The 57,671-nt window shown below is 41.9% G+C and carries 56 protein-coding genes and 3 pseudogenes (1 of these 59 running past the window's edge); 19 read left to right on the plus strand and 40 right to left on the minus strand.

Translation table 11 applies throughout. The features are described 5' to 3' along the window. Positions 1-294, plus strand: partial view of a DNA cytosine methyltransferase gene (locus ACY3LV_RS01875; RefSeq protein ID WP_059335253.1) — the 3' end only. Its footprint begins 813 nt before the window's first position; 294 of the gene's 1,107 nt are visible here — the last part of the coding sequence; the start codon falls outside the window, past its left edge; the stop codon is at positions 292-294. A 135-nt stretch (positions 295-429) separates the two neighbouring features. On the opposite strand, the gene ACY3LV_RS01880 is transcribed toward ACY3LV_RS01875, so the two are convergent. From ACY3LV_RS01880 to ACY3LV_RS01940, 13 genes are all read right to left on the minus strand, one after another. Continuing rightward, positions 430-2,055, minus strand: a complete 1,626-nt coding sequence (locus tag ACY3LV_RS01880; protein WP_464863297.1) for an AlwI family type II restriction endonuclease — start codon at positions 2,053-2,055, stop codon at positions 430-432. A 19-nt stretch (positions 2,056-2,074) separates the two neighbouring features. Then, a complete protein-coding gene (locus ACY3LV_RS01885) occupies positions 2,075-2,518 on the minus strand; it encodes a hypothetical protein (RefSeq protein ID WP_464863299.1) in 444 nt (147 codons plus the stop codon). A gap of 177 nt (positions 2,519-2,695) precedes the next feature. After that, entirely contained in the window at positions 2,696-4,117 is a 1,422-nt protein-coding gene (locus ACY3LV_RS01890) for a glycoside hydrolase family 43 protein (RefSeq protein ID WP_464863301.1), read from the minus strand. Between the two features lie 73 nt (positions 4,118-4,190). Then, positions 4,191-4,370: a hypothetical protein gene (locus ACY3LV_RS01895; RefSeq protein ID WP_333561732.1), complete on the minus strand. Its 180-nt coding sequence runs from the start codon at positions 4,368-4,370 to the stop codon at positions 4,191-4,193. Positions 4,371-4,873: 503 nt separating this feature from the next. Beyond that, entirely contained in the window at positions 4,874-5,197 is a 324-nt protein-coding gene (locus ACY3LV_RS01900) for a hypothetical protein (protein ID WP_333561733.1), read from the minus strand. Between the two features lie 116 nt (positions 5,198-5,313). Next, positions 5,314-6,381, minus strand: coding sequence for a serine hydrolase (locus ACY3LV_RS01905; RefSeq protein ID WP_464863303.1), 1,068 nt, complete (start codon positions 6,379-6,381; stop codon positions 5,314-5,316). Positions 6,382-6,442: 61 nt separating this feature from the next. Next, positions 6,443-6,730, minus strand: coding sequence for a hypothetical protein (locus ACY3LV_RS01910; protein WP_148963291.1), 288 nt, complete (start codon positions 6,728-6,730; stop codon positions 6,443-6,445). Positions 6,731-6,744: 14 nt separating this feature from the next. Continuing rightward, complete coding sequence (locus tag ACY3LV_RS01915) at positions 6,745-8,112, minus strand: DCC1-like thiol-disulfide oxidoreductase family protein (RefSeq protein WP_333561735.1); 1,368 nt, start codon at positions 8,110-8,112, stop codon at positions 6,745-6,747. A gap of 13 nt (positions 8,113-8,125) precedes the next feature. After that, positions 8,126-8,782 (minus strand): DUF5819 family protein, encoded by a 657-nt coding sequence (locus tag ACY3LV_RS01920; protein WP_148963289.1) that lies wholly within the window; start codon positions 8,780-8,782, stop codon positions 8,126-8,128. Between the two features lie 368 nt (positions 8,783-9,150). Further along, positions 9,151-10,233: a serine hydrolase gene (locus ACY3LV_RS01925; RefSeq protein WP_187441527.1), complete on the minus strand. Its 1,083-nt coding sequence runs from the start codon at positions 10,231-10,233 to the stop codon at positions 9,151-9,153. Positions 10,234-10,510: 277 nt separating this feature from the next. After that, entirely contained in the window at positions 10,511-11,791 is a 1,281-nt protein-coding gene (locus ACY3LV_RS01930; RefSeq protein WP_187441526.1) for a tetratricopeptide repeat protein, read from the minus strand. Between the two features lie 182 nt (positions 11,792-11,973). Continuing rightward, positions 11,974-12,150, minus strand: a complete 177-nt coding sequence (locus ACY3LV_RS01935) for a hypothetical protein (RefSeq protein ID WP_187441525.1) — start codon at positions 12,148-12,150, stop codon at positions 11,974-11,976. Positions 12,151-12,476: 326 nt separating this feature from the next. After that, positions 12,477-12,656, minus strand: a complete 180-nt coding sequence (locus ACY3LV_RS01940; protein WP_464863304.1) for a hypothetical protein — start codon at positions 12,654-12,656, stop codon at positions 12,477-12,479. Positions 12,657-13,057: 401 nt separating this feature from the next. Here ACY3LV_RS01940 and hutP point away from each other — a divergent pair, with 401 nt between their 5' ends. The 6 genes from hutP (at position 13,058) to ACY3LV_RS01970 (ending at position 20,532) form a co-directional block, all read left to right on the plus strand. Further along, complete coding sequence (hutP, locus tag ACY3LV_RS01945; protein WP_141113404.1) at positions 13,058-13,504, plus strand: hut operon transcriptional regulator HutP; 447 nt, start codon at positions 13,058-13,060, stop codon at positions 13,502-13,504. Between the two features lie 112 nt (positions 13,505-13,616). Continuing rightward, entirely contained in the window at positions 13,617-15,143 is a 1,527-nt protein-coding gene (gene hutH, locus ACY3LV_RS01950; protein WP_464863306.1) for a histidine ammonia-lyase, read from the plus strand. Next, entirely contained in the window at positions 15,140-16,807 is a 1,668-nt protein-coding gene (gene hutU / locus ACY3LV_RS01955) for a urocanate hydratase (protein WP_464863307.1), read from the plus strand. The genes hutH and hutU overlap by 4 nt, the downstream gene beginning before the upstream one ends. Before the next feature lie 4 nt (positions 16,808-16,811). Continuing rightward, on the plus strand, positions 16,812-18,077 hold the full coding sequence (hutI, locus tag ACY3LV_RS01960; RefSeq protein ID WP_333518965.1) for an imidazolonepropionase: 1,266 nt from the start codon (positions 16,812-16,814) through the stop codon (positions 18,075-18,077). After that, complete coding sequence (hutG, locus tag ACY3LV_RS01965) at positions 18,070-19,026, plus strand: formimidoylglutamase (protein WP_333561739.1); 957 nt, start codon at positions 18,070-18,072, stop codon at positions 19,024-19,026. The genes hutI and hutG overlap by 8 nt, the downstream gene beginning before the upstream one ends. A gap of 78 nt (positions 19,027-19,104) precedes the next feature. Further along, a complete protein-coding gene (locus tag ACY3LV_RS01970; RefSeq protein ID WP_333561740.1) occupies positions 19,105-20,532 on the plus strand; it encodes an amino acid permease in 1,428 nt (475 codons plus the stop codon). Between the two features lie 42 nt (positions 20,533-20,574). Here ACY3LV_RS01970 and ACY3LV_RS01975 read toward each other — a convergent pair whose 3' ends face one another. From ACY3LV_RS01975 to deoR, 4 genes are all read right to left on the minus strand, one after another. Further along, on the minus strand, positions 20,575-21,876 hold the full coding sequence (locus ACY3LV_RS01975) for a pyrimidine-nucleoside phosphorylase (protein ID WP_333561741.1): 1,302 nt from the start codon (positions 21,874-21,876) through the stop codon (positions 20,575-20,577). A 28-nt stretch (positions 21,877-21,904) separates the two neighbouring features. Next, entirely contained in the window at positions 21,905-23,086 is a 1,182-nt protein-coding gene (gene nupC, locus ACY3LV_RS01980; RefSeq protein ID WP_148963280.1) for a nucleoside permease NupC, read from the minus strand. A 93-nt stretch (positions 23,087-23,179) separates the two neighbouring features. Then, the gene (gene deoC, locus ACY3LV_RS01985; protein WP_333561742.1) at positions 23,180-23,851 is read right to left on the minus strand and encodes a deoxyribose-phosphate aldolase; all 672 of its coding nucleotides are present in this window, start codon (positions 23,849-23,851) and stop codon (positions 23,180-23,182) included. 105 nt (positions 23,852-23,956) lie between these two features. Continuing rightward, a complete protein-coding gene (gene deoR / locus ACY3LV_RS01990) occupies positions 23,957-24,898 on the minus strand; it encodes a DNA-binding transcriptional repressor DeoR (protein ID WP_148963278.1) in 942 nt (313 codons plus the stop codon). Positions 24,899-25,367: 469 nt separating this feature from the next. Here deoR and ACY3LV_RS01995 point away from each other — a divergent pair, with 469 nt between their 5' ends. The 7 genes from ACY3LV_RS01995 to ACY3LV_RS02025 are packed head-to-tail and all read left to right on the plus strand — an operon-like array spanning position 25,368 to position 29,674. Further along, positions 25,368-25,946 carry a hypothetical protein gene (locus tag ACY3LV_RS01995; RefSeq protein WP_464863308.1) on the plus strand — a complete coding sequence of 193 codons (579 nt, stop codon included), beginning with the start codon at positions 25,368-25,370 and terminating at the stop codon, positions 25,944-25,946. A gap of 11 nt (positions 25,947-25,957) precedes the next feature. Next, on the plus strand, positions 25,958-26,389 hold the full coding sequence (locus tag ACY3LV_RS02000; RefSeq protein WP_250621405.1) for a hypothetical protein: 432 nt from the start codon (positions 25,958-25,960) through the stop codon (positions 26,387-26,389). Between the two features lie 36 nt (positions 26,390-26,425). Then, the gene (locus ACY3LV_RS02005) at positions 26,426-26,827 is read left to right on the plus strand and encodes a hypothetical protein (protein WP_333561743.1); all 402 of its coding nucleotides are present in this window, start codon (positions 26,426-26,428) and stop codon (positions 26,825-26,827) included. Positions 26,828-26,883: 56 nt separating this feature from the next. Then, positions 26,884-27,690 (plus strand): hypothetical protein, encoded by an 807-nt coding sequence (locus ACY3LV_RS02010; protein WP_148963275.1) that lies wholly within the window; start codon positions 26,884-26,886, stop codon positions 27,688-27,690. Further along, positions 27,677-28,495, plus strand: coding sequence for a hypothetical protein (locus tag ACY3LV_RS02015; RefSeq protein ID WP_333561744.1), 819 nt, complete (start codon positions 27,677-27,679; stop codon positions 28,493-28,495). The genes ACY3LV_RS02010 and ACY3LV_RS02015 overlap by 14 nt, the downstream gene beginning before the upstream one ends. 16 nt (positions 28,496-28,511) lie before the next feature. Then, a complete protein-coding gene (locus ACY3LV_RS02020; RefSeq protein WP_148963273.1) occupies positions 28,512-29,171 on the plus strand; it encodes an ATP-binding cassette domain-containing protein in 660 nt (219 codons plus the stop codon). Next, on the plus strand, positions 29,171-29,674 hold the full coding sequence (locus ACY3LV_RS02025; protein ID WP_148963272.1) for a hypothetical protein: 504 nt from the start codon (positions 29,171-29,173) through the stop codon (positions 29,672-29,674). Before ACY3LV_RS02020 ends, ACY3LV_RS02025 begins: the two co-directional genes overlap by 1 nt. 1,020 nt (positions 29,675-30,694) lie before the next feature. On the opposite strand, the pseudogene ACY3LV_RS02030 reads toward ACY3LV_RS02025, so the two are convergent. The 7 genes and pseudogenes from ACY3LV_RS02030 to ACY3LV_RS02060 form a co-directional block, all read right to left on the minus strand. Next, positions 30,695-30,900: pseudogene (locus ACY3LV_RS02030) on the minus strand (HAD hydrolase family protein); the annotation flags it as partial. A gap of 77 nt (positions 30,901-30,977) precedes the next feature. Continuing rightward, on the minus strand, positions 30,978-31,805 hold the full coding sequence (locus ACY3LV_RS02035) for a DUF1206 domain-containing protein (protein WP_333561745.1): 828 nt from the start codon (positions 31,803-31,805) through the stop codon (positions 30,978-30,980). Positions 31,806-31,876: 71 nt separating this feature from the next. Further along, on the minus strand, positions 31,877-32,989 hold the full coding sequence (gene eutH / locus ACY3LV_RS02040) for an ethanolamine utilization protein EutH (RefSeq protein ID WP_333561756.1): 1,113 nt from the start codon (positions 32,987-32,989) through the stop codon (positions 31,877-31,879). Between the two features lie 247 nt (positions 32,990-33,236). After that, a complete protein-coding gene (locus ACY3LV_RS02045) occupies positions 33,237-34,223 on the minus strand; it encodes a choloylglycine hydrolase family protein (protein ID WP_464863309.1) in 987 nt (328 codons plus the stop codon). Between the two features lie 375 nt (positions 34,224-34,598). Then, positions 34,599-35,411 carry a sugar-phosphatase gene (gene yidA / locus ACY3LV_RS02050; RefSeq protein WP_333561747.1) on the minus strand — a complete coding sequence of 271 codons (813 nt, stop codon included), beginning with the start codon at positions 35,409-35,411 and terminating at the stop codon, positions 34,599-34,601. Between the two features lie 39 nt (positions 35,412-35,450). Beyond that, positions 35,451-36,010 (minus strand): annotated as a pseudogene (locus ACY3LV_RS02055) (hypothetical protein). Next, positions 36,000-36,395 (minus strand): annotated as a pseudogene (locus ACY3LV_RS02060) (DUF3255 family protein). Before ACY3LV_RS02060 ends, ACY3LV_RS02055 begins: the two co-directional pseudogenes overlap by 11 nt. Before the next feature lie 114 nt (positions 36,396-36,509). Here ACY3LV_RS02060 and cotNE point away from each other — a divergent pair. Both cotNE and ACY3LV_RS02070 read left to right on the plus strand, forming a co-directional pair. After that, positions 36,510-36,866 carry an inner spore coat protein CotNE gene (gene cotNE / locus ACY3LV_RS02065; protein ID WP_148963267.1) on the plus strand — a complete coding sequence of 119 codons (357 nt, stop codon included), beginning with the start codon at positions 36,510-36,512 and terminating at the stop codon, positions 36,864-36,866. A 247-nt stretch (positions 36,867-37,113) separates the two neighbouring features. Continuing rightward, positions 37,114-37,467 (plus strand): hypothetical protein, encoded by a 354-nt coding sequence (locus ACY3LV_RS02070; RefSeq protein WP_087991936.1) that lies wholly within the window; start codon positions 37,114-37,116, stop codon positions 37,465-37,467. A gap of 45 nt (positions 37,468-37,512) precedes the next feature. On the opposite strand, the gene ACY3LV_RS02075 is transcribed toward ACY3LV_RS02070, so the two are convergent. From ACY3LV_RS02075 to ACY3LV_RS02100, 6 genes are all read right to left on the minus strand, one after another. Continuing rightward, positions 37,513-37,806, minus strand: a complete 294-nt coding sequence (locus ACY3LV_RS02075) for a YxeA family protein (protein WP_464863350.1) — start codon at positions 37,804-37,806, stop codon at positions 37,513-37,515. Positions 37,807-37,874: 68 nt separating this feature from the next. Further along, on the minus strand, positions 37,875-39,749 hold the full coding sequence (locus ACY3LV_RS02080) for an FtsX-like permease family protein (RefSeq protein ID WP_464863310.1): 1,875 nt from the start codon (positions 39,747-39,749) through the stop codon (positions 37,875-37,877). Beyond that, positions 39,724-40,497 carry an ABC transporter ATP-binding protein gene (locus tag ACY3LV_RS02085; protein WP_087991939.1) on the minus strand — a complete coding sequence of 258 codons (774 nt, stop codon included), beginning with the start codon at positions 40,495-40,497 and terminating at the stop codon, positions 39,724-39,726. The genes ACY3LV_RS02080 and ACY3LV_RS02085 overlap by 26 nt, the downstream gene beginning before the upstream one ends. A gap of 145 nt (positions 40,498-40,642) precedes the next feature. Then, positions 40,643-41,620 carry a sensor histidine kinase gene (locus tag ACY3LV_RS02090; protein ID WP_333561750.1) on the minus strand — a complete coding sequence of 326 codons (978 nt, stop codon included), beginning with the start codon at positions 41,618-41,620 and terminating at the stop codon, positions 40,643-40,645. Next, positions 41,617-42,306 (minus strand): response regulator transcription factor, encoded by a 690-nt coding sequence (locus ACY3LV_RS02095; protein ID WP_333518950.1) that lies wholly within the window; start codon positions 42,304-42,306, stop codon positions 41,617-41,619. Before ACY3LV_RS02095 ends, ACY3LV_RS02090 begins: the two co-directional genes overlap by 4 nt. Positions 42,307-42,428: 122 nt before the next feature. Further along, the gene (locus ACY3LV_RS02100) at positions 42,429-42,827 is read right to left on the minus strand and encodes a hypothetical protein (protein ID WP_148963263.1); all 399 of its coding nucleotides are present in this window, start codon (positions 42,825-42,827) and stop codon (positions 42,429-42,431) included. A gap of 174 nt (positions 42,828-43,001) precedes the next feature. On the opposite strand from ACY3LV_RS02100, the gene ACY3LV_RS02105 reads away from it, so the two are divergent. Further along, positions 43,002-43,967, plus strand: a complete 966-nt coding sequence (locus tag ACY3LV_RS02105) for an iron-hydroxamate ABC transporter substrate-binding protein (RefSeq protein WP_464863311.1) — start codon at positions 43,002-43,004, stop codon at positions 43,965-43,967. Between the two features lie 43 nt (positions 43,968-44,010). Here ACY3LV_RS02105 and fba read toward each other — a convergent pair whose 3' ends face one another. From fba to iolA, 10 genes are all read right to left on the minus strand, one after another. After that, entirely contained in the window at positions 44,011-44,883 is an 873-nt protein-coding gene (gene fba / locus ACY3LV_RS02110) for a class II fructose-1,6-bisphosphate aldolase (protein ID WP_333562150.1), read from the minus strand. Between the two features lie 20 nt (positions 44,884-44,903). Continuing rightward, positions 44,904-45,740, minus strand: a complete 837-nt coding sequence (gene iolI, locus ACY3LV_RS02115; protein WP_333562151.1) for a 2-keto-myo-inositol isomerase — start codon at positions 45,738-45,740, stop codon at positions 44,904-44,906. Between the two features lie 86 nt (positions 45,741-45,826). Beyond that, positions 45,827-46,696 (minus strand): sugar phosphate isomerase/epimerase family protein, encoded by an 870-nt coding sequence (locus ACY3LV_RS02120; RefSeq protein ID WP_148963259.1) that lies wholly within the window; start codon positions 46,694-46,696, stop codon positions 45,827-45,829. A gap of 19 nt (positions 46,697-46,715) precedes the next feature. Further along, positions 46,716-47,750 carry a bifunctional inositol 2-dehydrogenase/D-chiro-inositol 1-dehydrogenase gene (iolG, locus tag ACY3LV_RS02125; protein ID WP_333518945.1) on the minus strand — a complete coding sequence of 345 codons (1,035 nt, stop codon included), beginning with the start codon at positions 47,748-47,750 and terminating at the stop codon, positions 46,716-46,718. 22 nt (positions 47,751-47,772) lie between these two features. Beyond that, on the minus strand, positions 47,773-49,089 hold the full coding sequence (gene iolF / locus ACY3LV_RS02130; protein WP_464863312.1) for a myo-inositol transporter IolF: 1,317 nt from the start codon (positions 49,087-49,089) through the stop codon (positions 47,773-47,775). Between the two features lie 14 nt (positions 49,090-49,103). Further along, complete coding sequence (gene iolE, locus ACY3LV_RS02135) at positions 49,104-49,997, minus strand: myo-inosose-2 dehydratase (RefSeq protein ID WP_148963256.1); 894 nt, start codon at positions 49,995-49,997, stop codon at positions 49,104-49,106. A 16-nt stretch (positions 49,998-50,013) separates the two neighbouring features. Continuing rightward, complete coding sequence (gene iolD, locus ACY3LV_RS02140; RefSeq protein ID WP_333562154.1) at positions 50,014-51,927, minus strand: 3D-(3,5/4)-trihydroxycyclohexane-1,2-dione acylhydrolase (decyclizing); 1,914 nt, start codon at positions 51,925-51,927, stop codon at positions 50,014-50,016. Between the two features lie 32 nt (positions 51,928-51,959). After that, a complete protein-coding gene (gene iolC / locus ACY3LV_RS02145) occupies positions 51,960-52,937 on the minus strand; it encodes a 5-dehydro-2-deoxygluconokinase (protein ID WP_333562155.1) in 978 nt (325 codons plus the stop codon). A gap of 23 nt (positions 52,938-52,960) precedes the next feature. Beyond that, complete coding sequence (gene iolB / locus ACY3LV_RS02150; RefSeq protein ID WP_464863313.1) at positions 52,961-53,776, minus strand: 5-deoxy-glucuronate isomerase; 816 nt, start codon at positions 53,774-53,776, stop codon at positions 52,961-52,963. 74 nt (positions 53,777-53,850) lie between these two features. Continuing rightward, on the minus strand, positions 53,851-55,314 hold the full coding sequence (gene iolA, locus ACY3LV_RS02155) for a methylmalonate-semialdehyde dehydrogenase (RefSeq protein ID WP_464863314.1): 1,464 nt from the start codon (positions 55,312-55,314) through the stop codon (positions 53,851-53,853). A 413-nt stretch (positions 55,315-55,727) separates the two neighbouring features. On the opposite strand from iolA, the gene iolR reads away from it, so the two are divergent. Continuing rightward, positions 55,728-56,483 (plus strand): myo-inositol utilization transcriptional regulator IolR, encoded by a 756-nt coding sequence (gene iolR / locus ACY3LV_RS02160; protein ID WP_333562158.1) that lies wholly within the window; start codon positions 55,728-55,730, stop codon positions 56,481-56,483. Positions 56,484-56,536: 53 nt separating this feature from the next. Further along, a complete protein-coding gene (locus ACY3LV_RS02165; protein ID WP_087991953.1) occupies positions 56,537-57,469 on the plus strand; it encodes an aldo/keto reductase in 933 nt (310 codons plus the stop codon). The last annotated feature ends 202 nt before the right edge of the window (positions 57,470-57,671 follow it).

Raw genomic sequence — 57,671 nt, forward strand, 5'->3', positions numbered from 1 at the left:
TACACAGTAACTGGCAGCGGGGGCGGCGGTACACACGTTTACCACTGGGAAGAGCCCAGAGCATTAACCAATAGAGAACGTGCCCGCCTTCAAACTTTTCCGGATCACTTTGTTTTTGAAGGTAAGAAAGAAAAAGTAAGACAGCAAATTGGAATGGCTGTACCACCTAGAGCAGCTAAAATTATAGGTGAATCGATCTTAAAAACATTTGCAGGTATTGAATATGATTCAATCAAACCCAAGTGGACTTACGAAGAACTAATAAAAGAAGAACAAGTTCCATACATGGTATAAGCAGAATCGCAAAACGATTCTGCTTCTTTTTCACTTTAAAAATAAAATTGCTGCAACCGTAAGTATAGAGATAAATGCAGGAGTTATTGATAGCTTAAACTTCTCTATTTCAATGTACACAACTAATTCACTCTCCTAATCAATCTGGTTTATTTCTGTTAGAAGCTGTTCAATTGAAGAATAACTTTTATTTTTTATCGCTTTCATAAAAATCTTTACTCTTTCTTTTGGAGACAAATCATTCTCTATACAAAAATCAAGTAAACCTAGTAAAGTTCTCGCATTCAATAAAATACCATTAATAGAAAATCCCTGAAGATTTCTTACAGTCAATTTATTGATCTTATCTAAATTCTTGACACCTCTAAATTCATCAGCTGCTGTAACATAACCATAAAACATCATATCTTTTTTATCATATCCTTTATAATTTGGTATATATTCAGATGCCATATGAGAAGCAAAAGATGCGCTCAAAGCGAACTTTCCTTTATATCTTTTTGCATCAATTATTCCAAAAAAATCATCATAACTAATTAATAAATCAATTTCAGTTCTTTCATTATTAAGTGCTTTGGGATGCATTGTTACATTAAATCCAAGAGCTTTAAAGATCTCACCTGTCTTGTCCTCAAATAAGAGATCATTTGTTTCATTTATATAACCTTCAACAAAATCTATATTTAACGTTTTATATTCATCTTTCGAGAGAATATCATGAGCGATATTTTTTGAATCACGCGGCGGAAATACTTTACTTAAAACACCTATCAGTTCTTCCTTACTTAATGATTTCGGTTCTGGTATACCTTTGAGAACTGATTGTACTTTTTTTTCTGTTTTTTTAATATTTGTAGCAGGTTTTATACCATTAAAACCACTCGCTTTATAGCTATGTATATCAAGTCCATTATTCTCAGCCATTCTTTGCAAAGAAATTAGATAACGTTTATTGAAAGGGTATTTAATGTCCAATAAATCCATCTCTTTATTAAGCTGCTCTCTTTTACTACTTTCAACAATCAGCGCTTTCCCTCTAATATATTCGACCATTCCTGTATATTCACTTATGAGCATAAAAGTATGTGCAACATCTGAATGTGCTGTATAAAAATTACGTGCCCCTTTATCAGACCTTTCTCTATGATCATACTTTTCAGCTATTAATTGTTTCATCTTTTCTTGTTCTTCTTTGCCAGCTTCACGGAAACTGATAATTTTATCAATAACTTCTTCTACTTGATCATCTTTTTGAGCGGTCATTACAAAGTAGGTGATTTCTTCTTTTGTTAGATAATAATTCAGAACTCCATGATTTGCAACTTTTACCAGAAATCTAACTGGGCGTAATTGGAAATCCTCGCTAAACTTTGGTCTAAAGCCTTTTTCTAAAAAATATGCATTTGGATATTGAAGAGTAAGTATTTGTTTCCTAATATTTAAGTAAACATCTCTATCTTCTAATATAGCTTTTCCTGATTTCGTAAATCTAATTTTCCCGTTATCATCTAAATAACAATAAGCAAAAGTTCTCAGCATCGCCATCCATGTTCTTCCTCCAGAACCGTCAGCACTTATATTTTGTCTTTTTACTCCTTTATCAGCAAGAACTTGTTCAAACTTTTTATGAACCTCACGATTCCCTGTCCATGTTAATGACAGTTTCTCGGTTGCCTCATAAAGTGCTTCTATGGCATCTTGATGAAATTTGGGATCCCTTTCAGGCCTTGTTATAAACCATACTAACCTCTCAGAAGCCACTTAACATACCTCTTCTCTCTTATAATTCTTTTATTTCTTTATATATCTTTTCTTCTTCAGTGCTTATCTTTTTTTTCTTCTTTAATAATTCAAAATAATATATTGTACTTTTTAAAATACCTTTATTGTCACTTAAAAAAACAGTTAAATCTGCATCTGCAATATTATTTGTAACTTTGATAATCTCTAAAGCCTCATCATCAATAATTTGTTCCAATGTAATTTCTTCTCTCTTTCTTTCTCTTAATATTTCATTTACAGACTCAAGATACCTTAGAATTGTTGTTAATTTAGGGCTCTTCATTTCATTCAGCATTTTATTAAACGCATTGTCACTTTTTCCAGTTCTAATACTCAACTGCTTTTGTTTAATATCTTCTCGTGATAAAACACTGTTTATATTATCTAAAATTTTTTTTGCTGTAACCTTCTCTAAAAATTTTTGAAGAGTTTCTGTACTCATATACACCTCTTTTAAATATTGGGTTTTATACAAAATAATTCATATTATTATCATAATACAATTTTTCACCTCTTAATATACTCTATAGAGTACTCTTTTCTTCTTCTAATAACTTTTTGAGCTTTCAAACAAAATCAAAAGGCCCTTCAAAAGGCCTTTTGATTAATAATTTATAGCTTATTTATTAACTCCCCAAACAGCCTCACCGCTGCCATTCAACACACTAAACGTCATTACGTTCTTCTCTCTCACCGAATCCCACTGCTGTAAAAACACTCCGCTATACTTCTTGCCATCTAACGTGATTTCGGCTGTGTTTTTACCGGTTTTCTTCCATGTCCCTTCCATTTCCCCGGAAATGGTGTGGTTTTTATTGAGCTGAATGTTGATGGTTTTTTTGATGTCGGCTGAGATGTCTTTTCCGTGCTGGATGAGTTTGTAGGTTCCTGTGATGTCTTTTTGTTTTACATCTTTCAGCGTTTCACCCGCGTAGCGATATGGCGCTGTTACCGGCCAGCCGTCTTTGTTCATGAACATTTGATGGACTCTGACCTGGTGTTCTTCACCTCTGCCCGGGAAGCGGGTGTGGAAGAGTAAATAGGAACGTCCGGTTTTTTCGTCATAGTATGCCGAGTTGTGGCCTGGTGAGACGTATCCTGTTCCTTTTTCATTTTCTGTCTCAAACGAATAGCTGCCCATGAGTTTGACACCGTATGGTTCGATGGAGCGGTCGTCGAAGATTGTGCCTTCTTTGCCGCGGACGTCAATCATTGGGTTGCCTTCTGCGTCATAGTAAGGGCCGTCCGGTTTTTTGGAGCGGACCACACGGATGTTGTAGCCGCCTGTTGCGTCGAGACCGCCATAAGACAGGTATAAGTAGTAGTACTTGGTCTCTGGATTGTAGAGAACATACGGGCCTTCAATTCTGCTGTGGTTGCCGCCGAGCAGTTTTTTGCCGTATCCCTGGCCAGGAAGCGGGAAGCCCGTTTTCGGATTCATTTCTAGAATGAAAATGCCGCCAGAGTATGATCCATACACCATCCACAGCTTGCCGTCTTTATCAAAGAAGGTATGCGGGTCTACGGCATTTGGATGTTGGGTCGCGTCATACGGTGTTCCATCGTTGCTTGTGCCCTCCATGCCTGATTTCAAAAAGATGCCTTTGTTTTTGTATGGACCTTCAATGTGATCAGCGACGGCCACTCCCATGGCCGATCTTGGCGAGTCACCGCGGCAGGCGTTGTAGTACATGTAGTATTTGCCGTCCGCCAGCTGTGTGACGTCAGCCGCCCACAAGGTATCGGATTGCGCCCATTCGAAGGTATCTTTTAATTCTTCGTAGACATTCGGAATCAGAGGATTGTTGTTACTAACGTTGGTGGTCAGCTGTTGCCATTGCATGAGGTCATTTGTTTTTGCTGAAGCGAGATGAGATCCAAAAACATAAAAGGTGCCGTTTGTCTCAATGACGGAAGGGTCATGTACACTGACTTCTGTAAATACAGGTTTTTCTCCCTTTTTTGCATAAGCGGAGTTTGGCAGGGTGAAGGCCATGATAAGGGCTGCAAGAAAACATACACGGAACAATCGGTTCAACATCTAAACAGTTCGCCTCTCTTTTTTATTAAATTTTTAAGCGCTTACATTTTTCTTATGAAAAAGCCCGGGTCCGTTATAAAGGCCGGATGTTTTCATATTCAAACGTTCCCCCCTGTTCTCTTACATTGTCCATGATGTTCATGACATCCAGAGAGAGATGGATGGTCTGGCTGCCTGCTTGGCGCAGGACTGTAGCTTGCATATTCTCTACTTCATAATTCAACCCTTTTGCCGTTTCTCCTTCTTTCATCATCTCTGTTTTTCCATGTACGGATGTTATGAATGCGCTTTGTCGATCTTTAAAGTTGTCGATTATGATAAAACCATCCCTAATCGAAAAAAGTTTATAAAAAGTACGCGTCTGTTTAGATGAACACTTATGAATTATATTAGTCCGAAAGAACACCTTTTAACTTATCGGTACGATAAACAGCGGGTTATTACATTTATGCCTCTGACTTTGTCCACTGGTCAATAGTTGTACATAGCAAAATCATCGAAAACTGCTTCAGTAACAAATCAGGGTGATTAACCAAAATAAGCAGAGCCACCGACTTTTTAAAAAGCACAATACAAAAAGAGACTGGAATATTATATCCCCTGCCTCTTTTTGTATTATTTTTTTTGAGGTTGATATCCACTTTCTTGTTTGTTTCAGTTTCTAACATTTGATCTTCGTGGATTCGATTATGTGAGACGTCTATTTAAACTCTTTTTGAAAAGAAAATTAAAAGTCACTAGGAGCTATTATCTTGCCTAGCGGTCAAATATGACTTCCATCTCTTCAGAAGTAGACGAGTCTGTTTGCTCCACTGTTCCTCCGACTAACCACATTCCTACTTTATCAGCTGCACTAATTCCTGCATCATAAGCTGCTTTTGCAGCTGATCCAACAGCTTTTACACCTTTCCATAAAGCCTTAAGTCTATATGGCTCAACAGTTCCTTGTTCGTTTGCTACCACGATCTGTTTTTGATAGTCAGTATTATTTGCAGCAGCATTAGCAGACGAATATGTGCCTGCCGATATAAGAATTGCAGTTCCAAGTACGATGCCCATTGCTTTTTTGTTCAACTTCACTTTAATCACCCCCTTTTAAGTAATATATTACCATTAAAAAGTGGTATAGGGTATTGAGAAATATGATGAATATCACATAAAACAATAGGTGTTTAAACCTTATTTTTATTAAGTTTTCAATACTCGGCATTCAGATGCAGTTCCTTGTCTAAAAGCTTTTGTATAAATTCATCAATATTATGTTCGATCTTCTGATATTCCTCATAGTCTAAATCTTTTGTAAAAAACACAATCTCCGTCGTGTTGCCTTCTTTATCTGTAGCTAATACTGTTTTATTAATTATATTTAGTGTTCTTCCGTCTTTTCCACCGATGTACATTTCTTTGTTTGTTTTAATAGCTAATAGTCTTAAAAGTTCCTTTTTATATTTAAATTTATCTTCGTTAATATGACGCAATACTTCTGAATATACTTTTGCGCTTGCTTTAGGAAGGTATCTCGTCATAGTTTCTTGTTCATCTAATGTAGGCTGATAATTTTTGTAATCCGGATATTTACCTTGCTCATTCAGTTTTTGAATAGAGTTTACGAGATTGGTATACTCCTCATAATTAAGTTTTGTAATTCTGCCACTTGTTTCTTTAGAAGAGGAATCCCTATACTTCCACTTTATATAGTGGTGGGTCAGTTCGCTTAAACCAATGGGATAGAGTTTATCATGGGGTTTATAGTTTTCGGTTATAGTATTGTTGACGTTTTCTAATCCAAGTTTGTCCAGCAGGTAGTCAGTATTTGGGTTTGAACTATGGGTAAAGAGACTTCTCACAATTTCTTCCAACTGAATAGTCTTTGCATGTACTCCTTTAATTGTTTTAATTTTATTTAACCACTTTTTATGGTTATCATTCTCTCTTTTAATGAGCACATAATCGTCTAATTTTTTTAAGGGTATCTGTTCCTTAGGATTGATTATTCCTTTTTCCACCTGCTTAATGAACTCTATAGCAATCATAATCTTATATACACTCGCTAATGGCATGCTATTATTCTCTGAGATGCTGATAACTTCTTCTCCGTTTTCAACTAGAATAAAACTCGCTTTTTCTGGATTTTCATTAATGAAATTTACTATATACTGAACATCACTGGCTTTAAAATAATAGAATGCACATCCAGCTAGTATAAGGAGAACAACAAGAATACTGCTGATGGCAATCAGAACACGTTTGACAAATTTGCTCATGTTTCCTCCGAAGAAAAAGAAGCGTCAGCTAAACGCATTCGCTTCCAGATTATCTGATTTATTATTGGTCGAACAGCACTTCCAGTTCATTTTTATTCAGGTCATATTCTTTCTTAGAGTTTGCAGTGCCCCACTGATCAGCAGCCCATGCGCTTGTAAATTGTTTTGCAATAAATTTTCCCCCTGCAAGCACCCATTTGCCAACTGCCTGAGGTCTCACTTCTTCTTTCTGTTCATTAATAACTTTTTTGTTAATAGAGTTTGCTGTAGCAGAAGCAGAAGTTGAACTGTAAAAAGTGGTAACGACTAAAGCAGCACCTAGAGCAGCACCTAATATTTTTTGTTTCATTATGAGCAGCACTCCTATATTTTTTGATTTTTATTGTTGATAAAGCAATCATCATTACATTTGCCAGTTGGGACAATACTTCGATTAGAAGCAATATAATCATATACTCGCTGCCCCAAACCAAATATCTTACCTAAATAAAGCGCTGGGAGAATTGGCCACAGTGGTAACAGTCTTGTTGCAATTTGAATAAAGGCACAGATTCCTTCCTTTACTGGACTTTTCGAACTTTTGCTATGCATTCGTTTTTCAAGTTTGTTTAAATCCAACTTATATTCGTCTCTCACCCCTTCTTCTCTGAACGATAGGCATTCAATTAAACCAAAGTAATCCATTCGTTTTAAACGATTCACACTGTTAATACAAAAAGGACACCACCCGTCATAAAAAACAGTGATTTTAAAGGATTGGACTGTAGTTGATTTTCCTATTTTTTTTCGCATGATAAACCTCAGAAATACACGTAAACGATGGTGCTTTTGCTTAATAAACGTGTAGAATTGAACATATTCTCGATCGGATATCATAAGGAGATCAGCTATGATCATGATTAGCGAAAAGGTAACCAGACCCATGGCAATACCTATACCCGCATGGAAAGATACCATCAAGAAAACAGCAATGTATTTGGTTTTTGGGTTGAACAATAGAAATGGAAATGCTAATTTAACCATAATAGCAGCATACGCTGTAAACACTAAAAGATAATCGTTATTTAAGAAAAGTTCACGTAACTGTGGATTGGAAAAGAGATCTACTTGAAGGATATAAAAAATAGCTGTCCCGCTGTTCCACATCTCCCCCATAACTTGATATAAGCCCGAAGCCATATACAAGATGCTAATTTGAATAACACAGGCAAGGACTGCAAAATTGTGAAAGACCATTTTTATTTTAAAGAAATTCGTATCCTTCTTCTTGAGATAACTGGCTTTAAACTTCGCTGCATCTAATGAAAAATAAGCAGTAGTGTTTGCAAAAAGAAGATAAAACAAAAATAAATACATCAGGTTATCTCCACCATCTGACAGAAAGTGACTACACTGAATAAGGGAATACGTAAAAACGTAATTAAAGACTCCAATTATTCTTCCCATAAAACCAATGGTATATAGGAAAGCGATTATTGCCCCTAGATGGAAGAGTAAATCAAAATATATTCGTGAATCGTTCAGTGCATAGAGACTATAAATTCCTCTGTTCGAACCAAGCAAACCTTCGCTGCTCCATAAAAAATAACGCTGGGAATAGTGCAGCACATAATTGTACAAAATTACAATTCCAAATCCTATTCTTAGCAGACTAGCCCCTTTTAAGTAATTCTCTCTGCTTGAAAAATCAAAGAATCTTTCCGGCAATGCTTTTATCTGAAAGGCAGACAACTCCTTCACTCCCTTATAAAATCGGTACTACATTTTCAATAATTTCTTTTTCTTTAAATTGCTTTACCACATACCAGGGATTTTCCACTCTGTTGTCACGCTTCGAAAAAGGCGTGTTCTTCTGCCTTAAAATTCGCAGTTCAATGTTAGCTATTCTTTTATCAGGAAACAGGTATTTTGCATATGAACTACCGAAGCGATAGAGTATTGCTTCATTCTGCTGAAACTTTTCGTCTCGTTGCTTATCTAACTTCTTAATTTTTTCTTTCTCACTCTCAGATTCTTCCAACTTTTTTCGGTAATCGATGACTAAATCATCTTCTGTAGTGAGTTCTGAAATAATCCCAGTAGAAATCCGGGCCATTCTGTTCAGGGGACTAAAGTAATTTTTATGCATTTCTTCAATCATGGGAGTGGTAATATCAATCCAATCAGTTTTACTATCTCCCTCAAATCCGACCTTAACTTGAATGCTTTCATTATGTGAAACCGGATCTGGAGCAAACAGGTGCCAGTTTTGAACGAAGATAGGTTCCATATATTCACTCACTTCTTTCTTATATTTGTTGGAGATTGGATTCATTGGCATGACATTTAAGATAACAATCATGAAGTGGAATATAAGTATACCGGATAGCAGTATAGGAACAAGAAACATAACTTTTTTCAAGGCAAACGGCTACCTTCTTTCATTCATATATTATATATCTTATTCTATCATTAATAGGAAAATATGGTATTGATAAAACTCATATGATTTTACCCTTTCTTTGCTGAATTTCCGAGCAGCTTTCTAAAAAAGTTGACTGTGAATAAAGCATAATAGAAACATATTATGTTCAGGCTACGAGAAAATCTCGGCAGTCCTTTTGGAAAATTCAATCACACAATATATGGGTTGATCGCTAGGAATAGACACCGAATATCGTGTCTTAAACGTCAGAAATTAAAAAAAGAGGGTTTCTCCGACATCAAGTCTTTAAAACCCCCACTTTCTATTTAATCTGGCATGATAGAAATATACTATGCTTTTGGATATTAGTTTACTAGTTTTTTTCTAAAAGATTCGTCTTTTAAAGTGTTAAGGACAAATTGATTAAAATTAATCTGTAATCGTTTGGCTGTAAATGCATTTAGATTATTAGAGAAGAAAACAAGCTCTGTCTGATTTCCATCCTTATCTGTTGAAAAAGAAGCATACGTGAATACAAATAAAGTGGAACCTCCTTTAAAGCCGCCTCTCTCTATCCATTTCCTATTGTTTTCATTAGAAAACAGAGCATAGCCTAGCAGTTTTTCTAAATGAGTTTGCATATCTTGATTGAATTGTTCCCTACAATTGATCATTCTCATTACCTTTAGATAATCAGATGCTGATCCTGCCGGCAAGCGCTCAGACCAGATTTTCTGAAACTCATATTCAAGATAAACTTTTTCCATATATTCATGCTTTTCCTTATTTTTAAGATGCTCATGAATGGTAAGAGAATAATCTATGTATTCTTTTTCAGGCATCTCGGTCAAACGTTTTAATAACTGATCTTTCTTTTTAATCTGTTCTTTTTGGCTAATATAGGAAGGTATATGCAAAGAAGATACGATTGGAAATATCATTGTATGGTGACTAAGATTTAAAGTTTCTGGCACTTTATTAATGGTATTCAAACCTAAATAGTCCATAAGAAACTCTGTATTGGCATTTGAACTGAAGGCTATCATACCGATAGCAATCTCTTTAAGAGTATAGGAAGGCTTATTCTTAAACTTATTGACCCATAGCTTGTGTGCTCCTCCATCAGTTCCCTCTAGATAATACTTAAGAAGCTGTTCATTAGGTATGGAGGTATTTACATCAATTATGTTTTTACTTGCCTGCCTCGCAAATTCGATTGCCACTATTATTTTTACTGTACTGGCTAAAGGCATGGTAATGTCAGGATTAATAGAGACCAACTCAGTTTGATTTCTTGTAATGATCAGAGAAACATCCTTCTTCTCTCTCCTTTTTTTTGCATAGTCTATCGCAACAAAAGGATTATTGTTTACCTTCTTAAAATAAAGGACTATTGCTGCTCCAATGGTTAAAATAAAGGTTGCAGTAATAATGATAAATTCAAACAAATATGAAAGTCCTCCCTTTATCTTGATTCTAATATATAAGACATACATATTGTTCTAACTTTAAAGCAAGGTTAAATCAAAATAAAATAATTAGACTGGTTTAAATAATCTTTACCAATGAGATGTTTTAAAATTGGCATAACAATTAGTTTGGATCTGGATGATCTACCAAAAGCCTAGAATAGTCACTAATTATCTCATTTAACACTAGAAATTTTGCACCTGTGAATATACCTCTAGTTAAGACAGCCTGTAGACAATTATTCTTAAAACTCATTTATATCACCCCTTTCTTCAAGGACAACAATCTATAAGCTTTTTGATAATATTCACTGCTTTTTTTATACTTTCTTTCTTTTTCAAACATGTCAGCTGTAACATAAAGAATTTCGCTCAAATAGATAACATTATTTACCTTTTCAAAATAGGGAATGACTTCTTCTTCAAGGAGTGGAATCAATTCTTTTATTTTTCCATCAAATTTTAGTTTTTCTACTTTTGCCTTATAGTAGTATTCTTTTGAAAGATTATATGTAGAATAATACGCAATAACTTTATTATAAATTTTATAGGCTTTTTCTTTTTCATTAAGCTTCATATGTTCCTCTGATAGATGGAGCAGTGTATTTAAATAGGAATTTTCATTCTCCTCTTTAAATAAAAGGCTTTCTTCATAAAGTTTAATAGCATCTCGATTGTTTCCAATTTGTGATTCAAGGTATGCTAAGTTGTGTAACCCTTTCGCACACAGATGATGACATTTGTTTAATTTGCACATATTAATAATTGTTTCAAATTTTTCTCTTGCCTCAATGTGTCGTTCTTGTCTTGTCAGATTAATTCCTATAATTAAATCACATTCAATAATACGGTTATATATTAATTGCTGGGTAAACAAGTGCTTTGCATTTTCCGCATAATAAATAGCCATCGAGATATCATGGAGCTGGCTATTGACAAAAGCCAGATGGTAATAAAGCTCGGAAATTTGTTCGGCTTTTTCTGATATAAATCCCTGTTCGGCCTCTAAAAATAAGCTTTTCGCCCTAAAATAATTAGACTTCATGCAATAAAAAATTCCTTTGAAATATGTAAAATAGTTCCAAACTGTAGCAGACATATTTTTTTGAACTTTTTGTAGGTTTAATATATATTTCGAAGCAATGTCTATATCTTTGACATATAAAGCACATCTGATCTCTAACAACTGAACAAAATTAGAAAGATCTGGTGGCAGTTTTTTCTTCTGATAATTTCTCGCTTTCTTTTTGTAATAATCAATTAGATCGTTATCTTTGATAATAATAGACTCATACCACTGTTCAAGAACGCAGATCAGTTCCTTGTACTCGTTTTGTACCTTCTCAATTTCAATATCAAGTCTTTTTAATAAGTGATAGAGAATATCCTCACTTGGGTTAATCTTATTATTTTCCAACTTGCTTAAATAGGGAACAGAGCAAATAGATTTTGAAAGCTGATCTTGAGTCATTCCCTTTTCAATTCTATTTAAGAAAATCATTCGTCCTAGGTTTATAGGTGGTATAGTAATTTTCATGTCTCCAGCCTCTTTAAGCATAAATTTAGTTTTACCTTAATCGCTATCAATCATAAAAATCCATTAAAGAATACCTCGCACTCTACTAACAAATAATAACTATAATTTAAAAATATGTCAATTAATAAGAAAAAAGCACAGGGGTCATAAATACCTCTTAGTGCTAGTTTCTTACGACGATATTAGTCTTTTTGGGATTTTGAGTAAGTAGGAACCAAAATAATGCCCAGTATAAACATCACAAAAGATACTCCACGAACCACATCATAATACTCACCCGATTTAAAAAACATCACATTTATTGCCATAGCAATTGCACCAAGAACCATCATTATTTTCCCAAGTAATTTCCTTGACATAAACCCTCACCTCCTCTTTTTCAACTGAACGAAACAAGTTTTTCTAACGATCAACCTTAACCTAGATATTAAATGTGAGAAGATCCACGAACTATGCAATGCCTTTTTCACTTCCAGCAAAATTTTCAGCTGCAGTTTTTTGTTACTTTGTATAAAGTTTTATAATTTAGGTACGATTTATACTTATGGAAGGTTCCCAAGAAAAATCTCTGTATTCAAAATGACATTAAGAAACATAAATACAACAAACGGATGTTCATGTTTTTCTTCACTCATCCCTAAAATGTATATGTATAAAAACATTGATATGAAGAAACACCGGTCCGTTATAAAGGCCCGATGTTTTCATATTCAAACGTTCCCCACTGTTCTCTTACATTGACCATGATGTTCATGACATCCAGGGAGAGATGGATGGTCTGGCTGCCTGCTTGGCGCAGGACTGTAGCTTGCATATTCTCTACTTCATAATTCAACCCTTTTGCCGTTTCTCCTTCTTTCATCATCTCTGTTTTTCCATTTGCGTATGTAATAAACGCTTTGTCCGGCCTTGTGAAGTCATCGACTGTGATAAAGCCATTTTCTCCGGCAACTACGCCTCTTTTTGCATTTTCACCCTCATTGTCAGTGATATGCCTGACTGCTCGTCTACACCTTTGTCAGCCGGCTTGGCCGTGCTGAGGATCTCATTCGGCTGGCTCGTGAGAAAACAGCAACCGCCCACACCCCTGTCTGGCTATCGTGTGCAATGTGCTGAAAAAAACCGTCCGGTTATCTGCGCCACGCTATCACAATAGCAATCTAACTTGTTAAAGACTGTAAAAAACCTTTTGACTTCTGCTGCTGAACCAATTAATATAATACACAGTTAATAGTTATCAGAATTTTTAGGAATTGAGTGATTCATATGACACTGCACAAAGAGCGCCGGATCGGCCGGCTGTCTGTTCTTCTGCTGCTTAATGAAGATGAAGAACGTACACAGGTCGGGGAGCTGGAGCGAGATGGATGGAAAGTCTGTCTCGGCAAGGTAGGATCAATGGACGCGCATAAAGTAGTAGCCGCAATTGAAACCGCTTCCAAAAAGAGCGGTGTCATTCAATCTGACGGTTATCGCGAGTCACATGCGCTTTATCATGCAACGATGGAGGCTTTGCATGGCGTGACCAGAGGTGAAATGCTGCTTGGATCGCTGCTTCGGACGGTTGGCTTGAGGTTTGCCGTTTTGAGGGGAAATCCTTATGAAAGTGAAGCGGAAGGCGATTGGATCGCTGTCTCGCTTTATGGAACAATCGGGGCGCCGATCAAAGGACTTGAGCATGAGACATTCGGCGTTGGAATCAATCACATATGAAACAGCCCATAGATCTTAGACGATAGGGGGCTATGCGTGAAATCAAATTTTCACAGCATAGCCCCTTTTTGTATGGGCGCTTTACCAAAGTAAAGACAAAGGAGTTGGGCTTATGGTGACTTTAGACGGTTCTTCATTGACAACAGCCGACGTCGCTCGTGTGCTGTTTGATTTTGAGGAGACAGCGGCTTCCGAGGAAAGTATGGAGCGCGTGAAAAAAAGCAGAGCGGCAGTGGAACGGATTGTTCACGAAGAAAAGACAATCTACGGCATCACCACCGGATTTGGCAAATTCAGTGATGTCCTGATTCAAAAAGAAGACTCGGCGACGCTTCAGCTGAATTTAATCCTTTCTCATGCCTGCGGAGTGGGTGATCCTTTTCCTGAGTGTGTTTCCAGGGCAATGTTGCTTTTGCGCGCCAATGCGCTGTTAAAAGGGTTTTCCGGTGTACGTGCTGAACTGGTTGAACAGTTGCTTGCTTTTCTAAATAAACGCGTCCATCCTGTCATCCCCCAGCAGGGATCACTTGGCGCAAGCGGGGATCTGGCGCCGCTTTCCCATTTGGCGCTTGCGCTGATCGGTCAAGGAGAAGTCTTTTTTGAGGGAGAAAAGATGCCGGCAATGAAGGGATTGAAAAAAGCCGGTATTCAGCCGATAACGCTGACATCCAAGGAAGGACTTGCCTTGATTAACGGGACTCAGGCCATGACTGCTATGGGTGTGGTCGCATACATTGAAGCTGAAAAACTAGCCTATCAAATCGAGCGCATCGCCAGCTTAACGATCGAGGGGCTGAGGGGAATTATTGATGCGTTTGACGAGGATATTCACTCAGCCCGCGGCTATCAGGAGCAGATTGACGTCGCAGAACGAATTCGCTTCTATCTATCCGACAGCAGCCTGACAACCTCTCAAGGTGAACTGCGGGTTCAGGATGCCTATTCATTGCGGTGTATTCCGCAAGTGCATGGTGCGACTTGGCAAACGTTAGTCTATGTCAAAGAAAAATTAGAGATTGAGATGAATGCAGCTACGGACAATCCTCTTATTTTCAATGACGGTGACAAAGTGATTTCCGGCGGAAACTTTCACGGACAGCCTATAGCCTTTGCCATGGATTTTCTGAAAATCGCAATGTCAGAGCTTGCGAATATTGCAGAGCGCAGGATAGAGCGCCTTGTGAACCCGCAGCTAAATGACCTGCCGCCTTTCCTAAGCCCTCATCCCGGTCTGCAATCCGGTGCAATGATCATGCAGTACGCCGCGGCCTCACTCGTTTCTGAAAATAAAACACTGGCGCATCCTGCAAGTGTGGATTCTATTCCGTCATCCGCCAACCAAGAAGACCATGTCAGCATGGGAACCATTGCTGCGCGGCATGCCTACCAGGTGATCGCGAATACAAGAAGAGTCATTGCAATCGAAGCGATTTGCGCATTGCAGGCGGTTGAATACAGAGGCATAGAACATGCAGCGACCTATACCAAACAGCTCTTTCAGGAAATGAGAAAAGTCGTGCCTTCCATTCAGCAGGACCGTGTTTTCTCCTATGACATAGAACGCCTGAATGACTGGCTGAAGAAGGAATCTTTATTACCAGATCACAAGAATGAAGAACTGAGGGGGATGAACATATGACTGATATAAAAAAATCTATCCGTGCCAATAGGGGAACAGAGCTTGAATGCTTAGGGTGGGAGCAAGAGGCAGTGCTTCGGATGCTTCGAAACAACCTTGATCCGGAAGTCGCCGAGAAGCCGGAGGACCTGATTGTATACGGCGGAATTGGCAAAGCCGCCCGGAATTGGGACGCTTTTCACGCCATTGAGCATTCTTTGAAAACACTTAAAAATGATGAGACATTGCTCGTGCAATCCGGAAAGCCCGTTGGTATGTTCCGAACCCATCCGCAGGCGCCGCGCGTGCTTTTAGCAAATTCTGTTCTTGTTCCGAAGTGGGCGGACTGGGAGCATTTCCACGAACTTGAGAAAAAAGGGTTAATGATGTACGGGCAAATGACAGCGGGCAGCTGGATTTACATTGGCTCACAAGGCATATTGCAAGGAACCTATGAAACCTTCGCCGAGCTCGCGAGACAGCATTTCGGAGGAAGCTTAAAAGGAACATTGACTCTGACAGCCGGTCTCGGCGGAATGGGAGGCGCCCAGCCGCTGTCTGTCACGATGAATGAAGGAGTCGTCATTGCCGTCGAGGTTGACGAGAAACGAATCGACAAACGAATTGAAACAAAATACTGCGACCGAAAAACAGCGTCAATTGAAGAAGCCTTAGCATGGGCTGAAGAGGCAAAGCTAGCAGGAAAACCTCTCTCCATCGCTCTTCTCGGAAACGCGGCAGAGGTTCACCATACCCTTCTGAATCGTGGTGTCACCATTGATATCGTCACCGATCAGACATCTGCCCATGACCCCTTAATCGGTTATGTTCCCGAGGGCTATTCCCTTAATGAAGCCGACCGTTTGCGCCAAGACAATCGAGAGCTTTACGTGCGCCTTGCGAAGCAAAGCATGAAAAAACATGTGGAAGCCATGCTGGCCTTTCAGCAAAAGGGCTCTGTTGTATTTGACTACGGTAACAATATCCGGCAAGTTGCTAAAGATGAAGGCCTGGAAAATGCCTTTGATTTTCCAGGGTTTGTCCCAGCCTACATCCGCCCCTTGTTCTGTGAAGGAAAAGGACCGTTCCGCTGGGCGGCGCTTTCCGGTGATCCGGCAGATATTTACCGTACAGATGCGTTATTAAAAGAACTGTTCCCGGAAAATAAAGCTCTTCACCGGTGGATCGATATGGCACAGGAAAAAGTCACGTTCCAAGGCTTGCCGTCCCGTATTTGCTGGCTTGGATATGGAGAACGAAAAAAGATGGGCCTCGCTATTAACGAGCTGGTCAGAAACGGGGAGCTAAAAGCGCCTGTCGTCATTGGGAGAGACCATTTGGACTGTGGGTCTGTCGCCTCTCCTAACCGGGAAACCGAAGCGATGAAGGACGGAAGTGACGCTGTCGGCGATTGGGCTGTGCTAAATGCGCTTGTCAACACGGCGGCCGGTGCAAGCTGGGTTTCCTTCCACCATGGCGGCGGCGTCGGAATGGGCTATTCCCTGCATGCCGGCATGGTCGCGGTTGCCGATGGAAGTGAGCTGGCTGACGAGCGGCTCGCGCGGGTCTTAACGACCGACCCTGGGATGGGCATTATCCGTCATGCGGATGCAGGTTATGAACGTGCCGTTGAAGTAGCGAAGAAACAAGACATTATCGTGCCAATGCAAAAAGAAAGGGAGTGATGACATGCCGAAACAAATTGATACGATTCTCATCAACATCGGTCAGCTTTTGACGATGGAAAGCAGCGGCCCCCGCGCGGGCAAAAGCATGCAGGCTCTTCATGTGATCGAAGACGCTGTGGTCGGCATCCATGAACAGAAGATTGTTTTCGCCTCAAAAAAAGGAGCTGAAGCCGATTACGAAGCAGACGAAATCATTGACTGTTCGGGACGGCTTGTAACGCCGGGTCTCGTCGATCCGCATACCCATCTTGTATTTGGCGGATCTCGGGAAAAGGAGCTGAATCTAAAGCTTCAGGGCATCTCATATTTAGATATACTGGCGCAGGGGGGCGGAATTCTGTCTACTGTCAAAGACACCAGAGCGGCTTCAGAAGAAGAGCTGCTGCAAAAAGGCCATTTTCATCTGCAAAGAATGCTGTCATACGGCACAACAACGGCTGAAGTAAAAAGCGGCTACGGCTTGGAAAAAGAAACAGAGCTGAAGCAATTGCGTGCCGCAAAACAACTTCATGAGAACCAGCCTGTTGACCTTGTCTCCACGTTTATGGGAGCCCATGCGATTCCTCCCGAATATCAACACAAGCCAGATGAATTTCTGGATCAAATGCTTTGCCTTTTGCCGGAAATAAAAGAGCAAGAGCTCGCAAGCTTTGCGGATATTTTTACAGAAACAGGCGTTTTTACCGTCAGTCAATCCCGCCGTTACTTAAAAAAAGCGGCTGAAGCGGGATTCGGGTTGAAAATACACGCAGATGAAATCGACCCGCTTGGAGGAGCTGAATTAGCGGGGGAGCTAAAGGCTGTCTCAGCCGACCATTTGGTAGGCGCCTCTGACGAAGGCATAAAAAAATTGGCTGAGGCAGGAACGATCGCCGTCCTCTTGCCGGGCACGACATTTTATCTTGGCAAAAGCACATTCGCCAGAGCAAGAGACATGATTGATGAGGGTGTATGTGTCAGCTTGGCAACGGACTTTAATCCTGGCAGCTCGCCGACTGAAAATATCCAGCTGATCATGTCGATTGCCGCGCTTCATCTAAAAATGACTGCGGAAGAAATATGGCATGCGGTCACAGTCAATGCCGCATACGCCATAGGAAAAGGAGAAGAAGCCGGTCAGCTCAAAGCCGGCCGCTCAGCTGATCTTGTCATTTGGGAAGCCTCGAATTACATGTATATTCCGTATCACTATGGAGTCAATCATGTACATCAAGTCATGAAAAACGGAACAGTTGTTGTTAACAGGGAGAGAGCCATTTATGGATAAATACCCTTTTCTCAGAGAGGCTGGTTCTTCGTTTCAAGACCGGGATGTAACAAAAATGAGCGACCTGATCGCAAAATGGGACGGCCAAGGCATTAAAGGGCCGGCATTGATAGGTGTCCCCCTATCTAAATCCTCCATCAGTCATTCAGGCGCTTCCTTTGCTCCCGGAACAATCCGCCAGGCTCTTAAAAACGCATCTGCCTATTCTGCTGAGCTTGGAGAACATGTCGTATCTGACCTTCTTTACGATCTGGGGGATATTGATATTCATGTCACTGATATCGTAAAGTCACATCATCAAATCTTTCTTACCATGCATGCGCTACTTTCGGATCACCCAGATTGGGTGCCGTTCATACTCGGTGGAGATAACTCCATCAGCTACTCCACTATAAAAGCAATGGCACAAACGAAAGGAACGATCGCAGTTATTCAATTTGATGCCCATCATGATGTTCGGAACACGGAGGACGGAGGGCCGACCAACGGCACTCCCTTCCGCCGCCTTTTGGATGAAGAAATCATTGAAGGCCAGCATTTGATTCAGCTGGGCATCAGAGAATTCAGCAACAGCTTGGCTTATGAAACATACGCGAAAAATCATAACGTGAACATTCACACGATGGGCATGGTACGTGAAAAAGGACTAGTCCAGACTATAAAAGAGATTCTGCCTGCCATTCAAACGAGAACAGACTTCATTTTTATATCAGTTGATATGGATGTCCTAGACCAGTCCCATGCACCCGGCTGTCCAGCGATTGGCCCAGGCGGCCTTTATACAGACGAATTACTCGAAGCCGTCAAATACATCGCACAGCAGCCTAATGTCGCCGGGATTGAAATCGTTGAAGTCGACCCTACCCTCGATTTTCGAGATATGACTAGCAGAGCCGCGGCTCACGTTCTGTTACACGCATTAAAAGGAATGAAGTTCTCCCCATTCTAATGATCTTCTGTCTGGTTGTATTTTGGGTACGAGAAACTCATCTGCCTAATGAATGGCAGCTAAAAGGAGGACGAGACGGTGAGTCTTCAGGGAAACAGCGGCCAACAGCTAAAACGCACGATGAAAAGCAGGCACTTATTTATGATCTCATTGGGAGGCGTCATAGGCACAGGACTTTTCCTCAGCACAGGCTATACGCTAAATCAAGCTGGACCCGGCGGTACGATCCTCGCATATGTAATCGGCGGGTTGATGATGTACCTCGTCATGCAATGTCTCGGTGAATTATCGGTCGCCATGCCGGTGACCGGTTCTTTTCAAAAATACGCCACAACATTCATCGGGCCATCTACCGGTTTTATGGTCGGCATCATGTACTGGATGAATTGGGTGGTGACGGTAGGTTCAGAGTTTACCGCATCCGGCATTCTCATGCAGCGCTGGTTTCCTGACAGCAGCGTATGGATGTGGAGTGCAATTTTCGCAGCTCTCCTTTTCGTATGCAACGCATTTTCAGTCAAGTTATTTGCGGAAACCGAATTTTGGTTTTCCAGCGTAAAGATTGTCACCATCATTTTATTTATCATTTTAGGGGGAGCCGCCATGTTCGGCCTGATCTCTCTAAACGGGACGGCTGATGCTCCTGTGTTTTCAAATTTCACAGATCATGGAGGGTTGTTTCCGAACGGCTTTCTCGCTGTATTTATCGCCATGATATCTGTGAGTTTTGCCTTTTCTGGAACAGAATTAATCGGAGTCACAGCAGGAGAATCAGCAAATCCTCAAAAAGATATTCCGCGCTCCATTCGTAATGTCGCATGGAGAACAGTCATTTTTTTCATTGGTGCCGTCTTCGTATTATCCGGACTGATTTCATGGAAAGAAGCAGGAGTGATTGAAAGCCCCTTTGTAGCAGTGTTTGCAGAAATCGGAATCCCTTACGCCGCAGATATTATGAATTTCGTGATATTAACAGCCTTGCTGTCCGTTGCCAATTCAGGCCTATATGCCTCAACCCGTATGCTGTGGTCGTTAGCAAATGAAAACATGATCAGCTCTCGTTTTAAAAAAGTCACATCTAAAGGCATTCCACTAAATGCCTTAATCATCAGTATGGCCGTATCTTGTTTATCTCTCGTTTCCAGTATCGTGGCGCCCGGAACTGTATATGTGGTGATGGTAGCGATTGCTGGGTTCGCAGGAGTTGTGGTCTGGATGAGCATTGCCCTGTCTCAGCTCTTGTTTAGAAAGAGATTTCTTAAAAAAGGGGGGAATGTAAAAGATCTGACATTTCGCGCACCGCTTTATCCTTTTATACCTATAGCCGCTCTTTTATTATGTTCAGCTTCTTGTATCGGTCTCGCTTTTGATCCCAATCAAAGAATCGCACTATTCTGCGGAGTTCCTTGTATCATCCTTTGCTATCTCATCTTCTATTTCAAAAGTAAGGTTGAGAAAGCAAAAAAAATCACCCAAGAGGATTATCAGATCGATCATATCCTTTAATTAAAACAGCACACCCCACTCAGGATGGGATGTGCTTTATTTTTATTCCGTAATTAACGTATGAATCAGCTTCGGCGCCTTCGCTTCCGCTGCGATGCGGATGTTGTCATAGACTTTCGCGATGACTTCATCGACGTTCTCGCGGTTGGCGTACAGCGTGACGAGTGGTTCGCCTTTTTCTACCTTGTCGCCGACCTTTTTGCGGAGCATGATGCCGACGGCTAAATCGATTTCGTCTTCTTTTGTGGCGCGGCCGGCACCTAACAGCATGGCTGCGACACCGATTTCGTCCGCGACGATTTCAGAAACGAAACCGGCTTCTTTGGCAGGCACATCAATTTGATAAGCAGCCTGCGGAAGCTTAGACGGCTCGTCAACAATCGAGCTGTCGCCGCCTTGGTTTTTCAGGAAGTCCTTGAACTTCTCAAGCGCTTTGCCGTTTTTCATGACTTCTTCCAGCTTCGCCCTCGCTTCGTCCAATGTGTCGGCTTTTTTCGCAAGCACAACCATCTGGCTTCCGAGCGTTAAGACAAGCTCATGAAGATCCTCAGGGCCCTCGCCTTTGAGCGTGTCGATCGCTTCCTTGACTTCAAGCGCATTTCCGATCGCAAAGCCGAGCGGCTGGGACATATCAGAAATAACAGCCATGGTTTGGCGGCCGACGTTATTTCCGATGCGTACCATCGCTTTGGCAAGTTCAGCCGCATCTTCTTCCGTTTTCATGAAGGCGCCCGCTCCCGTTTTCACGTCAAGCACGATGGCATCCGCACCGGCAGCGATTTTCTTGCTCATAATCGAGCTTGCGATCAGCGGGATGGAATTGACCGTTCCTGTCACATCACGAAGCGCGTACAGTTTTTTATCAGCCGGCGTTAAATTGCCGCTTTGGCCAATGACGGCGACCTTATCGCGATTCACAAGCTTAATAAATTCGTCCTTCGACAGCTCCACATGAAAGCCGTCGATCGCTTCTAATTTATCAATCGTTCCGCCTGTATGGCCGAGACCGCGTCCGGACATTTTGGCTACCGGCACATCAAGAGCCGCAACAAGCGGGGCGAGCACGAGTGTCGTCGTGTCGCCGACGCCGCCGGTGGAGTGTTTATCCACTTTAATTCCTTCAATGGCAGAAAGATCAATCGTTTCACCGGAGTTCACCATAGCCATCGTCAAATCCGCACGCTCGCGGTCACTCATATCCTGGAAAAAAATCGCCATGGCAAGCGAGCTTGCCTGATAATCAGGAATGCTTCCATCCGTATAGCCGTTCACGAAAAATTGAATTTCTTCTGTGGTGAGTTCTTTTCCGTTCTGTTTTTTGATGATAATATCTACCATTCTCATTATGGTCACCGATCCTTTTCGTTTATGTTCAGTAAATCAAGCCCACAATTGCCGCTGATAAAAAGCTGACAAGCGTAGCGCCGTATAATAATTTCAGGCCGAAACGAGCAACAACATTTCCTTGTTTTTCATTCAGTCCTTTTACGGCACCGGCTATGATTCCGATTGAGGAGAAGTTCGCAAATGACACAAGGAATACCGATACGATCGCTGTTGTACGGCCGCTGAAATCAAAGCCGTTTTGCGTTAATGTCGTCATAGCGACAAATTCATTCGATACCATTTTTGTTGCCATAATGCTTCCCGCATTAACAGCTTCATTCCATGGGATACCCACAAGAAAAGCGAATGGAGCAAACACATATCCAAGAAGGTCTTGGAAGGAAATACCGAGTACTGCATTAAAAATACCGTTAACCAAGGCAATAATCGCGACAAATCCGATCAGCATCGCAGCGACGACAACCGCTACTTTGAAGCCATCGAGAATGTATTCTCCAAGCACTTCGAAGAAGGATTGTTTTTCTTCTTCTTCAACACGAAGCATATCCTCTTCTTCTTCAACATCGTAAGGATTTATAATAGTAGCGATAATGAAACCGCCAAATAAGTTCAAGACCAGCGCCGTTACAACATATTCCGGTTCCAGCATCGTCATATACGCGCCGACGATTGACATGGATACAGTTGACATCGCAGAAGCGCAAAGCGTGTACAAGCGCTGCTGATTTAAAAGACCGAGTTCTTTCTTCAAGGAGATAAACACTTCAGACTGCCCTAAAATAGCAGAAGCGACTGCGTTATACGATTCCAGTCTCCCCATACCGTTTATCTTGCTGAGAGCAAGTCCGATATACTTAATAATAAACGGAAGTATCTTCCACTTTTGCAAAATCCCAATCAGAGCGGAAATAAACACGATCGGCAAGAGAACATTCATAAAGAATGTCGTTTGGTCCGCATTCACCAGACCGCCAAACACAAAGTTGATTCCTTCTGCCGCGTATTCAAGCAGGTAATTGAATCCTTTTGCAAATCCTCCTACAAGGAAATTCCCTACCCCGGTATTGAGGAGAATGTAGCCGAGTATAAATTGCAAAATGAGCATAACAACAATTGGGCGGATCTTAATTCTTTTTTTCCCGCTGCTTGCGATCCACGCAAGGCCTAAAAACACGATTAAACCGATAATCCCAATCAAATACTTCATATGTGTTCTCCTTTATCTGTATTCGCTTACAATTATTATTTCCCCGTGAATAATAGAAGAGTAACGGAAAGCAATGGGCCTTCCGTCTGCTTCTTAATAGTTGTCTCCGCCAGATGCGTTTTCTCCTTTTACAATGGAAACGCCTGCGCTTGCGCCGATACGGCTCGCTCCCGCCTCGACCATTGTGTCTACATCTTCTTTCGTTCTGACGCCGCCGGATGCTTTCACGCCGATATCAGGGCCTACAGTTTTGCGCATTAAGGCGATATCTTCCTTCGTTGCGCCGCCTGTTGAGAAGCCTGTTGATGTTTTCACGAAATCCGCTCCCGCAGAAACCGCTAAACGGCATGCACGTTCTTTTTCTTCATCAGTCAGAAGGCATGTTTCAATAATGACTTTGACAAGCGCTTTTCCGGCTGCAGCTTCCACTACACCGCGGATATCCGCTTCAACCACATCATCTTCTTTATCTTTCAAAGCGGCAATGTTAATGACCATGTCCACTTCAGTGGCGCCTTTTGAAATCGCGTCTTTTGTTTCGAACGCTTTTGTTTCAGTTGTGTTAGCACCGAGCGGGAAGCCGATGACTGTACAAACGTCAACTCCCGTTCCCTCAAGCTCTTTTGCAGCAAGCTGCACCCATGTCGGATTGACACATACAGAAGCAAACTTGTATGTTTTCGCTTCTTCGATTAATGTTAGAATTTCCGCTTTTTGTGTATGCGGTTTCAAAGCTGTATGATCAATTTTGTTAGCTAATGACATCCGTCGCACACTTCCTTTTTTGTTAAGATATTTTTTAGCATAACCGACTTTTGAACATATGTAAATTGGTAATTGAAATTTTGTTCAGCGAACGGTTTGCACGTGTCACAAATCATTAACAAGCGCCCTTGCGGTATGCTGGTCAATGATTAAAACATTGGCATATTTTCCGGTTAACGCACCGTGTATGGAAGACACTTTTCTGCTTCCGCCGGCCACTAAAATTGAGCGTTCCTTCAGCCTCAGGTCTTCAAGCTCGACGCCGATGGTCCGGTCATTGATGGCTGTGCTGCAAATATTTCCTTTCGCATCAAAAAAGCGTGAACAAATATCGCCGACGGCCTGTCTTTTCAGCAAGGCTTTCTCTTCTTCATTAAAATACCCGAGCCTGAATAACAGCGCTTCGTCACGGACGGTTCCCACCGTGAAAAGAGCGATATTCGCCTGCTTGCCCATCTCGATGATCCGCTCGATATGACGGTCTTTCTCCACCATTTGCTTTACATCCGCATGGTCAAATACGACGGGAAGCGGGAGATAGCGCGGCATCGTTTGAAAAGCCTCTGCAAACAGCTGAATCGTTTCAGCAGAATACGTGTTCACCCGAGAATGGCTGATGCCGCCTTTCAACTGGACGACCTCGACGCCTTTAACCTGCTTCGGCTGCATGTTCTGCGCGATTTGATACATGGTGGTTCCCCAGCTGACCCCGACAATGTCGCCGTCTTTCACCGTTTCATGCATATATTCTGCACCATAGCGGCTTAGGTCATGTGTAATTCCTGCATAATCGGGGGTCGGAGAAAACACAACATGCGCCTCGAGAAGCCCGTATTTTTCTTCAAGCATGGAACCGAGCGCATCCAAATCCTCAAAAGGGTCCATGACGCGAATCTGGACAAACCCTTTTGCTTTTGCATATTGCAGCAGCCGGGAAACGGTCGGCCTTGAAATGCTGAGCTGCTCAGCAATTTGCTGCTGACTGTAATCTGATTGATAATATAATTTTGCCGCTTCTATGCTGAGCTGCTGTTTTTCACGATCCATATCGTGCCTCCAGTTTAGCTTCAATTTCTATTCATTTTTACAATATCCAATTTATTTTAACATTGAAATACGGTATACGCTCCATTATCGGATGGTTAAATACACTTTAAAAGTGATATTTGAAGTCTCATTAATAAACAAAACTCATTATATTATGCATTTCTAAAAATGACTATGATTAAAAGCTATTTTATTAATCATTTAAACCAGCATAGAAATTTAATCTTCTGTTAAGAAACTATTATATTCCTAGTCACGACTATAAATATATATACCTGAAACATAACTCCATAAAGTAATGAAAGATTATCATCCTATACTTTTCAATAATATCTCGCGATTTATGTTAAAAGGTAAATATAAGAATAAATACTCTAAAAAATAGAAAAAAATAGTTGACTTGTAAAAATATTATAGTTAATATGAGTCTATTGGAATTTTTTGAGTAAATAAGGAGAAGTGTTCTTTAATGAAGAAATTAATCTTTTCACTACTTTTTACAGCCTCCCTCATAATGGTTTCTGCTTGTGCCAAAAATAATGAAGTCAAGATGGTAACAGATTCGGTATCCGAACCAATCATTGTAATAACAGATACCTCCAAAGATCCTAAGAGCGAAAATAATGACTTTTGGTTAGACTCTGAATCGAAAAATATTTATTTCAAAAAAATATTTTGGTCGTCTGATTTTAAGAATGGCCCTTTTTACAACAAACAAGTAGAGACGAATAATGCTGACATCAAAAAATTACTTAAAGATAAAGAGACCGACATTGTCCCTCTCCCAAAACATAATAAGATTGAAATGGTAAAGGAATTAAAGCATCCTACACCAAATTACATACTTGGGAAAATTAGAGACGAAAAAGGGAAAGAAGTCACATGGAAACAAACTTACAAAGATCCTGGACCTGATGCAGATTTTCAAATCAAATTACCATCTTTTAAAGGAAAATCAGCAGTTGTTTCTCTTCGGTTTATTTGGTTGAACGAAAATCATGACTGTTACGGTGTGGCAGACAAGATTTTTAATATAAAAAAAATATAGAGGTGAATTCATTGAAAAAAAAGATACTTGTATTTATGCTCATTTTGGGAGTCAGTTTTACTTCTTTAGGCACTGCCAAACTATTAGCAAAGCACCCACCTGATGGAAACTTTGTAGACACTAAATTTCATTTTGGATTCTTAAAAGGAAATCCTTATGATGAGACAACTGGACGTCAAAAGTACCGAACAACTTATGTATATCAAAATGTAAAAGATGTTAATATTGCATATACATCTTGGGTTAAAGCAAGCGGGCATGATGCTTCCCACGGTCATAATTATACAGTAAGAAATAAGGGCGTAGTATTAATGACAAACTATGCAGTTGAAGATTATAGAAGTTGGTGGGCGGAATCCGTAAGCACTTCTATTGCAGCTAAAAAAAATGGAAATGGGCACTCTAACGGAGTATGGAGTCCTGACTACGATAAATATTCGTAATAATATGTGAAACATTCAAAAGGGAGTTATTAGAGCATGAAAAAAAAGTTTTTTATTTTCACTCTTATTATAGGGCTTAGTTTTACTTTAGTAGGTATTAACAAAGCTTTTGCTGATTCAAAAGGTATGACAAAAAGTTATCATTTTGGGTTTTTAAAAGGAAATCCATACGATGAGACTGGTAAGCTCGAAAAATATACTAAGAGAGCTGTCTATCAAAGAGTAAATGATATAAATATTTCATATAAATCTTGGGTTAAAGCAAACGGGCATGATGTTTCCCATGGTCATAATTATACAGTAAGAAAAAAGGGCACAATATTAATGACAAATTATGCCCTTGAAGATAACAAAGGATCTAGAACAGTAGTCGCTTCAATTGCTGCTAAAAAAGACGGAAACGGCCATTCTAATGGATTTTGGAGCGCAGATTATTGATAAATTCTTAGGTACTGATATTTCAGTACCTATTTACTTGTTTAGAGGAGGATTTTATGGGAGAACTAATTTTACACCGACTATTACATAGAAAGTCATTTTATATCGCAATTTTAATCGGCTTATTTTGTTCTGTTGCTTATTTTTATACAGATGAACTTTTTTTAGAAGAATCAATTGAAAAAGATGGCGGAATAGCATTTACACCTTATACCAAGTGGATGGGGATTGGTGGAATTTCAGACTACCCTACCTTGTTTCTGTTCCTTTTACCTGTAATAGTATCTCTTCCATTAGCAGATTTATTCGCAAGTGATCAACGTACTGGCTATACACCTTTTTTATTTATAAGGAAAAAAGCAAGTTTATACTTCAAGGCTTTATTTGGATTGAATTTTGCCGCAGCTTTTATTACTGGAACGCTGCCTCTAATTGTTAATCTTTATTTGTCTTTCATGAAGTTTCCTAATATTCCGCCTGATCGTGTTATCAATAATGAAATGCCATTAGTAACAGGTTATACATTTTTTCCTGATTTTTATTATAGTCACCCATTATTACACATTTTGTTCTATATATTATTGACTGGTTTGTTTTCCGGGGTATGGGCTAGTTTTGCACTGAGTATAAGTATGCTATTTCACAATATGTTTATTGTTGTTTTATCTCCATTCGTACTTCAGTTTATTCTTAATACTGTATTTACAACGTTAGGACAAGATCAAATGCAAGCCTCTAGTTTTTTACAACAACAAGCACCCAATGGAGCAAGTTGGTCTGCAATGTGCTTCCAGTTAATAGGAGTGATGCTTTTAAGCTTAATAATTTTTCTACTAGGAGTTCGCAAATATGTTCGTGATTAGGGAATGGAAAAACTTAATAACTGATTTATATGCTGATAAATGGAAAATAACGAGTTGGCTTTGCTTATTTATACTGACTATTCTTTTCCTAATTAAAAATGCACGACTTGAAGATCTAAAAGGGACGATTAGTATCGCAGACGCAATGGATCAATTTTTCTCAATATATACATTTACTTTTCCTCTCAGTCCACTTTTCCTTTTATTTGTGTCCATTGGTGTTTTACCATTTTTTTCGCTATTTCGTATCATTAGATATAGATCACGTTCAGAACTTTTTTTAGCATTAATTGCTCGATTGTTTGGTATTTCCTTATGTTTCACACTATTATTATTATTTTTTGGATACATTATTAGTGGGATTTGGTGCGGGAATTTTGTACATTATTGGGACACAACAGCAGGAACGCCTTATATAAGATATGGAGATCAAATAGACCTCTCATCTTTTTCAGGGATATGGATGATTACTCGTTATTTTATTACGAGCACTCTCGTGTTCTTTTTCTTTTCTGCTGCAGTTAGTGCTATATATTTGTTTTTATCAAATTACATATATAGTTTTATCGCTGTAATGTCTTTAATTATTATGGATCGTATGATGAGCAACTTTTATGAATTTTCAATTTTACATGATCACTTATCTTTGAATTTAGACCAATGGTTAGTACCAGAATCTTTTGAGACCACAGTCTTTCTGTTTACAGGCGGGACAATACTTTTATTTTCTATAATATATGTACAAATGGTCAAAAAAGATTATTCTAATGGGAAAATTGACGAGAACAACGTTAAGAAGAACTAATAATGGAGGACGAAAAATGTCGAAAGTAATCATAGAAGCTAAAGATATTGTAAAAACATTCAAAAGAAATACGGTACTAGATAGTATTTCTTTTAAATTAGACAAAGGGAAAATTTACGGATTTCAAGGACGGAATGGATCTGGTAAAACTATGCTGTTGCGTGTACTATCGGGATTGATGCGCCCTACTAAAGGGCAAATCTTAATAAACGGAATTAATATGACAAAGCAAGGAAATTTCCCTAACAATATTGGCGTTTTAATTGAGTATCCTGGTTTTGTGCCTGATTACACCGGCTTTAAGAATTTAAAGTTACTTTCAAAAATTCAATCAAAAATTTCCGATAATGACATCAAGAAAGCTATTGAAAGTGTCGGTTTAAATCCTGATGATAAAAAAAAATATAAAAAGTATTCCTTAGGTATGAAGCAACGCCTTGGAATTGCTCAAGCTATTATGGAAGATCAACAAATTATAATGCTGGATGAACCGACAAACGCTTTAGACCGTGAAACTGTAAAAGTAGTCGAAAATCTTTTATTTAAATTAAAGGCTGAAGGAAAGACCATATTAATTGCTAGTCACGATTCTGAAACACTTCATGCAGTATCAGATAAAATTTTTGATATTGATTGTGGACGTATTGTCGGCGAGTCTGAAAGGAATGTGAATTAATGAAGAAAAAACTATATTTGGCTTTAATATTAATTTGCTTGATATTAGTTACTACATATAGTATTTATCAATACCGCGCTACTAATAAAAACTATGCTGGTTACAAATTATCAGTTGTTAATTCTAATCTAGACACACCCATAAAAGCCCTAGGCTTTACACAAACATTTGGAAAAGCAAAGACTGAAGTAGTGGAAGATGATATGCTGAATAAAATTACAAATTTTATAATACCTTTCACTTTTAAAAATGACACTGATAAAGCTGTTACATTCCATCCAGAGTTTTATCGTTTAATGCGTGGAGAAGATATGACACAAAGTATCGACTTTATTGATAATCGCACAAAAAAAAGAGTGAATTCCATCCCTCCTCACACAACAATCAAAGGGGAGGCTAAATTCACCTATAATGATATGAATAAAACCGCATCATTACAACTGAATATTAACTCTCGGCATGGTATGACTATCAATTTGTTCAAGATTCCAGTTTACAAATAAGATACTTTATGGAAGTGAAATTCAATGAAAGATTATTTCTTATTAATAAAAAGAGATCTGCAAACTGGCTTTCAACATGCTAAAACTAACTTTATTATTTTGCTAATTCTCACGTTGTTTTTTTTGTTGTACCCAGTACTTTTGTTAAAATCCTATGATCAAAATAGTTATTATTCGTATTTAGATACATTACTAATTGGTATAGGTGGTGTACCAATTGAGCTTGTAATACAGCACTCTTTTAAATTCCCTTTTTTATGGTTGTTTATTCAGCTAAGCTTGATTTTAATTATGAATACGTGGATAAGAACAGACATTATAAATTTCAGCTCATTTACTAGAATTAGAATACGTAAAGTGTATTTACTTATCATTAGTAAATATACTTGTACTTTTATTATTACATTGATCTACTGCTCTCTAATGTTTTTATTAACATTTTTGCTATGCCGTTTATTTGGAATCCACTCAACAAATTATACTGAATATACTTTGCATACACTAAATTTTTCAGATTTTAAAATGCCATATCTACAGTTAACATGGTTCGTCATTTTGTTGAATTTTTCAAGTGTGCTATGTGCAGTTTTTCTCTTCACAACACTTTCAATAATGATGAAACCCGTTTATGCTTTTTTAATCTTAACTGCATGGTACGTGCTGTCTATTTTCAGAGACTCCTTTGTTTTTATAGGAAATCTGAGTATGGTTTTAAGACAGCCCCTATTTCACCAAAATGTTTTTGCCTCTATTATGATCACCTTGTTGGTACAAGTGATAATTATTCTTATATGTATAATTACTTCCATTATATATCTTAACAAAAAAGACATCATAGGGGATTCTATTGATTAAAAGTACTGAGCTAAGAAAAATCATTTCAAACTTTAAAGGATTTAATCCTCATCATTTCTGAAATCAACTTTAATATTTTAACTGTCCTCTCGGCTAATGTAACTACAATATTTCGGAATTAGGATTTTAACTTTCTTTTCAAAAAAGCACCCTTTTATGGGGTGCCTATTTTTTCAGCACAAGCTCCTGAATCGCATGCGCCACGCCGTGTTTTGTATTTGATTTTGTTTCAAAATGGCAATCTCCCTTACTTCCAGAATAGCGTTTGCCATGGCAACGCCGCAGCCCCCCCATTCAATCATTGTCAGGTCGTTTCCGTTGTCGCCTATGTACATGACTTCCTCCTGTTCAATTCCAAGCAGCTGCGATAGCTACAGCTGACGCCAGCTTTCATCCACCTGATTTCTAAGAAACTGAAAAACGCGCTGGACGCGGATCTGCCCAGAGCTCACTTCTCCCATGCCATATGCTGATAAATGCCTTTCATAATGGCGTACATTCCGTATAAGATCAGCCCGAACGCTAAAATACATAAAATCATTTTGCCATGCGGCTGCTGCGCGAGTTCGGCGAGCGCGCCGTCAAAGCCTCTTGTGTCGTCAGGGTCAGCGGTCATGGCTGTCTTAATGAGGAAATAACCGATAGCTGAGAAAATAATGGCCCGGGCGATATGGCCTGCGCGTCCGGTGTTTTTCGCAATACATATCATGTGTTTGTCCATTTTTGACGTGTCGAACTCTTTCATAAAAGCAGCCCGTACACCCTTCACAAATTGTACAATCGCAAATAGAATAAATCCTCCACCCGTAAGCCCTGTAAGCCATTGACCGAACGGCTGTGCCAATACATAAGCGGACCACGTCTTTTCCGACGTGCTGCCGTCCCCTTGGTCAAACACAAATCGCAAGGCTTTCCAAGCAATGGATGCGTAAACGGCGGCGCTGAAAAAGTTTCCCGTTCTCCGTGACAGGCCTCGCTTGCTTGTTCCGTAGCCCTCTGTGTCCTTGAGCGCGCTCAGCACCATCCATATCACATAGCCGATGAGACCGACGCCAATGAGCAAAAGCAAGATTGATCCATACGGCATGCGTGATAGCGTTTGAAACGCTCCGCTCGAATCTTTCGCGCCGCCCGCCCCGGCTGCCGTCATACATGCTAAGATCCCGAGCAGGATAAAAACGCCGCCGAATGCAAAATAACCAAGCCTCCCGAATCGCTTAATCCAAGGCTTGGTTTCCTGTTTGATTTTTGACATGCACTCGTCTTTCACGGCCATGTGTCCAACCCTCTTTCACAGAATCCTTACTGTAACATTCCCGATTGGACAAAGTTGAAACAGCTTCTGCCTCAGCTATAGCCGGCTGACGCATGTTTTTGCTGATCAGCTGATTGTGCAGGCGTCATCCAGGCAGCCGCTGCCGCAGCTGTGATTCCCCCAGCTAATTTTCCAATGATCATGGCCGCCGCCATTTCTTTTTTCATTCCCGCCACAAAACCGAGATGGCTGCCAAGCACAAAGGCTGCGCTAACCGCAAACGCGACATTGATGACCTTTCCTCTCGGCGTCATATCTTTTAATGAGGCCAGCATCGGAATATGATGAGCCAAAGAGGTCACCAAGCCTGCTGTTGCTTTCTCATCTAAATGAAAACATCTCCCCACTGCCTGAAGCGGCTTTTTAAAGGCTTTTGTGATAAAGGCCGTCATCGGAAAAGCCCCTGCCAAGGCAATGGCGATGGTGCCAGTCGTTTGTATTCCTGTTTCAACGCTTTCCATTCCCGGAATCAGCACAATGCCGGTCATCGTTTCAACGGAAACAGCTGCGAGCCCGATAATCGCAACCATACTGACAGCCTTTCCGAAGAGATGAAATAATCGAATGATGTTGTCGGTATACCGCCACAATCCAAAAGCGATCACAGCAGAAAAAAGACTCGGAATCAGAAGGTTTTTACCTATCATAATGGTGTCAAAACCTGCGTATAACCCGCCGGTTAAGCACCCGATCGGTACTGTACACAGCCCGATTAATATGCCTTTCGCAAAATACGGGTGATCCTCTTTTTCGATGATGCCAAGAGCGACGGGAATCGTGAAGACGATTGCCGGTCCCATCATCGTTCCTAAAAACACCCATGAAAACAGTCCGGCATCTGGATCTTTGGCCATTTCTCCAGCGAGCGCGTATCCACCCATATCAATGGCCAAGATGGTGTTCGCAAAGGATGAGGGATCAGCTCCAATCGCTGTATAAACCGGAGATACGATGGGAATGAGGATTGCTGCCAACACGGGTGCCAGCGACACAATTCCGATCATCGACAGCGCCAGCGGACCCATGGCCTTGAAGCCGTCGGCAAACCGCTCGCCAAGCCCCCATCTGTTTCCCAAACAATAATCCGCGGCTCCCCCTAGTAAAAAGACAGCCAAAATGAATACAACCGCATCGTTCACCATCAGGGGTTTCTCCTTTTTTAAACGTATGATTGGTTTCATCATATCATCTGAAATCACCTAATAGAGCTGAATCTTAATCAATATGCGCTAAAAATTCTTTGATATCGGCTTTCTCAACGGCTGTTATGATGTGCCGTGCTTATGCGGAACCACTAATGTCCATTTTGTTTTGCCAATCATTCAGAAGCTGTGAAATTGCACAAAAAAATAAGCTGACCCCGGATTCGTAACGGCATCAGCTGATTGAATCTTAATTAAGCTCTAGAATATTTTCTTCTGCTTTAGCAGAAAACACTTTAGGCTCAAAACGGTCAAGGTCTTCATGAAATAAACTTACTTTTTGGATTTGCCGATTATCGTAGTGGTGAAAGTAGTAGTTTCCCGTGTCGCTGCACATCACAGAAGTATATTGCGTATAATCAATTTCGTCATCTTCCGTTATCACAGCACCCTTGGGTATTGCCATGTTTGACAAAAGCTGAAAAGCTGCTGATACACCTCTTGTTTCATCTGCCGCCGGCTCTAGATGTTCTTTCAGAAAAACAGCTCTGACAAACCGTGAAGGCGGTGTATAATCTCCCGGCAGACCTACAGTGCCCGAGCCTTCGCCAAAAGCGGACAGCATCAAGCCGGCCATCTCCTTGCTCTCGAATTGTTTCGGCCTTATTCCTATATATTGCCGAAGATTGGTCACATGCCATAAAAAGTCGGGACTGTTCGTCATGACACCTGGTTGATTGTCATAGATTTTGATGCCTTCTGTTCTCGGTTCTATCGTCAGGCTGCGTCCCGTCCGGTCTGACAATATCCAGTGTAGCGGTAAAACTGTATCCAATAGCTCTAATTTCTTCTCTACAATCGTTAAAGATTGGATCTTTTCTTTTACGTCTTCCAAAGACTTACAGACTGACAGCACCCATGTTACAAACTCATGCGGGGCAATATGAACGCCGTCTCCCCGTATCGTTTTTTCGTACTCCGCATATCCCATAAAATAAAGCGCCGCACAAGATAAACCGCTTTCATTAACACCGTCGGCAAATAATACATTTCCAAGTTTTCTCCCCATACCGATAAACGCGTATTGCGTTTGATGCACCTTTCCGTCAGCTTCACTCGTCCAGCTGTAACGGCGCGGATAGAGAATGACCTCCGTCCCCAGCTGAAATGCAAAATCCATTGTTCTCGCTAATAAATGATTCCGGTCAGCAGTTTCCAATGTAAGACTTGTGCACATCTGATTCAGTCCCCTTTCAATTCAGGCTAAAATCATACATTTTGTGAACGAGTTGTTTTATCAGCATAACGAAAGTCAACTAGATTCGTCAAAAGATTAGCATGACATCAAAACAATGAACAAGAAGATTCGTTCCTCAAAAAAAATGTACGATGCTGATGTTTATGGCGATTGATTCCTTTTTATTTCTACAAGTCCTCTTCAGCAGCAGAGCCAATCAGAAATTATACAGGTTCATGATCAATCGCTGACGTTCTAAATATCGACGGGGCAGCAGGAAAAGAAATGTTAGCGTCCATTCTACAATTACAGACCGGACAGGCACAATAAAGCCGCCATAACAAAAAATCCAGCCTCCTAAAAGGCTGGACTTCATTATTTCGCCAAAACAAGCTCGTGAATCGCATGCGCAACCCCATGTTCATTATTGGAGCGTGTTTGAAAGTTTGCGGCCTCCAATACTTCTGGAATGGCGTTTGCCATGGCAACGCCGCAGCCCGCCCATTCAATCATTGTCAGGTCGTTCCCGTTGTCACCTATGCTCATGACTTCCGCCTGTTCAATGTCAAGCAGCTGCGCCAGCTGGCGTACGGCATTTCCTTTGCTGGCTTCAGGATGCAGAATTTCATAAAAGAAAGGCGCGCTTCTGACCATCGTATATTTTTCTCTCACGTCTTCTGGAATTGATGTAATGACGCGGCTTAAGTTCTCCGGTTTATCAATAAACATCACTTTCGGGATGAGGATGTCTTTTGGCATTTCGTCAACTTTGCGGTAATGAAGCGGCACTTGTGTCACATAGGATTCGTATACGGTAAATTCACTGATATCCCGGTTAGGCGTATACAGATTAGATGAGTCAAAGTAATGCATCGGCGTCTTCAGCTCTAAGCTCAGGTCATATAATGAAGTTAAATCATCATATCCGAGAGACAGCTCCGTGACCACTTCATTTGTATGCGTATTTTGAACAAGCGCTCCGTTGTACGCGATGACATAGTCGCCTTCTTCAATTAAATTCAGTTCATCTAAATATCTCCGCACTCCCCCGATAGGCCGGCCGGTGCAAAGCACAATTTTGACGCCTTCCGCTTTTGCCGCGTGAAGCGCGTTGCGGACCTCCTCTGTTACTTCATGGTGATCATTTAAAAGTGTTCCGTCCATATCAATTGCAATTAGTTTGTACATCCTGCATCTCCTTCATGTCGTTTTCAGGCTATAGTCCCATCATATCGTTTTTTCTTTTTGATATTCAACTGGAAGAGATGATTTTCTCCTGATTCTATTTTGACGCCGCCTTGTCTTCGCATACGCGTGCGCGGTTTCCGCTTTCTTTCTGTCTCCATGCCGCCATTTTCTGCTTTTTCCTGTTTCATCAGCAGGAAGCCGGCAGCTAAAAAAGGAATGCCGGTTATATTCAAGATGGCTAGCTTCACACCTGCCGCCGTCAAAAAGACTGCCCCTGATGATGCAGGGTTCCGTCTGATCATAACGTAAGCGGCCATTTCCATAACAATCAGGATGGCGTGAAGCACTACACAATAAATAAGCAATACAAGCCCAAAAAACAAAATATAATTCACGAATGCCCCCGAGTAGATCATAGCGCGCATCATTTGGATAAACGATAAGGACTGCATAGATCCGCTGATGACATTAGGGTTATAAATCGTATAGTCACTAAATAAATGTTTAATCTTGAGAAAAGCCCAAAACATAAAAATCCACTGAATGATATGTAAAATAAGTCCTGTTAGCACAAGGCTTTCAGCTTTTTTATTTCTCATATGTCTCCTCCTTGCCGGTCTTTGATTCGATTCTTGTCATCGTTTTTGTCTGGCCATTTTGCTCTCATATCAACGTCCCGTTTTCACCTCTTTTCAGCGTGCTTTTGAGCGGATAATAGGAGCCAAGATACTGAATCTCAATGGACCCGTCAGTGCTCTGGGACATGATCTTGTATGCCTTAAAACAGCTGCACCTCTCCCTTTAATCACTTCCGTCTCTGCTACCTCGTCTTTGGTAAATGTAACTGCTGCTGACCTCACGCCGTCCATGGGTCCCGGGGTCATCCCCTCATCCCACGTTCCATCATAAAACGGCGTTGCTGTTGGCAGCCCGCTATCATGAACATACAGCCGTTAAGAGTAACATGGCACAGTTTTTTCTCATCGCGATCTCCGTCCTTTCTCTCCTTTTTGGGCGAATGCCGTGGCACTGTGCCAATGACTACATAAGTTATAAAGAATTCACCCATATTTTACATTTTTTAAGGAGATTGATCACATGGACCCTTATCAATATTACAGTCCGCAGCCGCCTTACTATAGCCAATATGAATACAATCCTTATCCGCAGCAGGATTATTATGAGCTCGACCAGATGAACAGACAGCCGCCAGCATTAGAAAGAAGAATTGCAGTACTTGAACGGCAAAATGAACAACAAACAAGAGAGTTAACACGCCTTACAAATGAAGACCGCCGCCAAAATCGGGAAATTGCACGGATGGCCGAACAGGTCAATCAGTTAAGCCAAGCTGTTGAACGCCATACCCGCCGCTTAAATCGGCTCAATCAGCGCCTCCGCACAGTAGAAAACAGGCTGAATATCCCATTTACCGCAGGTGAAGGCGGTTTTTGAAGCGGGCAAAGAAAAAAGCGGAATACGATTCCCCATTTCAGGGTTCCGTTTTCCGCACTCCTTATGGTATGAAAAGCGGAGCATTTACATAAAAAGGGTTTGTGCAAGTATACAATCTTTACCGGCTGCATTCAAAGAAAGAGAAGTTGAGGAAAATAATTGTAGTTTCTCGTTTGCGGAATTTCTTTTCATTCAGGTTGCATGATAATACCGACTCACGTCAATCGATCACATGGAGGGATCACTCATGCATAATACACAACACGGCTTGCAGCAGCTGAACCAAGCCCGCCAGACTGCTCAGCAGCTCATTCAGCAAACACAGCAAAGCAGCCAGCAATATCGCCAAATGCTTCATCAGGAGCAGCAGAACATCCAAATGCTGCAGCAGATACTAAACCACGAACAACAAGCTGCACATACCATTCAGCAAGCACTGCACGGACATGACATGGCGATTCAAAAATGCCAGCAGGTTGTCAACATGTGCAACCAAATGCAGCAGGAACTCACTGGGCAATCCAGCGGCATGAATTCGAATGTATCAGCACTTCCATTCGGACAAAACACGCCATTCCAGCAGCATTCCTACCAGCAGTAATATATAAAAGCAAGCGGCATAGCTCCCCCTATGCCGCTTGCTTCTCTATTGTTTTAATTGTGATTGGACGTTTTTGGGCAAATCTTTATATTGCACTTCTTCCCAGGTCTCTACATATTTGCCTTTTGTGTTGACTTTTAAATAGGCATTCTTCCGCAAATCACCGCTTGCCAGGAACGTTACTTCGCTCTTTTCACCGGACTTATTGCAGCCGTCTAGTGTATATTTAGTGCCGCCTGATTTAAGATGCTGGCCATCTCGATTCATCTGGACATACATATCCTGTCTGGGAACAAGCGGGTTGATTCTGTCAGTTATCTCGTTATGAATGAAGAGAATTCCTCAAATCGCTGCGATAGCCCCTGCCCCCACAATAATTGAAAAGATTTTTTCATCTTTACCATCCTTTATTTCATCGTTAAATCGCTTTTTATTTTTTTCAAGTAGCTAAACCGCACAATCAAGAAGAACAGCAGCTGAAAAGCTAAAAATCCTCCGATTGTCAGCAGCAATGGTTTGGTTACGTTGACAAAGTCGCCAGCTCTAATGGCAAAAACCGTATGAAGAACAGCCATCGCAAAGGGAAAGAAGAACAAGATCGCTAATTGAATGGTTACGCTTTGTGACATTTCTTCTTCACTAAATCCAATCTTCGCTAATGAACGGTAGCGCTTCTGATCTTCCTCTAAATCTGTGAACAAGCGGAAGTATAAAAAGCTTCCGGCCGCGGTAAAGAAGACAATGGCAATGAAGAGCCCGATAAATAAGCTTAAGCTTGGCAGTTGCACTGTCATATAGTGTGTGCTGGCCTTCGCATCAAATTGAAAGTGAACGTCAGAATAATCACCATACAATTTATTTGTAAGTGATTGGCTGATGCCTAAACTGTCTTTCCAATTCTTAAATTTGTAACCAATGAGCTTCGTGCTTTCTCCAAGCTTATGAAGCTTTTTGTAGGTTGTTTCATTTACGACAAGAACGCTGTTTACAGAAATCAGCGGTTTTTTTGTTTCTTTCACTTCGAGCTTCTGATTTGCCAGCTCATTTTTCTTGTTCACCAGATCTAATTGTTTCGGAAATTCTGATTTATCATTGATCTCATAGGTGCTTGGAAAATAGATGCTTTCACCGTTTTTCAGATCATTCAGGCTGATACTAAAGTGCTTTTGAAATGTTTTCTGATTCATTAAGATAACAGGCGGCACTTCATCTCCCCGCTTATAGCGCACGTATGAAACCTGCATATCATAACGAGTAAATGAGAAATGGTTCTGCTTCAGTTCATGTTCAATATCTTGCAGGTGCTGTTTTTCTTTCGGATTGCCTTCAAAGGATAAGTACTCCATTTCATAGGCTGAATCCATTGCCCCGACAGTTGATTTGTAAACTGCCAGCACCCCTGTTGCTGTAAATGCCACTGCTGAAATAATACTGACGATAAAAAACAGGCGGGCGTTATCCTTTAAGCGATAGACTAAATCAGAAATCCAAATGACATTTTTCCCGCGCAAATAAAAGCTCTTCCACTTCTTCACGGCCCGCAATATCCAAATACTGCTCTGGCTGAAGAAAAAATACGTTCCGACAATGGTTAAGATCAAAATCAGAAAAGGCATATAGGAGTGAACATTCTCTTTTAAGACCATTCCGTAGCCCATCACAAGGCATGCCACGCCGAAAATCGACAGAAGGATAGACGGCTTCGGCTCAGGTTTCATGTTTTCCGCGCCTTTGATCAGCAAAATAACGGTTTTGGATTTAATAAAAAAGAGCGTAAACTGCGATAATAGGAAAAATAAGAGCATAAATCCGCAAATCGTAATCCCCAACGCCTTCCAAGGCATATACAGGGGTAAAGCGTCCATTTCTAAAATATAAGCACCGATTGTAAAAAATGTTTTTGAAAAAATCAGTCCGCCGATGATCCCGGCAACAATTGAAAAGGCGCCGATCATCATGTTTTCAGCTGTCACCAGCACCCGCAGCTGGGCGGGCGTAATCCCCTGAATCAGCAGAATGCCAAACTCTTTGTTTCTGGATTTCAAAAAAGCATTAACGGAATATAGAACAAATAAAATTGAAAAAATAAAAATCATCCACTCCGCTGCTGTTAATCCTTGCCTCGCAATGTTATTCAAGTATCCTTCCTTAAGAGCAGGATGAAAAATAAACATAGCGAAAGTAAAGAAAATCAATACAGAAAAAGCACTGCTCAAAAAAAACGCCAAATACGACCGTTTGTTTCGTGTAACATTTTTATAAGCGAACTGAAGAAAGGTCATTTGCGTTTCCCCCCAGCATAGAAAGTACATCCAAGATTTGATCATAAAACACCTGGCGGTTATCCCCGCGGTAAATTTCGTTAAACAGTGTTCCGTCTTTAATAAAAATCACACGCTGGCAATAGCTTGCCGCCACAGGATCATGGGTGACCATCAATGCTGTAATCTGATCGTTCTGGTTCAGGCTTTGCATGGTTTCCATAACATCCTTGGAAGCTTTAGAGTCGAGGTTTCCCGTCGGTTCATCAGCCAGAATCAGTGAAGGTTTATGAATCACTGCTCTCGCAATGGCCGCCCGCTGGCGCTGTCCGCCTGAGACCTCAAACGGACGCTTTTGTAAAAGATTCTCTATTCCAAGCTTTTCTGCGATGGCATACAGCTTTTTTTCCATGACAGAAGGAGATTCTTTTTCGAGTGTTAACGGCAGCATGATATTTTCGCCAATCGTCAGTGTATCAAGCAGGTTAAAGTCCTGAAACACGAAACCAAGCTGTTTGCGCCTGAATTGTGCCAGCCTTGTTCTTTTCAGATTGTGAGGGTTGTCTCCTTTGATCAAGACATCTCCGGAATCAGGACGATCTATTGTTGAGATGATATTCAAAAGCGTTGTTTTACCGGAACCCGACGGGCCCATTACAGCCGTGAATTCCCCTTCTTCTACTGAAAAAGAGATTTGTTTTAACGCCTGGTGAGACACTTGTCCTTTGTAAGTTTTATTTAAATGTTTGACCTCGAGCATATTCGCCATGAGAATCCTCCTTATCGTTATTCTTCATCAGAAACCGGCTTATCATGTGTGCGAAGAACCTCATAAAAAATCCCCCCTGATAAGCTGGTAAACAAATCTTATCAAGAGGGATGGCAGTGTGCTATGCGGTTTTCTTAATGCCTCCTTACACTTTTGTAAGAAATAAAAATTGTACCGCTGTACCTTTTCCCGAAGAAGAGCTGATCTCTACTTCATGATTCAGTTTTTTCGTAATTTCTTTCACCAGATGAAGGCCTATCCCGGTTGATTCTTGGAAACGCCGGCCGTTTTCACCTGTGTAATAGGGATCAAACACACGCTTTATATCCTGTGAGGGAATCCCCACACCATAATCTCTTACTTCTAACACCGTTTTAACCTCATGCTGAAATATCGTCAGCTCAATCCGGTCACTCATTCCCGCGGAATACTTCACCGCGTTTGTCACTACCTGCCCAATCGCAAATTTCAGCCATTTTGGGTCTGTATAAATCGTATCGTCAGTGAGAATATTTGTTTTCGGATATACACGATGCTCAATAAAATACCGTTTATAGCTTTGAATAACGGTTTGGAGAATCTCGGATAAAGAGACTGCTTCTATTTTGAAATCTCTCTCAAACAGGTCGAGCCTCGAGGAATATAGCAATGTTTCCAATCCATATTCAATCTGCCGGACTTCTTTTTTGATTTGCCCAAAAATGGGTTCGTCCTCTTCCTGAATGATTAAATTAATAACAGAAAGCGGTGTCTTCACTTGGTGCACCCACTGGTTCATATAGGTTACCCTATCTTCCAGTTTGGCTTCTTTTTCTTGAAGCTTTTGATTGTGGAGGCGGTTCAGTTCCATCTGTTTTTCATAAAGCTCAGAACAAAACAAAGAAGAACCTAAATCAGGCACTTCCGCATCCTCCTGATGAGAGCTGATCCACTGATAAACACCGCGGTCTTGATACCAGCGATAGATCAAATACACCGCTAACAACAGCAGCTGCACGCCGAGTATATAGAATAAATGGGCAAGGGAACGCTGACCTGCAAACCAATAGTACGTAAAAACAAAAATGCCTTGAATCAGAAAAAGCAATATTAAGAGTACATGAGCCCGTAAAAACAGTTTCATGACAGCGGCCTCAACTGATATCCTTCACCGCGGACAGATTCGATCGAAAAAGGCACCTCTAAGTCACGAAGCTTTTTGCGCAAACGGGTGATATATACATTCAGCGTATTGTCATCAACAAACAGATCAGTATCCCACGTTTTTTCCATTAACCGGTCTCTTCCCGTTACCTTTTCTCCGCGTTCCAGCAACACCTCAAGAAGCTTGCTTTCTTTCTTTGAGAGCTCGCACTTTTGTTCTTGATAACGCAGTTCAAATCGCTCTACATACAGCTGCACACTCTCGAATTCCACGATTCTTTCTCCCTGCTTTACCGCATACTCTCCATACGCCCTGCGAATTTGGCTTTTGATTTTCGCGAGCACAATATCATAAGAAAAGGGCTTTTCAATATAATCATCGCCGCCGTTTTCAATCGCCATCACCTGATCCATTTCGCCGCTTCTGGCAGAAATAAAGATGATCGGGCTGGTCGAATGCTGGCGGATTTGCCGGCACCAATAATATCCGTCATATGCCGGCAAGTTGATATCAAGCAGCACCACATCGGGCTTTTCCCGCAAGAACTTATCCAATACAGCTGTGAAATCATTGATAACCACCGTATTATATCCGTACTTCTCTAAATAATTTTGTAATAATGACCGAATGTCTTCGCTATCTTCCACAATCATGATTTTATTCATGCAATCCATCCTCCAAAAGGATAAGGCCGTTTCAGAGCCATCATTTTTTGATGCCCCCATCATAATGCTTTCATCGGTTCTGCGCAACAAGAGAAAGCGGGCCTTCATAAAAGACCCGCTTCTTACCGTTCTTTGCGAATATGTATATCTTGAATCGATTGTTTCGGTGCATGAAATCTGCTTTCGGCTTCACTTCTTGCCTCAGCAAAGGTCCGTGCCTCCACATTGTCTTTGTAGACATCCAGCTGAATCAGATACAGCGGACGCACCTTAAAACCATGAATAATCGTCACAGCCCATAACGGGAGCACAATAAAAATTCCTGGTAAATCGGGCAGCACAAAACCAAACGCAAATACGAAAAAATAAATAATTCCATACATGATCCACTTTTTATTTCTAACCTTGATGCCAATTAATAAAAAGGCAAAAAAACTGGTGATAGCAAAAGGCATGAAAATAAACAGCATCCACCAGCTATGCCGCCATTCCCAAGCGGCACCTCTTTTTGTAATTTCCATATTTTTCTCCTCCTATTTACCTATAATAATAGATTAAGCATACCGCGTCACCTGTTAACGAGAAATTTTTTCCCTTTAAAATAGTGATAGACGGAGCACAGGTTTCCTGCTATATTATTAATTGATAATGATAATCATTACTGATTAATTAAAATACATATTGGGGGATTCTTGATGAAAAAGAACACATTGCTCGTGGGCATGCTGGTGCTGCTTCTTATATTTATCAGCGCATGCAGCAGCACGGCTTCGAAAGGAAGCTCAGGTGATTCAGCTTCCGATAAAACAGAAATGAGAACATACAAATCCACAAAAGGAGACGTCAAAATCCCTGCACATCCGAAACGCATCGTCACTGATTTTTATGCTGGAGAATTGCTGTCTGTCGGGGCGAATGTGGTTGGCTCGGGTTCATGGTCATTTGATAATCCGTTTTTAAAATCAAAGCTGAAAGATGTGGAGGATGTCGGTGATCCGATCAGCGTCGAAAAAGTGACGGAGCTTCAGCCTGACTTAATTGTTGTCATGAATGAAGAAAATGTCGATCAATTAAAAAAAATCGCGCCAACTGTTGTCGTTCCTTATAACACAGCGAAAAACATAGAAGACACAGTCAGCATGTTCGGGGATATCGCCGGAGCGAAAGACGAAGCAACATCCTTTATGGCTGACTTTAACAAAAAAGCGGAAGCAGCCAAAAAGAAAATGGCCGGCATCATCGACAAAGATGCGACTTTCGGTATTTATGAAAACACGGACAAGGACGAATTCTGGGTGTTCAATGACAATGGCGGACGCGGCGGCCAAGCTGTATACAACGCGCTTGGGTTAAAAGCGCCTGAAAAAATTGAACAAGATGTCATCAAAAAAGGAGAGATGAAACAGCTCTCTCAAGAGGTCATTCCTGAGTATGCCGCAGATTATATGTTCATTACGGACTACAATCCGAAAGGCGAAAGCAAAACACTCGACAAGCTGAAGGAATCCGCTATCTGGAAAAACCTCGACGCCGTCAAACATAACCGCGTGTTTATCAATGACTTTGACACATTCTACCCATACGATCCGATTTCCGTCAGCAAACAGGTTGATTTGATTGCTGATATGCTGGTTAAGCGCGAGAAAGAAAACCAAAAATAAATGGCATGACAAAAGCACTCACGATGACGTGAGTGCTTTTTCTTCAGCTAACTTGCTGTCTAGCGGCTTTTCCCGCTGAGCCGAATTCTTTCATTTTGCTTTTCACTGTTTCTTTTACCGCGTCAATTCCCGGCGTCATATAGGCGCGGGGTTCGTATAAGTCTCGATTTTCTTCAAACATGACGCGCGTTTTTTCTGCCCATGCCACCATACATTCTGTATTGATGTTGATCTTCGCGTGGCCAAGCTGGATGGTTCTTGCGATTTGATCAGCCGGAATTCCCGATGCGCCGTGAAGAACAAGCGGAATATTCGTGACCTTAGCGATTTCCTCCATCTCTTTGAATCCGAGCTTAGGTTCACCTTGATACTTTCCATGGACTGATCCAAGCGCAGCCGCCAGGGCATCAATATTGGTTTCTTCCGCGAGACGCTGGCACTCATGAAGATCAGCGTATTTTACACCGCCCACAAGACCGTCCTCCATGCCGCCTACCGTACCGACTTCAGCCTCCACTGACACACCGTGAAGCTTGGCATAGTCTGCTACCTCTTTCGTCATGGCGATATTCTGATCAATCGGTGAATGTGATCCGTCAATCATGACCGAGCTAAACCCTGCGTCAATGGCTTGTTTGCAGCGCTCCACGCTGCTGCCGTGATCAAGGTGAAGGACAACGGGAACGGTGATTGACAATTCTTCCATCAGCGCATTGACCATCGCGGCTACGGTTTTGAATCCGCCCAAGTAGTCGATCAGCCGATCTGATGCCGCCGCGATGACAGGAGACTGTTCTTCCTCCGCAGCCCGCAAAATCGCTTTTGTCCACTGCAGGCCATTAATATTAAACTGGCCGATTGCGTAATGCTCCCGTTTTGCATCTTCAAGAAGCTCTTTCATCGATACAAAAGCCATGTTCACCCCTCCTTTATCCATTACATGTTGAAGTATTTTGAAACAACATCAACCGTTGTTTTTTTCGCTGTTTGAATGGCTTCCTCGGCACTCAGCTTATAGTATTCAGGCCGGAAAAGCTCAACCGATACAACATCAGAGAAACCGATTTCTTTGAGGGCTGATAAATGGGCATTTAAGTCAATCGCCCCTTGGCCAGGCCACACACGATCCTCATCCGTTAAAAAGCCGATTGGGAAATCTTCGGTATCGTCGATGTGGTAGATGAAAATTTTCTTTCCGTCCGCCTGCTTTAAGCTTTCAATATTTGAACCCATCGCATGGAAGTGGAAACTGTCAAGGACAAGCCCGACATTGTCACGGTCGACTGTGTTTACGATGTCGTACGCCTGTTCAAACGTATTGACCGTACATTGCGGGTGGCCTACAAATTCAAGCGCGATTTTTACGCCGTACGGCTCCGCGATATCTGAAAGCTCAGTCAGCACCTCTACACTGCTCTTTTTGATCTCTTCTTTTACAATCTTCTGCTCAGTCACAAGCGGGACGGCCACGACATATTTCACACCGAGGGTTTTGCACGTTTCCATCATGCCTTTAAATTCAGCGATGATCTCATTGTGGCCCTTTTCATCACGGTTGTTGAAGAACACGAGTGCATTTAAGGCAAGCGGCTTGATGTGATGGGTTTGAAAATATTCCGCAAGATCATCCAAAGAATGGTCTTTTAAGTACTCCGGCAGCTTATCCATTGTGCGGATTTCAATATAATCATAGCCGTGCTTTTCGCATAGTTCTAAATCCTTTTTAAGATTTGAGTTTTCCAATGTTGTTGCTTCATTAAAGCAAAGTTTCATGTCAGACTCCCCCATCTGCGTATTAGATATGAAGGGAGTTCGGCAGGATGGCTATTCGCCATATCCCGCCGAACTCCATGCTCAGCTTATGCCAGACCTAATTCTTCTTTCATTTTCCGAAGCATAAATCGGCTTGATTCATCCGCTCTTTCGTCTACCCAAGCAAAAACGGCATTCGTCGCAATTCCGTCGAACTTCATCTCTCTCAGCTTTCTGAAAATCGTTTCAAAATCAACCTCACCTTGGCCAATGTCCAAATGCTGGTGAACGGTTACTTTCGCGTCAGGCGGATTGACGATATAGCGCAGGCCATGAGCCGCTTTATGATTATAGGTATCCGCAAATAAAACATGTGTGAGGCGGTCGCCGGCTTCGTCAAACATTGTCTCGATGTCGCCTTTGCCGTCATCATAGAAGAAGGTATGCGCAGTTGAATAGACAAGATTGATCCAATCCTTGTCAAGCGCGCGGATCATATCCATCGCACCTTTGTGCGTTTCGATAAAATCGTATGGATGGGCTTGAAGATTCAGTTTAACGCCTTCTTTTTCAAAGACTGGCAGAAGCTCATCCATGGATTTGATAAATTTTTCTTCACTTGTTAAAGGATCATATTTTGAACCGCTGAATTCACTGTTCATCAAATCCACTTCAAGTTCAACCGCAATTTCGATCGCCCTTTTCCAATTGCGCACCGCAGCCTGGCGGCGGTCTTCATCAGGACCCGCCCAGTGGTAAAGAGGGAGGAGCGATGAAAGCTTAACACCTGTATCCTTTAAAAGCCGCTTTAATTGTTTAATCTTTGCTGAATCGACTTTCGGATATTTATAGAATGGACAAAAATCCTCGCGCGGCGATAGCTCAATATATTCATAGCCAAGCTCCGCTGTTTTATAAACCATTTCCTCCAACGTTAAATCATCACGATACATCGATGGATCCAATGCTAATTTCATATTTTCACTCCTCTATTTTTTAGTTTTCAACTGTTGTATAAGATTGATAGAATTCAGGTTTTTCCTTCAAATCAACTTTTTCTTTTTGTCCGGATTCCTGGGCTTTTACACATGCGTCAGTCGTAACAGCAGCAATATAGCCGTCCCACGCCGTCGGTCCGCTGACCTCGCCTTTCTTTTGAATCGAATCAATGAAGTCTTGGATTTCTACATCGTACGCGGCCACAAAGCGTCTCTGCCAATCCATCAGAATATCTGTGCTGAATTTGCCTTCTTTTCTCATGCTGATGCTTGATGGTTCAGGAAGCTTGATGATACCGTCTTCTCCGACGATTTCACATTGAATGTCATAGCCGTATTTACAGTTCACATAGATTTCAGCATTGATGACGATGCCGCCTTTTGTTTCAATGACTACAATTTGCGGATCTTTTAAATGCGGAAGCGCGTTTTTCGATTTTTTCGGATAGAAGACTTGAACGGACTCGTAGTCATCATTGACAAGCCAGTGCAGCACATCAATTTCATGAACAAGCGTATCAACAACGGCCATATCCGTTGTGTAGTTTTCGGCAACACTTGGGTTGCGGTGCGCGCAGTGAATCATAAGCGGCTCACCAATGACATGGTTATCGAGCGCTTCCTTCAGCTGTACGTAACCGCTGTCATAACGGCGCATAAAGCCGACTTGAACAAGGCGTTTGCCCACTTTGATTTCCTCTTCGACGATGCGCATGCATCCTTCAGCCGTTGTCGCGAGCGGTTTTTCACAGAACACATATTTTTGGGCTTTAATCGCTTTCAGTACGCTCGATTCATGAGCAGGCCCCCAGCTTGTCACTAAGACAGCGTCTACATTTTCGTCGGCAAGAAGACTGTCATCATTCGGATAAACCGCCGCGTTTAATTGGTATTGCTCAACGACCTTTTGCGCAGCTTCTTGATTCACATCCGTTACAGCCACGATTTCTGCACCGGACAGCTTGTTCGTGATGCGGTTAATATGTTCTTTTCCGATTGCTCCAGTTCCAATTACACCAATACGTAAACTCATTGACAGCCACTCCTTCTGTTAGTTACATGATTTTGCTTTCTGTTCCTTGCTTTACTTGGGTCCGAGGAGATCCGTAGAGTTCCTCCTGAATTTGTTCAAGCGACTTGCCAGATGTATTCGGCGCGAAGAGAAGCCCGATGATCATACTGGCCGTCACACATCCGAGAAGAATTGCAGCCATTGTTCCAATGCCGAAATTGGTCATAACCATTGGGACAAACAGACTCCAAATCCCTATTGAAATACGGACAAGGAAAAACATCAGTCCTTGTGCAGAAGCACGATACTGCGTAGGAAAGATTTCACTGGCCCATAACTGATAGTTTGCTTGCTGCCCGGCTCCGTTATTGATGCCGATGACAACAATAAACAGGAGCAGAACCGGCAGGCCTTCAACCGGCAGCAGAAACAGCGTCCATCCGATCACTGCCATAAAGGCAGCGATTCCAAACACGGTTTTTCTATATTTGTCGGCATAGGGCATGAAGATCAAAGCGACCCCCAATCCTGTGAAGATAAACAAACCCATTTGCAAAAGGTTTGCCGTTGTGGCCGATACACCGCCGACCTGCTGATAAATGTATGGCATAAAGAAGCCCATTACACCGGCTGCTAAATTCCAAACCAGGAACACACCCATTAAAAACAGTATATTTTTTAGATACATAGGTTTAAGCAAATCAAAATACGATGTTTTGTTCAGTACGGCAGGCTTCCCTGCCTGCGAATGTCCCGGCTGTGTTTTTGGCTGCCAGGCATCTGACTCCGGAAGCCTGATTCTCAGCACGTACGTAATCAGCGCAATGACAAGCAGATGGGCAAAAACGATTTTATTCCCCAGGAGGCCTAAATCACCGACCAGTACGGAGAGAAGCAGTACAACCACAGCCCCCGCGGCCCAAGCAACTTGCGCTACGCCGCAATGCCGGGCCCGATTTCTCTTTGGCGCATTTTCTGCAATAATCGTCCATGATGCGGTAATATCTGCTCCTACTGATAAACCAATAATCATGTAACCGCTTAACAACATGGGGAAATTAGACCCGAACAGAACCAAACAAATCCCTAGCGCATAAACAAGCATGCTATTGGTATAAACAGCCTTTCGCCCGATTTTATCTGCCAGAAACCCGCCTAACAAAGCGCCGACAGCGGCTGAAATTGCATTTGCGCTTAGCGCGCCGAGCAGCCCGATCTGCGTATCAGATAGCTTTAGGTAACTGACCCATAACGATAAACCGGCAGATCCAGCTACAATGGAACCGGCATCAATATAGTTGGCTAACGCTGCTGCGATTGTCCGTTTATTGAAGGCCGAATCGGCTTTGGTGTTTTCCATATATTCAGTCCCCATTAAGCCAGATTCAACAACTGCTTATCAATATAGTTTCTGGCGATCAATGCATACTCAAGCGGGTTTGCCACATCAGGGTCCTGTTCAGCTTCAACGACAATCCATCCGGAATAATTGTTCTTTAACAGCAGCTGATATACTTCTCTAAAATCAATGCATCCATCGCCGGGAACCGTAAACATGCCTTTTAAAAACGATTGCCGAAACGACTTCCCTTCAAGCCTGCACTGTTCCATGACATTCAGTCTGGCATCTTTAAAATGCACATGCTTAATGCGGGCGAAATGCTTCTCAAGCATTCCCATGTAGTCTCCGTCAGAAATATAAGCATGGCCTGTATCATAGAGGAGGTGTACATGCGCAGGGTCTGTACCCGCCATCAGACGGTCCACTTCTTCCGCCGTTTGAACGCCGGTGCCGAGATGATGATGATAGACGAGCTTTAAGCCATGCTGATCGGCAATTTTGCCAAGGTGATCGAGCCCTTCACAAAGCCGTTCCCATTCTTCATCATTAAAGTACGGTTTATCTGTGAACACGTTTTTTTCCAGGCTTTGCACACTGTAGGTTTGTTCAGAGACAACAGCGACATCCGCTTTTACTTGCTGTAAGTACTCACAATACGCTTTAAACGCCTTTGCTGTTTCTCCGAGTCCGTCTCGGAGGATGAAGCTGCTGAACCATTTTCCTGCGATCCGCAAATTCCGAAGCTTCAGCTCTTTATTCAGAATGGCAGGTTCGGGGAAAAATCCCCCGACTTCCGTGCCTTGAAAACGCGCGACGACAATATCACTTAACAAATGCTGAAGAGTATTTCCCGCTCCGATTTCAGGCATATCATCATTCCGCCACCCAATGGGAGCGATGCCCCACAGGATTTCATTTTTGCCCATCTATGATGCCTCCCCTCTAATACTGCTTAGCAGATTCCAGCATTTTCTCTTTTGCTTCGTATGCTTTCTGAACACTTTTTTGTTCAGACACCTCTGCTACGCCGACATGCCACCAGCTGTCATAGCCGTCCGTCATTGTTTTTGGCAGAACCTTCATTTCTATTAACGTTGATACGTCCTGTTTCTTCGCATCCTCTAACGCCGCTTTTAACTCTTCTACTGTGTTCGCACGATAGGTTTTCGCGCCGTAACCCTCAGCAACTTTCGCATAATCGACATTTAAAATCTGGTTGTCATCTGTGCGGAACTCGCAATAGTAGCTGCCGCTGCCGTGGTCCATTTGCAAGTTGTTGATACATCCAAAACCAGAGTTATCAAAGAGCAGCACATTAATTTTCTTGTTGTACTGAATCGCTGTAATCAGCTCAGAGTGAAGCATCAGGAAGCTGCCATCTCCGACAATGGAATATACTTCTCTGTCAGGATGGGCCAGTTTAAGCCCAAGTGTCCCGGACACTTCATAGCCCATGCAGGAGTATCCGTATTCCAGGTGATACGTATTCGGAACATTTGAATGCCACAGACGCTGTAAATCTCCTGGAAGAGAGCCCGCTGAACAAATGATTACGCTGTCTTCAGCAATCGTTTCGTTGATTGTTAGCAATGCCGTTGTTTGCGGAAGTTCCGTATTCAACACGTCAGCATATTCATTTAGAATCTCTTGAGAGAAATGATGTTTGATTTCCGGATCAAACGCTTCCCGTTTAAATGTCACTTTGCTGAGGCGTTCGCGTTCAGCGAGCCATTCGTCCTTCAGTTCCTTAATCGTTGAGCCGAATTCACTCTTATAGCCTTCAAGCAAGCCGTTCAGTTTGCCAAGCGTTATTTTCGCATCCGCCACCACTTGGAACGCGTCGAGTTTATACGCCTGCATTCGGCTGACATTAATGTTCAGGAACTTCGCTTTATCAAAATCAAAAGCGGTCTTAGAGGATGTCGCAAAATCCGTATATCTTGTGCCGATGCCGATAATCAAATCAGCTTGGCGGGCCGCTTTATTTGCCGCAAGTGTACCTGTGATGCCCATTCCGCCGAGGTTGTTCGCAAAATCAGCTTCAACTGTCGACTTTCCTGCCTGCGTTTCAACTAACGGAATGTGATACGCTTCAGAAATGGCAACCAATTCATCGCGCGCACCGGAATATTTCGCGCCTCCGCCGACGAGGATCACAGGATGTTTGCTGGCTTTCATCAGCTCCGCCGCACCTTGAAGCTCGCGCTCGCTCGGCTGCATGCGATCAATATAGTGAATCCGTTTGACGAAGAAACTTTCATCAAAGTCGTATGCTTCTCCTTCCACATCCTGAGAAATACAAATCGTTGCCGGTCCTGCTTTTGCCGGATCAGTCATGACTTCAAACGCGCGCAGCAAACTGCTCATGAGCTGCTCGGGGCGCGTAATGCGGTCCCAGTATCTCGATACAGGTTTCAATGCATCGTTTGTCGTAATCGCCGCACTGTATTCTTGCTCCATTTGCTGCAGTACAGGGTCTGGCTGTCTTGTCGCAAATGTATCTGCCGGAATGAAGAGAACCGGGATATTGTTTGCCAATGCAGTGCCGGCCGCTGCTACTAAGTTGGCCGCTCCGGGTCCGACGGATGTAGAGACCGCATATATTTTTCTTCTCAGCATTTGTTTGCTGTACGCCATTGCGGCATGCGCCATTCCTTGTTCATTTTTCCCTTGATAGACTTTCAAATGGCCTGCATCCTGCTCAAGCGCCTGGCCAATCCCTAATACGTTACCATGACCGAAAATCGTGAAAATCCCTTCAACGAAAGGCTCTTCCTTTCCATCTACATGGATGTACTGCTGGTTTAAGAATTTAATCAGCGCTTGTGCTGTTGTTAAGCGAATTTTATTACCCACAAACGATCCCACCTTTACTCGATCTTTTTCAATTATGACTGTGCTTCAATAAGCTGTACGATTTCTTCCGCAGTCGGCATCGCTTCTGACGAACTGTGCTTGCTCACCACAATGGAGGCTGAAGCGCTGCCGTATTTCAATGCCGTTTCGATATCTTTTCCGCTGACAAGGCCATAGATGAAGGCTGACGCATAAGAATCACCAGCTCCAAAAGTTTTCAGCACTTTTGTCTTGTACGCTTGCGCTCGGAATACCTCGCCGGATTTGCTGTATGCGTAAGAACCTTCGACGCCGTGTTTAATGACAACGAGGTCGGCTGAATGCTCAAATAAATGTTTGACGGATTCCTCATTGCTTCCGCCTGTGCGATTTTCCATCGCGTCAAATTCATCACGTGTGCCAATGACGATATCAGACTGCTCGGCGACCAAAGAATAGTAAACGGCTGTTTCATCCGCTGACTGCCACGTATATGGGCGGTAATCCAGTTCGAACACCACTTTGACCTGATGCTTTTTCGCATATTGAACGGCTTTCAACACCGCTTCCCGTGAGGGGCTTTTGGCGAGCGCTGTCCCAGAAACAAGCAGCATTTTCGCCTTTGCGATATACGCCTCGCTTACCTCTGAAGGCTCCAGATAGAGGTCTGCCACATCATCGCGATACATTAAGATGCTGCACTCCTCAGGGCTGAGGATTTCTGTAAATGCAAGGCCCGCTTTGTGTCCATCTTGATCTACAATCATCTGCGTTGTATCAACGCCGGTATTTCTCATATAGGACTCTATGAATCTGCCATGCTGGTCATCTGGAATTTTGCCGATGAAGCCCGCTTTTAAGCCTAGCTTCGCACTGCCGATCGCGATATTCGCAGGTGAACCGCCGACGTATTTCGAAAACGTCATCGTTTCTTCCATTGGACGGTTGTATTCCACTGCGTTCAAATCAATACAAGCCCGGCCAATGGCAACAATATCAAAAGCCTTCTCTTCATTGAATGTATACTTCATCGTAAACAGCCACTCCTCACTTGTTAGCGTTCTAAAATCCACTCATGCGCCGGGTCGTTATGAAACTTCCATTTCCGCGTCGGCCCTGCCATGACATTTAAATAGTAGGATGTATATCCGTCCGGAACGCCTACCGGGTGGTATCCAGCAGGAACGATGACAACGTTTTCATTTTCGACGGTCATCGTCTCGTCAATGGAGCGGTCATCTGTATATACGCGCTGAAACACAAAGCCCTGTCCCGGGTCTAACTCATGGTAGTACGTTTCTTCTAAGAAAGATTCTTCCGGCAAGTTGTCTTGGTCATGTTTATGAGGCGGGTAGCTGGACCAGTTGCCGCTGTCAGTATAGACTTCAACCACTAATAGGCTGTTAGCTGAAGGGTCTGAATCCGGAAGAATGTTATGCACTGTGCGTTTGTTTGAAAACTTCCCGCGATGCTCAATTCCGGTGTCTTCCGCTTTGATTAGCTTTGTCGGAAGCTGTTTTTCTGATGGAGAATAGCAAAGCGCCACTCTTGCGTCGCTGACCGCTGTAATCTCAAATGCACGGTCATTTGAAATATAGACGCTGTCTGTCGGTTTTCGTTCGAATACGCTTTCACGTGTGCCGATATTCTCAAAAGTCGACTCATGATCGGTCACTGTGATTTTTCCCGTTACTGCCACAATACAGATTTCTTGTTTTTTCAACTCTTCTGCATAGCTGGAACCGGAAGCGAGATCTAACACTTTAAACTCTACATAGGTGAGATCAGAGTTGGATTTCGTTACTTCGTGCACCAGTTTGACCCCATTCGATCCTTCATTCGACTTCGGCTTACGCAACAAATAACTCATAGTGAAGCCCTCCTCTTTCTATTGTAAGAATGAGTCCGAACAGCGCACATGGACGCCGTTCGGCTGTTCGTCGTTTAGTTAAAATCAGGTGCCGGATATCTTGCTGTAACCACTTTTTTACGCGTATAGAAGTCGACGCTGTCTTTTCCGTTCGCATGCAGCGTTCCAAAGAATGAAGACTTCCAGCCTGAGAATGGGAAGAACGCCATTGGAGCCGGCACACCCAGGTTGATGCCGAGCATTCCCGCATCGATGTTTTCACGGAAGTAGCGGATTGCATTTGAGTTGGATGTGAACAGGCAGGCACCGTTCGCAAACTCAGACTTATTGGCAATTTCAATCGCTTCTTTCAGGTTTTTCACGCGGATAACAGATAAGACCGGTGCGAAAATTTCATCTTTCCAGATCGTCATCTCTGTCGTGACATTGTCAAAGATCGTCGGGCCGACAAAGTAGCCTTCGTCAGACCCATTTTCACGTCCGTCACATACGAGTCTCGCGCCTTCTTCCAAACCTTTTTCAATATAGCTGAGTGTGCGTTTCTTGTTGTCTTCGCGAATAACCGGTCCTAAGAACACGCCGTCATCAAGGCCGTTACCGATTTTAATGTCAGCCACTTTTTCCTGCAGCTTCGCCATAAACTCATCAGCGATTCCTTCTTCAACCGTCACAACCGCACAAGCCATGCAGCGTTCACCGGCAGAACCGAAGGCTGCTCCGATGATGTTGGTGATTGTGTCTTCGAGATTCGCATCGTTCAGGACAATCGTATGGTTCTTCGCTCCTGTCAAAGATTGAACGCGTTTTAAGTTTTCGCTACCTTTTTTGTAGACGTATTCGCCGACCGGCTTAGAGCCTACGAATGAAATCGCTTTAATTTCAGGATGCTCGAGGATGCCGTTTACAACATCATGCGCACCATATACGACGTTGAATACCCCTTTCGGAAGACCCGCTTTTTCAAAAAGCTCAACCAATTTCTCTGTTAACAGCGGAGTCCGCTCAGATGGCTTTAAAATAAATGTGTTTCCGAGTGCGATTGCCATCGGGAACATCCAGCAAGGAACCATCATCGGGAAGTTGAATGGCGCGATTCCGCCGACAACTCCGATTGGGTAGCGGTAGTTGGCCGCTTCAACGTCCGTTGCGATGGAAGCAAGTGAGTCACCCATCATCAGGGAAGGTGCTCCAGCTGCGAATTCCACGTTTTCAATTCCGCGTCCCACTTCTCCAAGAGCTTCTTTTGTGTTTTTTCCATTTTCAATGGTAATCAGATGAGCAAGTTCTTCTTTATGCTGAGAAAGCAGCTGCTGGAAGTTAAATAGAATTCTGGCACGGCGCGGAACCGCCACTTTTGACCAGGTTTGAAATGCCTCAGCCGCTTTTTGCGCAGCGTACTCAATATCCTCTTTTGTAGAGATCGGCACTTGGCACAGCACTTCTTTCGTCGCCGGATTAACAACGTCTTCGTATTGATCTGTTTTGCTTTCAACCCATTCACCGTTGATGTAGTTTTTTAATTTTCTGATTTCTGCCATTCTTATTGCCTCCTTCATTAGTAAACACATACACTTGTATGGATGGTTCAAGATAGATTCATATCAATATCCACTTTTCAGCAAGCCAAGAATTAAACGCTTTCAAAAAAACCAAAAAAATAAATGGCGATGCAATTTGAGATAAGCAACCATTTCATGCACATCAGGTTACTTCTTGGTCATTTCTTGGTTATATTCTAATCGCACAATACCCATAAGTCAATCATAAACACTACATTTTTTCATTATTTTTATTATATTAATCTTTTAACTAATTAAGAGATAAACAAGAAGCCCGTCGATTCTTGCAAAAGATATACACCGGTGTTATCATTTTTTTAGCAACTATTGATTAACTCTTGGTTTTCATTATATATTTATGTTACGTAAAGATTCAAGAAGGAGTTTTTAATATGAAACTGATGCGGATTCAGGAAATGGAGGAGTACATTTTATCGCATGGCACTGTTTCCTTAGATGAGCTGTGCCAGGTGTTCAATGTCTCTAAAAACACAGTCAGACGAGATATCAACAAGCTAACAGAAAAAGGTGCGATTGAAAAAGTATACGGCGGCGTAACATCTATTGAAAAAACCGCATTAGTTCCTTTTGAGAATCGCACCATTCAGCACCAAGATGAAAAAACAAAAATTGCCCATTATGCTTCCCGTTTTATTGAAGATCATGATTTGATCTTCATTGATTCAGGAACGACAACTAAGTCTATTCTCGATACGCTTGATCCGGCCAAAAATGTCACCATTCTAACCAACAGTTTGGACATTATCAATGCGGCGTCTGCTTTGAAGAATATCAACTTAATCATTATCGGAAACAACTATAAGAGAAAAACCCGCTCCTTTGTCGGCATGGACGACCCGGCTATGCTTGATAAGTACAACATCAACAAAGCCTTTATGTCCGCTACCGGAACGACGCTGACACACGGATTGACCAATTCCGATCTGCTGGAGTACGACATTAAAAAAAGGATTTCGGAAAAAGCAAGAGAAGTGTATTTATTGGCTGACCATTCTAAATTCGGAAAATCAACGCTTTTGACGTATGCGCCGTTTGACAGGCTGCATTGCATTGTGACATCTCAGCCATTAGATGACGAGTACACACAGTACTGCAATGAGCACCAAATCGGCATTCATCTGGCCTAACGGTTACAATAGTGTTGAGAGTCTTTCACCCATATTATTCTAGGAGGCAGATCATGAAAAAAGCTACGCTTGGAAAATCAGACTTGCAGGTCTTCCCTATCGGATTAGGAACAAATGCTGTCGGAGGACATAACCTCTACCCGAACCTGAATGAAGAAACCGGGAAAGAATTGGTACGCGAGGCGATCCGTAATGGTGTGACCATGTTAGACACCGCTTATATTTACGGGATCGGCCGTTCCGAAGAGCTAATTGGTGAAGTGCTGAGCGAGTTCAATCGCGAAGATGTCGTCATCGCGACGAAAGCGGCCCACAGAAAAGAAGGAAATGACTTTGTTTTTGATAACTCACCAGAATTTCTTAAGAAATCAGTTGATGAAAGCCTGAAGCGTTTGAACACGGATTATATCGATCTGTTCTACATTCACTTCCCGGACGAACATACGCCGAAGGATGAAGCGGTTAATGCGCTGAATGAGATGAAGCAAGCCGGAAAAATCCGTTCCATCGGTGTATCCAACTTCTCTTTAGAGCAGCTGAAGGAAGCAAACAAAGACGGCTTGGTAGATGTATTGCAAGGCGAATACAACCTGTTAAACCGTGAAGCGGAAAAGACATTTTTCCCGTATACAAAGGAGCATAACATTTCATTTATCCCTTACTTCCCGCTCGTATCAGGATTATTGGCAGGAAAGTATACAGAAGATACAACGTTCCCTGAAGGAGACCTGCGAAACGAACAAGAACACTTCAAGGGCGAGCGTTTTAAAGAAAATATCAGAAAGGTCAACAAGCTTGCGCCGATTGCCGAAAAACACAACGTGGACATCCCTCACATCGTATTGGCTTGGTATTTGGCAAGACCGGAAATTGATATTTTAATCCCTGGAGCAAAACGTGCCGATCAGCTGATTGATAACATCAAAACAGCCGACGTAACGCTTTCTCAAGACGATATTTCGTTTATTGATAAGCTGTTCTCATAATAAAAGGAAACCCGCCTTCTCACTTAGGAAGGCGGGTTTTGTATATTAATCTTGATCGCATTTCCCATCTTTATACTTAATTGGATTTATCTCATCCTTTTTTCATTTTTTAAAATTTGAAGTTACTTTTTCCCTAAAGTAGTAGTATGAAAGGAATTGTTGAGCAGAAAATGAACTTTGCAATCTTTCTTTTGTCTTATTT

This window comes from Bacillus sp. 11C, from assembly GCF_055486375.1.

Bases quoted from the DNA above. Each gene is read 5' to 3' on its own strand.
- ACY3LV_RS02035 (WP_333561745.1), bottom strand. From the start codon at position 31,805: ATGGCCGTGAAAGACGAGTGCATGTCAAAAATCAAACAGGAAACCAAG.
- ACY3LV_RS02100 (WP_148963263.1), bottom strand. From the start codon at position 42,827: ATGGAAATTACAAAAAGAGGTGCCGCTTGGGAATGGCGGCATAGCTGG.
- ACY3LV_RS02165 (WP_087991953.1), top strand. From the start codon at position 56,537: ATGAAAAAAGCTACGCTTGGAAAATCAGACTTGCAGGTCTTCCCTATC.
- cotNE (WP_148963267.1), top strand. From the start codon at position 36,510: ATGGACCCTTATCAATATTACAGTCCGCAGCCGCCTTACTATAGCCAA.
- ACY3LV_RS01895 (WP_333561732.1), bottom strand. From the start codon at position 4,370: ATGATGAAAGAAGGAGAAACGGCAAAAGGGTTGAATTATGAAGTAGAG.
- ACY3LV_RS02085 (WP_087991939.1), bottom strand. From the start codon at position 40,497: ATGGCGAATATGCTCGAGGTCAAACATTTAAATAAAACTTACAAAGGA.
- ACY3LV_RS02080 (WP_464863310.1), bottom strand. From the start codon at position 39,749: ATGACCTTTCTTCAGTTCGCTTATAAAAATGTTACACGAAACAAACGG.
- ACY3LV_RS01890 (WP_464863301.1), bottom strand. From the start codon at position 4,117: ATGTTGAACCGATTGTTCCGTGTATGTTTTCTTGCAGCCCTTATCATG.
- ACY3LV_RS01885 (WP_464863299.1), bottom strand. From the start codon at position 2,518: ATGAGTACAGAAACTCTTCAAAAATTTTTAGAGAAGGTTACAGCAAAA.
- ACY3LV_RS01995 (WP_464863308.1), top strand. From the start codon at position 25,368: ATGAAGAAATTAATCTTTTCACTACTTTTTACAGCCTCCCTCATAATG.
- ACY3LV_RS01935 (WP_187441525.1), bottom strand. From the start codon at position 12,150: ATGTCAAGGAAATTACTTGGGAAAATAATGATGGTTCTTGGTGCAATT.
- iolE (WP_148963256.1), bottom strand. From the start codon at position 49,997: ATGGGCAAAAATGAAATCCTGTGGGGCATCGCTCCCATTGGGTGGCGG.
- ACY3LV_RS02005 (WP_333561743.1), top strand. From the start codon at position 26,426: ATGAAAAAAAAGTTTTTTATTTTCACTCTTATTATAGGGCTTAGTTTT.
- iolA (WP_464863314.1), bottom strand. From the start codon at position 55,314: ATGGCAGAAATCAGAAAATTAAAAAACTACATCAACGGTGAATGGGTT.
- iolB (WP_464863313.1), bottom strand. From the start codon at position 53,776: ATGAGTTATTTGTTGCGTAAGCCGAAGTCGAATGAAGGATCGAATGGG.
- hutP (WP_141113404.1), top strand. From the start codon at position 13,058: ATGACACTGCACAAAGAGCGCCGGATCGGCCGGCTGTCTGTTCTTCTG.
- hutU (WP_464863307.1), top strand. From the start codon at position 15,140: ATGACTGATATAAAAAAATCTATCCGTGCCAATAGGGGAACAGAGCTT.
- ACY3LV_RS02095 (WP_333518950.1), bottom strand. From the start codon at position 42,306: ATGAATAAAATCATGATTGTGGAAGATAGCGAAGACATTCGGTCATTA.
- ACY3LV_RS02105 (WP_464863311.1), top strand. From the start codon at position 43,002: ATGAAAAAGAACACATTGCTCGTGGGCATGCTGGTGCTGCTTCTTATA.
- ACY3LV_RS01940 (WP_464863304.1), bottom strand. From the start codon at position 12,656: ATGATGAAAGAAGGAGAAACGGCAAAAGGGTTGAATTATGAAGTAGAG.
- nupC (WP_148963280.1), bottom strand. From the start codon at position 23,086: ATGAAGTATTTGATTGGGATTATCGGTTTAATCGTGTTTTTAGGCCTT.
- ACY3LV_RS01910 (WP_148963291.1), bottom strand. From the start codon at position 6,730: ATGAAACAAAAAATATTAGGTGCTGCTCTAGGTGCTGCTTTAGTCGTT.
- hutG (WP_333561739.1), top strand. From the start codon at position 18,070: ATGGATAAATACCCTTTTCTCAGAGAGGCTGGTTCTTCGTTTCAAGAC.
- deoR (WP_148963278.1), bottom strand. From the start codon at position 24,898: ATGGATCGTGAAAAACAGCAGCTCAGCATAGAAGCGGCAAAATTATAT.
- hutI (WP_333518965.1), top strand. From the start codon at position 16,812: ATGCCGAAACAAATTGATACGATTCTCATCAACATCGGTCAGCTTTTG.
- ACY3LV_RS02020 (WP_148963273.1), top strand. From the start codon at position 28,512: ATGTCGAAAGTAATCATAGAAGCTAAAGATATTGTAAAAACATTCAAA.
- iolC (WP_333562155.1), bottom strand. From the start codon at position 52,937: ATGAAGTATACATTCAATGAAGAGAAGGCTTTTGATATTGTTGCCATT.
- fba (WP_333562150.1), bottom strand. From the start codon at position 44,883: ATGGCTTTTGTATCGATGAAAGAGCTTCTTGAAGATGCAAAACGGGAG.
- iolR (WP_333562158.1), top strand. From the start codon at position 55,728: ATGAAACTGATGCGGATTCAGGAAATGGAGGAGTACATTTTATCGCAT.
- iolI (WP_333562151.1), bottom strand. From the start codon at position 45,740: ATGAAACTTTGCTTTAATGAAGCAACAACATTGGAAAACTCAAATCTT.
- ACY3LV_RS02120 (WP_148963259.1), bottom strand. From the start codon at position 46,696: ATGAAATTAGCATTGGATCCATCGATGTATCGTGATGATTTAACGTTG.
- iolG (WP_333518945.1), bottom strand. From the start codon at position 47,750: ATGAGTTTACGTATTGGTGTAATTGGAACTGGAGCAATCGGAAAAGAA.
- ACY3LV_RS01905 (WP_464863303.1), bottom strand. From the start codon at position 6,381: ATGAGCAAATTTGTCAAACGTGTTCTGATTGCCATCAGCAGTATTCTT.
- ACY3LV_RS02090 (WP_333561750.1), bottom strand. From the start codon at position 41,620: ATGAAACTGTTTTTACGGGCTCATGTACTCTTAATATTGCTTTTTCTG.
- yidA (WP_333561747.1), bottom strand. From the start codon at position 35,411: ATGTACAAACTAATTGCAATTGATATGGACGGAACACTTTTAAATGAT.
- iolF (WP_464863312.1), bottom strand. From the start codon at position 49,089: ATGGAAAACACCAAAGCCGATTCGGCCTTCAATAAACGGACAATCGCA.
- hutH (WP_464863306.1), top strand. From the start codon at position 13,617: ATGGTGACTTTAGACGGTTCTTCATTGACAACAGCCGACGTCGCTCGT.
- ACY3LV_RS02025 (WP_148963272.1), top strand. From the start codon at position 29,171: ATGAAGAAAAAACTATATTTGGCTTTAATATTAATTTGCTTGATATTA.
- ACY3LV_RS02010 (WP_148963275.1), top strand. From the start codon at position 26,884: ATGGGAGAACTAATTTTACACCGACTATTACATAGAAAGTCATTTTAT.
- ACY3LV_RS02015 (WP_333561744.1), top strand. From the start codon at position 27,677: ATGTTCGTGATTAGGGAATGGAAAAACTTAATAACTGATTTATATGCT.
- ACY3LV_RS01930 (WP_187441526.1), bottom strand. From the start codon at position 11,791: ATGAAAATTACTATACCACCTATAAACCTAGGACGAATGATTTTCTTA.
- ACY3LV_RS02045 (WP_464863309.1), bottom strand. From the start codon at position 34,223: ATGTGCACAAGTCTTACATTGGAAACTGCTGACCGGAATCATTTATTA.
- ACY3LV_RS02070 (WP_087991936.1), top strand. From the start codon at position 37,114: ATGCATAATACACAACACGGCTTGCAGCAGCTGAACCAAGCCCGCCAG.
- ACY3LV_RS01975 (WP_333561741.1), bottom strand. From the start codon at position 21,876: ATGAGAATGGTAGATATTATCATCAAAAAACAGAACGGAAAAGAACTC.
- deoC (WP_333561742.1), bottom strand. From the start codon at position 23,851: ATGTCATTAGCTAACAAAATTGATCATACAGCTTTGAAACCGCATACA.